Origin of the sequence: Klebsiella sp. JB_Kp042 (assembly GCF_040065275.1) — a bacterium.
Taxonomy (GTDB): Bacteria; Pseudomonadota; Gammaproteobacteria; order Enterobacterales; family Enterobacteriaceae; genus Klebsiella; species Klebsiella quasipneumoniae.
The window spans coordinates 1-56393 of the sequence record NZ_JBEAJL010000009.1; the positions used below are offsets into that span (position 1 = coordinate 1).

Consider the following 56393-nt stretch of genomic DNA (forward strand, 5'->3'; position numbering starts at 1 on the left):
CCGGAGCCCGGGGGTACAGGGGGCGGCGGCGACTGGCCGCCCCCTGTGCGCTCCCGGCGCCATGAGAGACATAACGCAGAAGACATATCGGGAGCGCCATCTGCCTGGATATAACCCAGAACAGCCGTTTTTCCGGGGCGAAACCGTTGCAAACCGATAACTGTATCGACTTATCCGGCCCCCACCGCTCCCTGCGCCAACGCCGCGCTAATGTGGCTTAAACCGGTGTTACCCTGGCCTCCTTCGCCTCACGCGTCCCGCGATGAAGCAGCGCGTGCAGCAGGATCGCCCCGAAGGTGGCGGTACCAATCCCACCCAGCGTAAAGCCGCCCAGCGACAGCGCGAAATCGCCGGCGCCCAGCACCAGGGTTACAGACACCATGATCAGATTGCTGTTCTGGCTGAGGTCGACCCGGTTTTGCACCCAGATCCGCGCCCCGGCGACGGCGATCAGGCCAAAGACCACGATCGAGGCGCCGCCGATCACCGGCCCGGGAATGGTGTGGATTAATGCGCCGAATTTCGGCGAGAAGCCCAGCAGCATGGCAATCAGCGCCGCGGCGACAAACACCAGCGTCGAGTAGACCTTGGTCACCGCCATGACGCCGATGTTCTCCGCATAGGTCGTGACCCCGCTGCCGCCGACCGAGCCGGAGAGCATGGTCGCCAGACCATCGCCGACGAAGGCGCGCCCCATGTACGGATCCATATTGCGCCCGGTCATCCCGGCGACGGCCTTCAGGTGCCCGAGGTTCTCGGCCACCAGGATCACCGCGACCGGGGCAATCAACATCATCGCCTGGCCGTTAAAGGATGGGGTGGTAAAGTGCGGCAGCCCGAACCACGCCGCCTGGGCGAGGGGGGAGAAGTCCAGCGGTTTGCCGAGGCCAAAGCCGTTAGCCAGCAGGGCGTACAGCGCGCAGGCGACGATCAGGCCGACCAGGATCAGCAGACGCTGCAGCATCCCGCGGGTAAATACCGCGACTATGCCGATACAGAGCACGGTTAACACCGCCATCCAGCTGTCGAAGGCGCTGGCGGAGACGCTGCGCACGGCAATCGGCGCCAGGTTCAGGCCGATAGCCATCACCACCGCCCCGGTCACCACCGGCGGCATCAGGCGCTCGATCCAGCGGGTGCCGATCTTCATCACCACCAGACCGATCAGGGTATAGACCAGCCCGCAGGCGATGATCCCGCCAAGGGCGACGCTGAGGTGAGGGTTGAGTCCCTGGCCGTTAAAGCCGGTAATGGCGATCACCACCCCGACAAAGGCGGCGCTGGAGCCGAGATAGCTCGGTACCCGTCCGCCGGTGACGACAAAGAACAGCAGGGTGCCGACCCCCGACATCAGTATGGACAGGTTTGGGTCGAGCCCCATCAACAACGGCATCAGCACCGTCGCGCCGAACATTGCAACGGCGTGCTGCACGCCCATCACCAGCGTTTGCCCGGCCGATAAGCGTTCATCGGGCGCGACAACGCCGGATTCGGCGGCGGGGGAGGTCAGCTTCCAGCGAGGAAAATCGAAGAGTGCCATGATGATATCCCGGGTTAAAGGTTAACAAGCGGGTCGCATAAGCGTGTGATAGCCGCGGTCAAACCACATCAGACCCCGGGGTTCCGGGTGACGGGTAATGGCCACGACGTGACAAAACAGAATGTCGTGCGTGCCGACGCTGACGCGCTGGTCGATGCGGCAGTCAAAGCTGACCAGCGCCGCCTCCAGCCGCGGGCAGCCGGTGGCGCCGGTCTGCCAGTCGGCGGCGGCAAAGCGCTCGTCCATCGCCGTTTTACCGCCAAACAGCGTTGACAGCGCCTCCTGTCCCGCCGCCAGGGTATTGACGCACAGCGTGTGGTGTTCGCTGAACACCGGCCACACGGAGGCTGAGCGGTTCAGACAGACCAACAGGGTCGGCGGCGTGTCGGTCACGCTGCAGACCGCGCTGGCGGTAAAGCCCGCCCGGCCCGCCGGGCCATCGGTGGTAATAATGTTAACCGCGGCGCCGACGCGGGCCATGGCGTCACGAAAACTCTCTTTGTCCGCTAACTTCATCGCCAACTCCTTATGCCAGCAGGCAGGCTTCATCAAAGGACAGACGCGGCAGGCGGCCATACAGTTTGCCGGGGTCGCCATAGCCGATGTTCACCAGCAGGTTGCTTTTCCAGCCGTTGTCGGCGAAAAACGCTGCATCGACTTTTTCCCGATCGAAACCGGACATCGGCCCGGTGTCGAGTCCCAGCGCCCGGCAGGCGAAAATCAGATACGCCGCCTGCAGGGAGCTATTGCGAAACGCGGTCTCTTCCGCCAGCTGCGGGCTGGAGGTGAACCAACTGCGGGCATCGCCGTGGGGAAACAGGGTCGGTAGCCGGTCGTAAAAGGCGCTGTCCCACGCCACGATGGCGGTCACCGGCGCCTGCATGGTTTTCTGCAGATTGCCGCTGGAGAGCGTCGGGCGGAGCTTCTCTTTGCCGTCCGCGCTGCGCACGAACACGATGCGCGCCGGCGAACAGTTGGCGGAAGTCGGCCCCATTTTCATCAGGTCCCAGACTGCCTGCAGCTGCGCATCGCTCACTGGCTTATCCAGCCAGCCGTTGTGGGTCCGGGCCTGGGTAAACAGCGTCTCGCAGGCCGTCTGGTTTATCGCGTCGTTCATCGGGTCTCCCTGGCGACCGGCAGCATAGCGGCCAGCCCGTCGCGTAAAATGGTATTAAAGGTATCGGCGTCGGTGACGTTGCAGGCATGCCCGCCCCACGGCATTTCCACGCGCTGGCTGCCGGGGATCGCCGTCTGCAGCACGCGGGAGCAGGAGGCCGGGACCAGCAGGTCGTCAGCGGCGCTAACCATCAGCGTCGGACAGGCGATGGCCGCCGCGCGACGGGAAAAATCAGCCTGCTTCAGGGCCTGCAGCCGCTTCAGCAGGTTCTCCTTGCCCTGAAAATGGCTGATGGCAAGCGCATCTTCGGCTTCGAGGCGCGGCAGGCGCGCGGCCATCCATTCCGCCGGGTAGAGAAACAGCGGCTGCGCTTCGACCCACGCCTGCGCGCCGCCGGCATGCAGCAGACGCTCGCGCACCAGGAAGCAGCGGCGGGTGTGCGGCGACAGCGACAGCCAGCCGTTGACCAGCACCAGGGCGCTCACCGCCTCGGGGCGATCGAGCGCCAGCTGCAGGCCAATCAGCGCCCCCAGCGCGTGGCCCACCAGCGCGAAGCGGGCGATCCCCGCCGCCTGCAGAGCGCTGAACAGCTCCCCGGCCATCGTCGCCATGCTGTAGTCGGCGGGCAGCGGACCGGCGTTCTCCCCGGTCCCGTTATGGTCATAACTTACCAGCTGATACTGTTCCTCCAGCGCCGCGCGCTGCGCCAGCCAGTAGCCGCCGCCGCCGCCCAGACCTGCGCTGAGGACCACAACCGGCGCGCCGGGCCATGGGGCCGGAGCAATATTGAGCCTCATCATGTCGGGGTGCCGATATGGGCGACGCTGGCGATTTCCACCAGCGCATCGGGCTTCACCAGCCCGCACTGAATGCAGAAGCGCGCGGGTTTATCGCCGGGGAAGAACTCGGCGTAAACCTCGTTAATCGCGGCGTAATTTGTCCAGTCGGTGATAAAGATGCTGTTGAAAGTCACATCCGCCATACTCCCGCCCGCCGTTTCGATAACGCTCTTGATGGTCTCCAGCACGTGGCGGGTTTGCGCCTTTGGGTCGCCGATGTGCACCACATTGTTTTGCTTATCAAACGGCAGAGTGCCGGAGACGTAGATCACGCCATCGGCGAGCGTCCCCGGAACAAAGGGGGCAATCGGCGTGGTGGTGCCTGGCGGAATAATCACCTGTTTAGGCATAACGTTTCTCCTGGGCTAAAGACAGCGGGGTGGCAGGGGACAGCGCGCGGCAGAAGCTCTCGACGTCGCTGACCCAGCCGAAAAAGGTTTCTATATTGAACAGCGCCGCCTGCTGGGCGAAGGCCGGTCCGGCCTGATGGGTAGCATCCTCCAGCACCACGCCGAAGTATTCGAGGAAGAAACCATCGCGCAGCGTCGATTCGACGCAGACGTTGGTGGCGATCCCGGTGAACACCAGATGACGGATGCCGCGGCTGCGCAAAATGCTGTCGAGCGGAGTGTTAAAGAAGCCGCTGTAGCGCGGTTTCGGCAACACGATGTCGCCTTCCTGCGGCGTCAGCTCGTCCACCAGCTGATAATCCCAGCCGCCTTTCGCCAGCAGCTTGCCCTGCAGTTCCGGGCGCTGACGCATCGTTTTCAGCGCGTTGGACTTATGGTAGTTCGGCGAGCCCGGGCCGCCGGCTTCAACATACTGGTCATCCCAGCCGTTCTGGAACCAGATAATCAGCATGCCCGCGGCGCGAGCGGCGGCGACGGCGGTATTAATATTGTCGATAACCGGCCGGGTGGCGGAGACGTCAAATCCGGCGAGATCCAGATAACCGCCGAGGCTGGCGTAGGCGTTCTGCATATCGACAACAATCAGCGCGCCCTGCTGCGGCGCGAAGGTCAGGGATTCCGGGCGAGCGGGAAGGGTAATCATCAGGCCACCTCACGGGTAAAAGGAGCAATATGGTCCCGGCAGCGCATCAGCGGCTGAATGCGTTCGCCAAAGGCGTCGATGCCGGCAAGAAAATCATCAAAGGTCAGCAGCACGCCGTCGGTGCCGGGCACGCTCGCGACTTCATCAAGCATACGGGCGACGCTGGCATACGATCCGACAAGGGTACCCATGTTGATATTGACCGCCGAGGTGGGGTCGGCCATCTGGCGCACGTTAGTATCGCTGCCGGAGCGGGTGTCTTTCTGACTCTGCTCGGTGAGCCACGCCAGCGCTTCTTCATCGGCGCCCGCTTTGTAGTGCTCCCATTTGGCGCGCGCCGCTTCGTCGGTTTCGTCAGCGATCACCATGAACAGCACATAGGAGCCAACGTCACGGCCGGTTTTTTCCGCCGCCTGCATCATACGCGCCGCGGTCGGCGCGAAGGCCGTTGGCGTGTTGACCCCTTTGCCAAAGCAGAAGTTATAGTCGGCGTGCTGGGCGGAGAAGGCCATGCCGGCGTCGCTCTGCCCGGCGCAGATCACCTTCATCGGCTGCGAAGGGCGCGGGCTGACCCGGCAGTCGTTCATGGTGAAGTAGTCGCCTTTGAAATCGCTGCGCCCGGTGCCCCACAGGTCGCGGAGCACCTGAACGTATTCGGTGAGATAGTCATAGCGGCTGGCGAAATAGTCATCCCCTGGCCACATGCCCATCTGGTCATATTCCGGTTTTTGCCAGCCGGTCACCAGATTGACGCCAAACCGGCCGCCGGAGATGGAGTCGATGGTGGAGGCCATCCGGGCGACGATCGCCGGCGGCAGCGTGAGGGTGGCGGCGGTGGCGTAGATCTGGATCTTCGAGGTCACCGCGGCCAGGCCGGCCATCAGAGTGAAGGACTCCAGGTTGTGATCCCAGAATTCGGTTTTCCCGCCGAAGCCGCGCAGCTTGATCATGGAGAGCGCGAAGTCGAAATGGTAGTGCTCGGCTTTCTGCACGATAGCCTTATTCAGTTCGAAGGTCGGCATATACTGCGGGGCATGGGTGGAGATCAGCCAGCCGTTGTTGCCAATGGGAACGAAAACACCAATTTTCATACCTACCTCTCTACAGTCATGGAAGATGGGTTGCGGTGGCGCGGCATCCTGCCTCTCCCTGGACCACCTCGCAGAAGAGGTAAAGCAAACACGATGCCAGTTTTATAAATGCTAATGTTATTAATGTGTTACTATTGGGTTGCTAAAAAGGACGATAAAAAAGTGGACTGGATGGTCAAAATCAGTGCACGAAAAAACGGCAGTCATGCGCAATCAGGGTGCATGGGGTCGTGTCGGCGAAGGGCTTTTGCTATGCTGGTGGCGTCAACTGAAGGAGAGGATGTATGGCACAGGGCGCGGTGAAGAAAAACGGCAAACGTTCACAAGCGGTCAGCGCCAAAAAGGAGGCCATTCTGGCCGCCGCGCTGGAGGCATTTTCGCAATTTGGTATTCACGGTACGCGGCTGGAGCAGGTGGCTGAGCGCGCCGGGGTGTCGAAAACCAATCTGCTCTATTACTACCCTTCGAAAGAGGCGCTGTACGTGGCCGTTCTGCAGCAGATCCTCGCCATCTGGCTGGCGCCGCTGAAGGCCTTTCGCGAGGATATTAGCCCGCTGGTGGCGATCCGCGAGTATATTCGCCTGAAGCTGGAGGTGTCCCGCGATCACCCCCAGGCCTCGAAGCTCTTCTGCCTTGAGATGTTGCAGGGCGCGCCGCTGCTGATGGGCGAACTGACCGGGGATCTGAAAGCGCTGGTCGATGAGAAATCGGCGATTGTTTCCGGCTGGATCGACCGCGGCAAGCTGGCGCCGGTCGATCCGCAGCATTTAATCTTTATGATCTGGGCCACTACCCAGCATTACGCCGACTTCGCCACCCAGGTGGAGGCGGTCACCGGCGCCACGCTGCAGGACGCGGCCTTTTTTGAGCAAACGGTCGATAATGTCCAGCGGATGATTATCGAAGGCATTCGCGTCCGTTAATTGGCCGGCGGCAGCGGGCAGCTTTGATCGCCGTCCTCGCACTGCAGCAGCGAGGCGAGGAAAGATTCCCGCTCCACGCTCTTATCGGTCATGCACTGGCTCACCAGCATCGGCTGCATGCTGCCGCCTTCGGCTCCGGACGCGAGGAAAGCGCAGTCGGCGTCGCGCAGGGCGATCCATGCCTGCTGGGCCTGCTTCAGTAATGTCTGCTGTTTACCCACCGCACGCTGCAGAGCCTGCTGCCAGGTGTCGTTCAGCTTTTTGTCGGCTGCCTGATACTGCGCGGCCGCGCACTGATTCATTTCGGTTTGGGTGTTGGCGTTGCTGCACTCGTCCGCCAGCGCCGCGCCGCTGGCCAGCAAGACCGCCGCGGCAAATAACATGCGTTTCATTGTTCTGCTCCCATAAAAAAGGCTCCCGTCCGGGAGCCTTAATTAAGCACAGCTGACGTCGGCTGTCATTAGCTGATCGCATCGCCGATTTCCCGGATGGCGGCGCACAGCGCCACCGGGTAGCCCGTCTTAGCCGATGGTCATCAGGCTGGCGTTACCGCCTGCCGCCGCGGTGTTGACGCTCAGCGAACGCTCGATGTACAACCGCTCCAGCAGCAGATTGGTTTCGCCGCGGGCGAAGCCCTGCACGGAGACAATCGCCCCGTCGCGCGCCGCCACCTGCTCGCACAGCTCGCGCAGCTGGTCGGAGTCGCCGTGATAGATAACCGCGTCGAAGGCCTGGCCAGGCAACTGATCCGCTTTGGCGAAACGGATCCGCTCGCTGACGTCCCACGGGAGTTTCTTCGCCAGATCGCGCTGCAGGGCGCTGTCCGGCCACAGCGCTTCACAACCTACCGCCAGCACGGCCGCCAGCTGGATCAGCGCATCCTGCTCATTATCCGCCACGCACAGCACGCGCTCGCGAGGCATCAGCGTCAGGGTGTTGCGCTCGCCGGTGGGCCCCGGAAGCAGGCGTTGGGTGCCGCTTTGCGCCTGCTCGCTGTACTGCTGGCACAGCGCCTGCAGCTCAGGACGGCCCGCCGCCCACTGCTGCAGCGCCTGCAGCGGTTTTTCCAGCAGCGTTTTCAGCTGGGCGTCCAGCGGACGCTCTGCATCCTGGCGGGCGAAGGTCACGCCAACCGCGCCCTGCGGACGGCTGGAGAGCAGGCGGTAAAGGTACAGCGGACCGCCGGCTTTTGGACCGGTACCGGACAACCCTTCGCCGCCGAACGGCTGCACGCCGACCACCGCGCCAACCATATTGCGGTTGACGTACAGGTTGCCCACCTTCGCGCTGCCGGTGACCTGGGCGATGGTCTCGTCGATACGGGTATGTACGCCGAGGGTCAGGCCGTAGCCGGAAGCGTTAATCTGCTCCACCAGTTTGTCCAGCTCGTTACGGTTATAGCGCACCACGTGCAGCACCGGGCCGAAGACCTCTTTTTTCAGCTCGTCGAAGCTGTCGAGTTCGATAAGCGTCGGCGGCACAAAGGTCCCGTGGTTCCATTCGCGGGCGTCTTCGCTATTCTCGCGCACCGCCTGATAGACGGTGCGGCCTTTGGCGCGCATCGTCTGAATATGGCGTTCGATATTCTCTTTCGCTTCCGCATCGATAACCGGGCCGATATCGGTGGTCAGGCGGCCGGGATTGCCCATCCGGCACTCGCTCATCGCGCCGCGCAGCATGGTTAAGGTGTGGTCGGCTACCTCTTCCTGCAGGCAGAGGACGCGCAGGGCGGAGCAGCGCTGACCGGCGCTGTCGAACGCGGAAGCCAGGACGTCGATCACCACCTGCTCGGTAAGCGCCGACGAGTCGACGATCATCGCGTTCATCCCGCCGGTTTCGGCGATCAGCGGCGTTGGGCGTCCCTGAGCGTCGAGGCGGCTGGCGATATTGCGTTGCAGCAGGGTGGCCACTTCGGTGGAGCCGGTGAACATCACGCCGCGCACGCGCTCATCGGATGTCAGCGCGGCGCCGACGGTTTCCCCGCGGCCCGGCAGCAGCTGGATCACCCCTGGCGGCACGCCGGCTTCCAGCAGGATCGCCACGCCCTGGGCGGCGATAAGCGGCGTCTGCTCGGCCGGTTTCGCCAGCACGCTGTTGCCGGCCGCCAGCGCGGCGGCAATCTGCCCGGTGAAGATCGCCAGCGGGAAGTTCCATGGGCTGATGCAGACCACCGGACCCAGCGGACGGTGGGTTTCATTATCGAAATCGTCGCGCACCTGACCGGCGTAGTAGTGGAGGAAGTCGACGGCTTCGCGCACTTCGGCGATGGCGTTGCTGAAGGTTTTACCCGCTTCGCGCACCAGGATCCCCATCAGGGTCGGCATCTGGCTTTCCATCAGCACCGCGGCGCGCTCAAGAATGGCGGCGCGCTCCTGCGGCGGGGTGGCGAACCAGATGGGCGCGTTATTGATAGCGCTGGTGAGCGCCTGCTGCACTTCGTCATCGCTGGCTTCGCGGACGTAACCGACGATATCCTTCGGCTCCGCCGGGTTGACCACCGGCTGCATCTCGCCTTCGGCCACCGGCTGCTCCAGGATCGGCAATGCCTGCCATTTATGCAGGGCGCTGTTGAGCAGGGAAGAGGAGAGGGAGGCCAGACGATGCTCGTTAGCCAGATCCAGACCGGCGGAGTTGCTCCGGCCGCTGCCGTAGAGATCGCGCGGCAGCGGAATTTTCGGGTGCGGCAGACCGGCCTGGCCTTCCTGCTGCGCCAGTTTTTCCACCGCGCTGACCGGGTCGGCCACCAGCTCGTCCAGCGGCAGGGTATTGTCCGCGATACGGTTGACGAAGGAGGTATTGGCGCCATTCTCCAGCAGACGACGCACCAGATACGCCAGCAGCGTCTCGTGGGTGCCCACCGGAGCGTAGATCCGGCACGGCCGGTTCAGTTTGCCGTCGGCGACTTTGCCCACCACCTGCTCGTACAGCGGTTCGCCCATGCCGTGCAGGCACTGGAACTCATACTGGCCAGGGTAGTAGTTCTGGCCCGCCAGCTGGTAGATAGCCGCCAGAGTATGGGCGTTGTGAGTGGCGAACTGCGGATAAATCAGGTTCGGCACCGCCAGTAGCTTTTTCGCGCAGGCGAGATAGGAGACGTCGGTGTAAACCTTGCGGGTGTAGACCGGATAGCCTTCGAGACCTTCCATTTGCGCGCGTTTGATTTCGCTGTCCCAGTAGGCGCCTTTCACCAGACGGATCATCAGGCGACGACGGCTGCGGGTGGCGAGATCGATCAGCGCGTCGATGACGAACGGGCAGCGCTTCTGGTAGGCCTGAATAACAAAACCGATGCCGTTCCAGCCCGCCAGCTCCGGCTCGAAGCACAGTTTTTCCAGCAGGTCGAGGGAGATCTCGAGACGGTCGGCCTCTTCAGCATCGATGTTAATGCCGATGTCATACTGGCGCGCCAGCAGGGTCAGCGATTTCAGACGCGGATAGAGCTCTTCCATCACCCGGTCATACTGGGCGCGGCTGTAGCGCGGGTGCAGAGCCGAGAGCTTAATGGAGATGCCCGGGCCTTCATAAATGCCGCGGCCGTTGGAAGCTTTGCCGATGGCATGGATCGCCTGCTGATAAGAGACCATATAGGCCTGGGCGTCGGCGGCGGTCAGGGCCGCTTCGCCGAGCATATCGTAGGAGTAGCGGAAACCTTTATCTTCCAGCTTGCGGGCGTTAGCCAGCGCTTCGGCGATGGTTTCCCCGGTGACGAACTGCTCGCCCATCAGGCGCATCGCCATATCCACGCCCTTACGGATCAGCGGTTCGCCGCTCTTGCCGATGATGCGGTTCAGCGAGCGTGAGAGGCTGGTTTCGTTGTGGGTGGAGACCAGTTTGCCGGTGAACAGCAGCCCCCAGGTGGCGGCATTGACGAACAGCGACGGGCTGCGGCCGATGTGCGACTGCCAGTTGCCGTTGCTGATTTTGTCGCGGATCAGCGCATCGCGGGTGGCTTTATCCGGAATACGCAGCAGGGCTTCCGCCAGGCACATCAGCGCCACCCCTTCCTGTGAGGAGAGGGAGAACTCCTGCAGCAGACTCTGCACCATGCCGGCGCGGCCGCTGGCGGTCTTCTGGTTGCGCAGTTTTTCCGCCAGCTGATACGCCAGTTTATGCGCCTGCTCGCCCAGCGGCTGCGGCAGTCGGGCCTGCTCCAGCAGCATCGGCACCGCGTCAGTTTCCGGGCGACGCCAGGCGGCGGTGATCGCCGCGCGGCTTACCGACTGCGGCAGGATCTGCTCGGCGAATTCGAGGAACGGCTGATACGGCTCTTCCGCCGGGGAACCCGCTTCATCGCTTTCATTGGCGGCCCCGGAGAGCAGCGCCGGCAGTTCGGGCAGCGTTTCGTCGTTCTCCAGCTTTTCCAGATAGTTGAAGATGGCCTGCTTAATCAGCCAGTGCGGCGTGCGGTCAATGCGGCTCGCGGCGGATTTAATGCGCTCGCGGGTTGCGTCGTCAAGCTTAACACCCATGGTGGTGGTGCCCATGCTCAAAACTCCTGTCATTTATCGTTAGGCTTATGCGGTTGCCTGGAAATATCCACTATGTTGCAACTTTGTGCAACCTTGTTAATTGAGGCGTGTGACGAAAGCCGTGAAATGGCGGATTTGTTAAAAATAGTGCCTAAAATAGCAGAATTTTAACCCCGGGCTCATAGGGTATTTGTATGCGTGAGTTAACACTTTTGTTTGGTGCAACCTTTAAAAACGTGAGAGAGTGCAACCTCTCGCAAATTGACGTTTTGCGCCGTCGGTTTTTCGTGTAAATGCTGTGTTAAATCGTTTGTGAAAAACCGAAGCTTCCGTCAGGATACGGTCGCCCAATTAAACAATGCGCCATTACCCCGTTCCGGTAGTGGAAAAAAACGACGAAGTTGGACGCTGTCGATAAAAATTCTGGAGACTTTGCATGGCTATTAGCACACCGATGCTGGTGACATTTATTATTTATATTCTTGGTATGGTATTGATAGGGTTTATTGCCTGGCGTTCGACCAAAAACTTTGATGATTATATTCTCGGGGGACGCAGTCTGGGGCCATTTGTGACCGCGCTTTCCGCCGGCGCCTCGGACATGAGCGGCTGGCTGCTGATGGGCCTGCCGGGCGCCATTTTCCTCTCCGGGATCTCCGAAAGCTGGATCGCCATCGGCTTAACGCTGGGGGCGTGGGTTAACTGGAAGCTGGTAGCCGGGCGCCTGCGCGTGCATACCGAGGTGAATAATAACGCCCTGACGCTGCCCGATTATTTTACCGGCCGTTTTGAAGATAAAAGCCGGGTGCTGAGAATTACTTCAGCGCTGGTTATTCTGCTGTTCTTTACCATCTATTGCGCCTCGGGAATTGTGGCGGGGGCGCGTCTGTTTGAAAGCACCTTCGGCATGAGTTATGAAACCGCGCTGTGGGCCGGCGCGGCGGCGACGATTATCTATACCTTTGTCGGCGGCTTCCTCGCCGTCAGCTGGACGGATACCGTGCAGGCCAGCCTGATGATTTTCGCGCTGATCCTCACCCCGGTGATCGTGATTATTTCCGTCGGCGGCTTTGGCGATTCGCTGGAAGTCATTAAGCAAAAGAGCATCGAAAATATCGACATGCTGAAAGGGCTGAATTTCGTGGCGATTATTTCGCTGATGGGCTGGGGGCTGGGCTATTTCGGTCAGCCGCATATTCTGGCGCGCTTTATGGCGGCGGATTCGCACCACAGCATCGTCCACGCGCGTCGCATTAGTATGACCTGGATGATCCTCTGCCTCGCCGGGGCGGTGGCCGTCGGCTTCTTTGGTATCGCCTACTTCAATAGCAACCCGAGCCTGGCGGGCGCGGTTAACCAGAACGCCGAGCGCGTGTTTATCGAACTGGCGCAAATCCTGTTTAACCCATGGATTGCCGGGATCCTGCTGTCGGCGATTCTGGCGGCGGTGATGTCCACTCTGAGCTGTCAGCTGCTGGTCTGCTCCAGCGCGATTACCGAAGACCTGTATAAAGCCTTCCTGCGTAAAAACGCCGGTCAGAGAGAGCTGGTGTGGGTGGGCCGGATGATGGTGCTGGTGGTTGCCCTGGTGGCGATTGCCCTGGCGGCCAATCCGGAAAACCGCGTGCTGGGTCTGGTGAGCTATGCCTGGGCCGGCTTCGGCGCCGCCTTTGGTCCGGTGGTGCTGTTCTCGGTGATGTGGTCGCGCATGACCCGTAACGGCGCGCTGGCCGGGATGGTGATTGGCGCCCTGACCGTGATCGTCTGGAAGCAGTTTGGCTGGCTGGGCCTGTATGAAATTATTCCGGGCTTTGTCTTCGGCAGCATCGGGATCGTGGTCTTTAGCCTGCTGGATAAAGCGCCGTCGGCCAGCATGCAGCAGCGCTTCGCCGAAGCGGATGCCCACTACCATACGCCGCCGCCGGTACGCGCCACGGCTGAGTAAGATCAACTGATGTTCACGAGCCCGCCGCTGGCGGGCTTTTTTTTGCGTGTTGCCGGACCGGAATATTATAACCCTTGCTAATTATTTGAAAATCCGCTGATATTTCCTGACTAATAACAATGAGGATAGCAAAGATGACGTTCAGACAGGGTGCAATGGCGCTGGTGCTGGCAGGGTTACTCAGCGGCTGCGCGGCGGGTGGAAGTTCGTCGACTAGCGCGCCGAAGCCCGGCGCCTGCCCGGCGGATCAGTCCATGATGCAAACCACGCTTTACTTCGGCCTGAGCCGCCCGGCGGGGAAAGACATCACCCCTGACGAGTGGCAACAGTTTGTCGACCGCGACGTCACGCCGCGTTTTCGCGACGGGCTGACGGTGTTTGACGCTCGCGGCCAGTGGCTGGGCCAGAATGGACAGGTGGTGCGGGAGCAGAGTAAGGCGCTGATGGTGATCCATGGCAACGACGCGCAGAGCGAGGCCGGTATTGAGGCGCTGCGCCAGGGCTATAAATCACGGTTCGCGCAGGAGTCGGTGATGCGTGTCGACCAGCCGGTCTGCGTACAGTTTTGAGTTAACGGCGGGGACAGCCCCGCCGTTTGTCTTACAGCACCAGCCCGGCGAAGCTGGCCGAAAGCAGGCTCACCAGCGTGGCGCTATACACCAGCCGCAGGCCGAAGCGGGAGACAATATTGCCCTGCGGTTCATTCAGGCCTTTGATCGCCCCGGCGATAATGCCGATCGAGGCAAAGTTGGCAAACGATACCAGAAAGACCGAGAGAATGCCGAGCCCGCGCGGCGTCATGCTGGCGGCAATCTTTTGCAGCTCAATCATCGCCACAAATTCGTTAGCGACCAGCTTGGTGGCCATGATGCTGCCGGCGTTCAGCGCATCGCTCAGCGGAATGCCGACAAGCCAGGCCAGCGGATAGAAGACGTAGCCGAGGATCTGCTGGAAGCTGAGGCCAAACAGGGTAGCGAACAGCGCGTTAATGGCGCTGATCAGCGCGATAAAGCCGATCAGCATCGCCAGAATAATCATCGCCACCTTAAAGCCGGCCAGAATATATTCCCCGAGCATTTCAAAGAAACTCTGCGATTCATGCAGCTTCTCCAGCTTTATTTCCTGCTCGCTGCCCGGCCGCGTCGGGTTAATCACCGATAGTACGATAAAGGTGCTGAACATATTCAGGATCAGCGCCGCGACGACGTATTTGGCGTCCAGCATGGTCATATAGGCGCCGACGATCGACAGCGATACGGTCGACATGGCCGTCGCCGCCATGGTGAACAGACGCCGCGAGGAGAGGTCGCCCAGCACGCCTTTGTAGGCGATGAAGTTTTCTGACTGGCCGAGGATCAGTGAGCTGACGGCGTTAAAAGATTCCAGCTTACCCATGCCGTTGACCTTCGACAGCAGGGTGCCAATGACGCGAATAAAAATCGGCAGGATCCGCCAGTGCTGGAGAATACCAATCAGCGCGGAAATAAACACAATCGGACACAGGACGCCAAGGAAAATAAAGGCTAAGCCTTTTTCGCTCATGCCGGCAAAGACGAAATTGGTCCCTTCGGCGGCAAAGCCTAATAGCGAAGCAAAAAAGCCGGAGATATTTTTCACCAGCCACAGGCCGCTTTCGGCGTGCAGGAAAAAGAAAGCGAGCGCTATTTCGATAATAATCAACTGGAGAATATAACGAATACGAATTTTTTGTCTGTCATAGCTGACAAGCCAGGCCAGAGCGAGGATCACCGCCAGCGCCAGCAGGAAATGAAAAAATACAGTCATGTTGTTCTTTTCGCAGGTCAATAAGGCCGCCATTTAGCCATAGCCGCTGCGACGGGTAAATATCTGACGTAAAAAATCCTTTGCTTATTCTTTTCCCTCATAACAGGCGAATATTTTCATAAGTCATTATTTGCCAGCGATTTATTTACAACTGATCATCATTCTCTGCACATTTTGCTTGTGTTTCTGAGTATTGTAATGATAATCACTATCATAAATATTACCTGTTTTTGCATTCGTTGACGGTGCTTTACATTTAAGGGTATTGGCATGTTTGTCCCATTTCTCATTATGTTACGCGAAGGCCTGGAGGCGGCGCTGATTGTCAGCCTGATCGCCAGCTATCTGAAACGCACCCAGCGCGGCAACTGGATTGGCGTGATGTGGATTGGCGTGATCCTTGCGGCGGCGCTGTGTCTTGGCTTAGGCATTTTTATCAACGAAACCACCGGTGAATTTCCTCAGCGTGAACAGGAGCTGTTCGAAGGGATCGTCGCGGTCATCGCAGTGGTGATCCTGACGTGGATGGTCTTCTGGATGCGCAATGTCTCACGCAACGTCAAGCAGCAGCTGGAGCAGGCCGTGGACAAGGCGCTACAGCGCGGCAATCACCATGGCTGGGCGCTGGTGATGATGGTCTTTTTCGCGGTCGCCCGTGAGGGGCTGGAGTCGGTCTTCTTTCTGCTGGCGGCATTCCAGCAGGATGTCGGCATCTGGCCGCCGCTGGGGGCGCTGCTGGGGCTGGCCACGGCTATCGTGCTGGGCTTCCTGCTCTACTGGGGCGGTATCCGTCTCAACCTCGGCGTGTTCTTCAAATGGACCAGCCTGTTTATCCTGCTGGTGGCCGCTGGCCTGGCCGCGGGGGCGATCCGCGCCTTCCACGAGGCGGGCCTGTGGAACCTGTTCCAGGAGACCGCCTTCGATCTGAGCACTGTGCTGTCGACGCATACGCTGTTCGGCACGCTGCTGGAAGGGATCTTCGGCTACCAGGAGACGCCAAGCGTCAGCGAAGTGGCTGTTTATCTGCTTTATCTGATCCCGGCGCTGGTGCTGTTTGCGCTGCCGCCGCGAAATAATACGACTGCCTCGCGGGCTGCCTGACCGGGCGCTGCGAGCTTATAAGCGACACTCTACTTACCGAAAGGGATGATCATGATGATTCATTTTCGCCGTAATGCGCTGCGGGTGACCGTGGCCGCGCTGCTCTGCTCTGCATTCGGTGCTCAGGCTGCGGATATCCCGCAGGTCAAAGTCACCGTCAACGATAAACAGTGCGAGCCGATGCAGGTGACCGTTAACGCGGGTAAAACCCAGTTTATTATTCAGAACCACAGCCAGAAAGCGCTGGAGTGGGAGATTCTGAAAGGGGTCATGGTGGTGGAAGAGCGTGAGAACATCGCGCCGGGCTTTACCCAGAAGCTCACCGCGAACCTGCAGCCGGGCGAATATGACATGACCTGCGGCCTGCTCACCAACCCGAAAGGCAAACTGATCGTCACCGGCGCCGCCACCAAAGACGCGGCGAAAGCCGATGCGGTGTTGAGCCTCGGCGAAGCGATCACCGCTTACAAAGCCTATGTGACGGCGGAAACCGCGCAGCTGGTCAGCGGCACCAAAGCCTTTACCGACGCGGTGAAAGCGGGCGATATCGAGAAAGCGAAAGCGCTGTACGCCCCGACGCGCCAGCATTACGAGCGCATCGAGCCGATCGCCGAGCTGTTCTCTGACCTTGACGGCAGCATCGACGCCCGCGAAGACGACTTCGAGAAAAAAGCGGAAGATCCGAAATTCACCGGTTTCCACCGTCTGGAAAAGGCGCTGTTTGGCGATAACAGCGTCAAGGGCATGGAAAAATATGCCGATCAGCTGAACAGCGATGTGCTGGAGCTGCAAAAACGCATCAGCGAGCTGGCGTTCCCGCCGTCAAAAGTCGTGGGCGGTGCGGCAGGATTAATTGAAGAAGTCGCGGCCAGCAAGATCAGCGGTGAAGAAGATCGCTACAGCCATACCGACCTGTGGGACTTCCAGGCCAATATTGACGGCGCGCAGAAAATTGTCGAACTGCTGCGCCCGCAGCTGCAAAAAGAGAACAGCGCGCTGCTGGCGAAAGTGGACGCCAACTTTAAGAAAGTGGGCAGTATCCTCAGCAAATACCGCACCAAAGACGGTTTCGAAACTTACGATAAGCTGACCACCGCTGACCGTAATGCGCTGAAAGGGCCGATCACCACCCTGGCGGAAGATCTGGCTCAGCTGCGCGGGATCCTGGGTCTGGACTAAGTCGATGGCACAACAGAAACCACACGACGTGAACGAGCCGTCACGTCGTCGCTTACTGAAAGGGATCGGCGCGCTTGGCGGCGCGCTGGCCATCACCGGCGGCTGCCCGGTGGCGCATGCGGCAAAAGCGGAAAGTTCCCCCGGGACGCTCGCACCCGACGCGCGTCAGGAAAAACAGCCATTCTACGGCCGGCATCAGGCGGGCATTCTGACGCCGCAGCAGGCCTCGATGATGCTGGTGGCGTTCGACGTGCTGGCGTCAGATAAAGCCGACCTCGAGCGTCTGTTCCGGCTGCTGACCCAGCGTATCGCCTTTTTAACCCACGGCGGCCCGGCGCCGGATACGCCTAATCCCCGGCTGCCGCCGATGGATTCCGGCATCTTAGGGCCGTGGATTGCCCCGGATAACCTGACCATCACCGTCTCGGTCGGCCATTCGCTGTTTGATGAGCGCTTTGGTCTCGCGGATAAAGTGCCGAGAAAACTGCAGCCGATGACTCGCTTCCCCAATGATTCGCTGGATGCCGCCCTGTGCCATGGCGACCTGCTGCTGCAGATCTGCGCCAATACTCAGGATACGGTGATCCACGCCCTGCGCGATGTCATCAAACATACGCCGGATTTGCTCAGCGTGCGCTGGAAGCGGGAAGGGTTTATCTCCGATAGCGCGGCGCGCAGCAAAGGCAAAGAGACCCCCATCAACCTGCTGGGTTTCAAAGACGGCACCGCTAATCCGGCGAGCCATGACAGCGCGCTGATGGATCAGGTCGTGTGGGTAACGGCGGATCAGGACGAGCCGGCCTGGGCCGTGGGCGGCAGCTATCAGGCGGCGCGCATCATCCAGTTTCACGTCGAGTTCTGGGACCGGACGCCGCTGAAAGAGCAGCAGACGATCTTTGGCCGCGACAAACACACCGGAGCGCCGCTGGGGATGAAAAACGAGCACGATACCCCGGATTACAGCAACGATCCTGGCGGCGAGACGATCGCGCTGGATAGCCATATTCGTCTGGCCAATCCTCGCACGCCGGAAACCCAGTCCAGCCTGATGATGCGCCGCGGCTACAGCTATTCGCTGGGCGTCACTAACGCCGGGCAACTGGATATGGGGCTGTTGTTCGTTTGCTATCAGCACGATCTGGAAAAGGGCTTTCTGACGGTGCAGAAACGGCTTAACGGCGAGGCGCTGGAGGAGTACGTCAAACCCATTGGCGGGGGCTACTTCTTTGTTTTACCCGGCGTAGTGGATGACAAGCACTACCTGGGACAGACGCTGCTGCAGGCCTGATACCGACCCTGTCCGCAAGGGCAGGGCGTTTTCTGCTGTTTTTCTCATTTTTCTTATATTTCCTGCCATGTGTTATATTTCTGTAATACAAATGACCGATAGTCTCCTACACTTGCTTAAGAACTATTTGTTGCGTCATTGTGAAAAATAAGTTGCATTAAGAATCTTTTTTGATGTACTTATTACATACGCGGTAGTTCCCGGCAGTGTGACGTTTCACTATGGAGATCGCGAATGGTAAGGTCCCGTACCGGACAACGTAAAACCACAGACCGTACTCTTCAGCACGGAAGCCCCGCTTCCGGCAGCGATTTTCTCACTCTTTCTCCCTCCGCTTCGAATTATTATCACCTTGGCAGGGTACGCGGTGCGCGTAGCCGCGACTCGTTGTCAGTTCTACCGGCAAGCAATGGCTTACAAGGAAGCCAAACCTCAATCGTTCGTGCGCATAGTCGCGTCGATGTTGACGCGTGTGATGTAAACCTACAACGCAAGGTGCTATCCATGGGAAGACAAAAAGCAGTGATCAAAGCTCGTCGTGAAGCAAAACGTGTGCTGAGACGGGATTCACGCAGTCATAAGCAGCGTGAAGAAGAATCGGTCACATCGCTTGTGCAAATGAGTGGCGTAGAAGCAATTGGCATGGCGCGGGACAGCCGTGATACTTCCCCAATTGAGGCGCGCAATGAGGCTCAGGCGCATTATCTGAATGCCATCGACAATAAACAGCTGATTTTCGCCACCGGCGAAGCCGGATGCGGCAAGACCTGGATTAGTGCGGCGAAGGCAGCGGAAGCGCTGATCCATAAGGATGTGGACAGAATTATTGTTACCCGTCCCGTTCTGCAGGCCGACGAAGATCTCGGCTTCTTACCGGGAGATATCGCCGAGAAGTTCGCGCCCTATTTCCGACCGGTTTACGACGTGCTGGTGAAAAGGTTGGGGGCTTCCTTTATGCAGTACTGCCTGCGTCCGGAAATCGGCAAGGTGGAAATCGCGCCGTTCGCCTATATGCGCGGACGTACCTTTGAAAATGCGGTGGTGATTCTGGACGAGGCCCAGAACGTGACCGCAGCGCAAATGAAGATGTTTTTAACCCGCCTCGGGGAGAACGTGACGGTCATCGTCAATGGCGATATCACCCAGTGCGACTTGCCCTCTGGTGTGAGATCTGGCCTAAGTGATGCGCTGGCGCGTTTTGAGGAAGACGAGATGATCGGCATCGTGCGTTTCACCACCGATGACTGCGTGCGCTCGGCCCTCTGCCAGCGGACGCTGAAAGCCTATTATTGAGCGTCATACTGTGAGCAAGGCCCGGGCTAGCCCGGGCTTTGTTGTTTTGATCTTTGCGACAGTCTGAAGTGCGGATAAAATTTCTGTTTTGAGGGATCCATCGCTGTAGGTGATAGAATTTCTTCTCTGTAATACAAGAATATCTGCTTTGCTATACATAAGCGCCTTTCTAATAATTTCTTTCGTCTTACGCCGTTTTACTCATTTAATTGTATGGATACTTGTAAGGGAAGCACTATGGTCGTACATGGGAAAGTTATCAAGTTATTAATTACTATTTTGATGGTGGGGTTGTCATCTGCTGCTTATAGTAAAGATTATCAGGCAGGGAAAAACTTCACTGTCATTAATTCTACTGTTAAGCAACCGCCGCAGCTGGTTGAGTTTTTTTCCTTCTACTGCGGACCTTGTTATGCGTTTGCAGAGCGCATCAATGTTGATACAGCTATCAGAAAGCGCCTGCCCGCCGATATGAAACTGGAAAAATACCACGTCAGCCAGATGGGACCTTTAGGACCAGCATTAACAGAAGCATGGGCCGTAGCACAATATGCTGGGGTAGATGGCAAGGTGGAAAAGTTATTGTTTGAAGGCTTACAGGTTAAGCGTGATATTAAAACGACAGCTGATATTGTTAAGGTATTTAATCAACTTGGCATACGTCCGAGAAATATGCCGAAATGCAAAGTAATTTTATGGTAAAAGCTTTAATTGCCAGACAGGACAATCTGGTCGAAAAAATGAAAGTAAGTGGTACGCCTTCTTTTTATGTTTCAGGGAAATATCATATTAACAATGCATCACTCGCGCAAGATGACTATGATACCTATGCAGAGGATATGGCGAATCTGGTTTTATTTTTGCTTAACAAATCCCAGTGACGTGAAGTGAGAAAGTTTCATTCGGATTGTCTTTTTCGTTCTGTCCAGGTGGTTGCGCCAGTTGTCGAACCCCGGTCGGGGGTTCTCATCCCCCCCGGCGGAGAATATAAAAGAAAAGAGCCCGTACTTGCGTACAGGCTCTCATCTCGAATATGGCGGTGAGGGGGGATTGACTCGCTTCGCTCGCCCCTGCGGGGCAGCCCACTCGCAGGCTCGCGGTCTGTCCAACTGGCGTTGCCAGTTGTCGAACCCCGGTCGGGGGTTCTCATCCCCCCCGGCGGGAGCCACATGCGAAAAAAAGCCCGTACTTGCGTACGAGCTCTTCTTAAAATATGGCGGTGAGGGGGGGATTCGAACCCCCGATACGTTGCCGTATACACACTTTCCAGGCGTGCTCCTTCAGCCACTCGGACACCTCACCATATTGTCTTGCTGCTCACCTTGGGTGGGCAACGGGGCGCTACTATAGGGAGTTGCGTTTAAACGGTCAAGCATAATTTCTTCTTTCTTTACCGACCGCTCACGCAATGAACAACGCCCCGCTGCGACGTAGCGGGGCAGGCGTTTTAGCGCTGGGAATCAAGCTGTTCGTTATTCTTCACGACGTCCTGCGCTTTGCTGTAGCTTTCGATCAGCAGCTGGTAGGCCGGGAAGACTTTGGTGTACACCTCCGCCCATTCTGCGGCGTCCGGGCGATTCCAGGTACGCTGCAGCTCAGAGGCGACGGCGGCGGTATCCATCGGCACTACGCCGGCCTGTACCATGCGAGCCAGGGTGATCTCCTGCGCCATTTTGCTGTAGGTGCCGGAAGCGTCAATCACGGCAAACACTTTATAACCGTCGGCGACGGCGGCAATCGCCGGGAAGGCCATGCAGACGCTGGTGATGGTCCCGGCGATAATCAGCGTTTTGCGACCGGTCGCTTTCACCGCGGCGACGAATTCCGGGTTATCCCAGGCGTTGATCTCGCCTTTACGGGCGATGTATTTCGCATGCGGCGCGTTCTCATGAATCTCCGGGATCAGCGGACCGTTCGGCCCCTGCGGCACGGAAGCGGTGGTGATCACCGGGATCCCGGCAAGCGAGGCCATCTTCGCCAGCGCGGCGGCGCGAGCGCGCAGCTCTGGCATCGGCATATCGCCGACGGTCTGGAACAGGCCGCTCTGGTGGTCAATCAACAGCATGGCGGTATCGTTGACATCAATCACCGGACGAGCACCGTTAAAGTTAGCGGGAGTAGACATAGTATTCACCTCAATGAGTTAGATTTGGCCAAAGCGGCCGCTGTTAAAATCGCGAACGGCTTCTGCGATCTGTGTTTTGTTATTCATGACAAAGGGGCCATAGCCCACAATCGGCTCCTGCAGCGGTTCGCCGGCCATCAGCAGAACTTTTGCCTGGGTTGTCGCCTCCAGGTGCAGTGCGTCTCCTGCCTGGCTCAGGACGGCGAGCTGGCCTTCGCGGGCGGGTTCGGAACCGTTGATGATCACTTCCCCTTCCAGTACCACCAGCGCAGTACTCCAGCCTTCCGGCTGGCGCAGCGTGAGGTCGTGCCCCTGATTCAGCTGCAGATCCCACACGTTAAGCGGTGAGAAGGTATGGGCCGGGCCGCTGACGTCGTCATACTGGCCGGCAATAACCCGAACCTGTCCGGCGCCATTCGCCAGCGCGGCGGTGGGGATTGTCCCGGCGGTAATGCTCTGGTAGCCGGGGGCCGTCATTTTGTCTTTGGCGGGCAGGTTGACCCACAGCTGGATCATCTTCAGCTCGCCGCCGCTGCGGGTGAAGGCCTCCGAGTGGAACTCTTCGTGCAGGATCCCGGCGCCGGCCGTCATCCATTGCACGTCGCCTGGGCCGATCACCCCGCCGCGTCCGGTGGAGTCACGATGCTCTACTTCACCGGCGTAGACGATAGTGACGGTTTCGAATCCGCGATGCGGATGCTCACCGACGCCGCGTTTATCGCTGCCTGCCGGGAAGGTGTACGGCCCGGCATAGTCGAGCAGTAAGAAGGGGCTCAACTGCTGGCCGTGCGTCTGATAGGAAAACATCGAACGAACCGGGAAGCCGTCGCCTACCCAATGCTGCGCAGGCGCGGTGTAGACTCCTGTAATCTGTTTCATGGCTTTCTCCTGTGTATCGGTATCTGATGTGAATAAGCTTATATCCGGGACGACGTGTGCGGTAGTAAGCAAAAATGACCTATACTGTTCCAAAAATGGAACAATGGAGGAAGGATGCAGGATCTCAATGACTTCGCCTGGTTTGTCCAGGTCGTGGACCATGGCGGTTTCGCCGCGGCGGGGCGAGCGCTTGACCAGCCGAAATCCAAGCTCAGCCGCCGTATTGCGCAACTCGAGGAGCGGTTGGGCGTGCGTTTGATTCAGCGAACCACTCGCCAGTTCGCGGTCACCGAGGTCGGGCAGACCTTTTACCAGCATTGCAAAGCGATGCTGATTGAGGCCGAGGCGGCGCAGCAGGCGGTCGACACGCTGCGCGCCGAGCCGCGCGGCAGCGTCAGGATCACCTGTCCGGTCACCTTGCTGCATGTCCATATCGGACCGATGCTGGCGCGATTTATGGCGCGCTATCCCGGGGTAACATTGCATCTTGAGGCGACCAACCGCCGGGTGGATGTGGTCGGTGAGGGCATTGATGTGGCGATCCGCGTCCGTCCCCGGCCAATCGAGGACAGCGACCTGGTGATGCGCGTGCTGGCGGACCGCGGGCACCGGCTGGTGGCCAGTTCGCAGCTGATTTCCCGGCTCGGACGCCCGCAGGCGCCGTCTGAGCTGAGCGACTGGCCGGGGCTCAGCCTGGGGGCGAACAAGCATCAGCATAAATGGCAGCTTACCGGGCCTGAAGGGGCAAGGGCGGAGGTGTATTTCACGCCGCGAATGGTGACCACCGATATGCTGGCGCTGCGCGAGGCGGCGATAGCCGGCGTGGGGGTGGTGCAGCTTCCTTTATTGATGGTGCGCGATCAGCTGGCGTCAGGGGAGTTAGAGGTGGTACTGGATGAGTGGCAGCCGCGGCGGGAAGTGATCCATGCGGTATTTGCCTCCCGGCGCGGGCTGCTGCCCTCCGTTAGAGCGCTGGTGGATTACCTCAGCGAAGAGTATCAACGAATGGAGGAGGATTAGCTTCGGGATTCGCTTTTCCCGGGGGGCGTCCCCCCAGCGGAGAATATAAAAGAAAAGAGCCCGTACTTGCGTACAGGCTCTCATCTCGAATATGGCGGTGAGGGGGGGATTGACTCGCTTCGCTCGCCCCTGCGGGGCAGCCCGCTCGCGGGCTCACGGTCTGTCCAGGTGGCTGCGCCAGTTGTCGAACCCCGGTCGGGGGTTCTCACCCCCCCGGCGGGTGCCACATGCGAAAAAAAAGCCCGTACTTGCATACTAGCTCTTCTTAAAATATGGCGGTGAGGGGGGGATTGACTCGCTTCGCTCGCCCCTGCGGGGCAGCCCGCTCGCGGGCTCACGGTCTGTCCAGGTGGCTGCGCCAGTTGTCGAACCCCGGTCGGGGGTTCTCACCCCCCCGGCGGGTGCCACATGCGAAAAAAAAGCCCGTACTTGCATACTAGCTCTTCTTAAAATATGGCGGTGAGGGGGGGATTGACTCGCTTCGCTCGCCCCTGCGGGGCAGCCCGCTCGCAGGCTCGCGGTCTGTCCAACTGGCGTTGCCAGTTGTCGAACCCCGGTCGGGGGTTCTCATCCCCCCCGGCGGGAGCCACATGCGAAAAAAAGCCCGTACTTGCGTACGAGCTCTTCTTAAAATATGGCGGTGAGGGGGGGATTCGAACCCCCGATACGTTGCCGTATACACACTTTCCAGGCGTGCTCCTTCAGCCACTCGGACACCTCACCATATTGTCTTTCCCGTTGTTGTCGGGAACGGGCGCTAATGTAGGGAAATACGTATCGCCCGTCAATCAACTTTTTGCAAAATCAGCGCGTTTAGACAAACTTCGAACAACTTGCTCCTTAAACGTGCGAAATCCGTTTTTTTTGTCGCCACTCCCTTTTCACTTTGCGACAAGGGGAAATTTGCTATGCTGGCAAACCAATAGAAAACAATGAGTAAAATAAGACGCCAGCATTAACCTGCCCCAGGCGTTTGCTATCAGGAGCCCCTATGGAGATTATTTTTTACTATCCGACCTTTGATACCCAATACTGGATCCGAGAGCTGGAAAAGCAGTTACCCGGCGCGCGAGTGCGCGAATGGAAAGCGGGCGATAACCAGCCGGCGGACTATGCCCTGGTCTGGCATCCACCGGTAGAGATGCTGCAGGGCAGGGCGCTGAAGGCCGTGTTCGCCCTTGGGGCGGGGGTGGATTCGATCCTCAGTAAGCTGCGCGATCATCCGGATATGCTGCCCCTGTCGATCCCGCTGTTTCGTCTTGAAGATACCGGCATGGGACGGCAGATGCAGGAGTATGCGGTGAGCCAGGTTCTGCACTGGTTCCGCCGGTTCGATGACTATCAGGCGCAGAAGCTGGCGTCCTGCTGGCAGCCGTTGCCTGAGTATCTTGCCGACGATTTCACCGTCGGGATTATGGGCGCCGGCGTGCTGGGGGCGAAGGTGGCGGAAAGCCTGCAACCCTGGGGATTCCCGCTTCGCGTCTGGAGCCGTAGCCGCAAAGCCTGGCCGCAGGTGCAGAGCTTTGCCGGCCAGGCCGAGCTGGGCACATTCCTGCAGGGGACCCGCGTGCTGATCAACCTGCTGCCGAACACCGCTGAAACCGTCGGCATTATTAACCAGACGCTGCTGGCGCAGCTGCCGGATGAGAGCTATGTCCTAAACCTTGCCCGCGGCGTGCATGTCGTTGAAGAAGATCTGCTGGCGGCGCTGAACAGCGGTAAGCTCAAAGGGGCAATGCTCGATGTCTTCAGTCGCGAACCGTTGCCCCAGGAGAGCCCGCTTTGGGCGCACCCGCGGGTGGCCATGACTCCCCACGTGGCGGCAGTCACCCGCCCGATGGAGGCCATTGCCTACATCGCCGGGACCATTAGCCGCCTGGAGCGAGGGGAACCGGTTAGCGGTCAGGTCGATCGTCAGCGCGGTTATTAAGGTAAGCAAACCCCGCCACGGCGGGGTTTTTGCTAATCAAGCGCCCGGATTCCTGCTATTCTTGCGGCAAACAGAAGAGGAGAATGTGATGTATCCCGTTGACCTGCACATGCATACCGTCGCCAGCACCCACGCCTACAGCACCCTGCACGATTATATTGCGGAAGCAAAGCGTAAAGGGATCAAACTCTTCGCCATTACCGATCACGGCCCGGACATGGCGGATGCTCCGCACTACTGGCATTTCGTTAATATGCGCATCTGGCCCCGTCTGGTGGACGGTGTGGGGATCCTGCGCGGAATTGAGTCGAATATTAAAAATATCGAAGGCGAGATCGACTGTTCCGGGCCGATGTTGACGTCGCTCGATCTGATCATCGCCGGATTCCACGAGCCGGTGTTTCCGCCGCAGGATAGCGCCACCCATACGCAGGCGATGATTGCCGCGATGGCCAGCGGTAAAGTGCATATGATTAGCCATCCGGGTAATCCGAAATTCCCGGTGGATATCCCGGCCATTGCCGAAGCGGCGGCCCGTTACCAGGTGGCGCTGGAGATCAATAACTCCTCTTTCGTTTCATCGCGCGTGGGCAGTGAAGATAACTGCCGGGCCATCGCCGCCGCGGTGCGCGACGCCGGAGGGTGGGTGGCGCTGGGCTCGGACTCTCACACTGCGTTTACCCTCGGAGAGTTTACCGAATGCCGCAAGATCCTCGATGCTGTCGATTTCCCGGAGGAGAGGATCCTCAACGTTTCTCCGCGTCGCCTGCTCGACTTCCTCGAGTCGCGTGGTATGCCGGCGATCCCGGAATTTGCTGACCTTTAATTTGTATAACTGGAATAACTGAATGAACGAGTTTTCAATCCTCTGCCGCGTGCTGGGTTCGCTGTATTACCGTCAACCGCAGGACCCGCTGCTGGTGCCGCTGTTTACCCTGATCCGCGAGGGCAAACTGGCCGCCAGCTGGCCGCTGGAACAGGACGAGCTGCTGGCGCGTCTGCAGAAAAGCTGTGAAATGCAGTCCCTGGCGACGGACTATAATGCGCTGTTCGTCGGTGAAGCCTGCAGCGTCCCGCCGTACCGCAGCGCGTGGGTGGAGGGTTCCTCGGAAGCGGAGGTCCGGGCTTTTCTGAGCGAGCATGGCATCCCGACGGGAGAAGGTCCGGCGGATCATCTCGGATCGCTGCTGCTGGCCGCCTCCTGGCTGGAGGATCATGCCACAGAAGAGCAGAGCGAGACGCTGGAGCGCCTGTTTGCCGACTATATCCTGCCGTGGTGCGGGACAATGCTGGGGAAAGTCGAAGCGCATGCGCACACAGCGTTCTGGCGCACGATGGCGCCGTTGACCCGCGACGCCATCGCCGCGATGTGGGACGAGCTTCAGGAAGAAGATGAGCAATAAAATGTGATTTAAGTCACTATTTTAATGTAACTGAAATTAGGTTCATTCATATAGTGTGTTTTAGATCGCATTCTTCCGGCGCGTATCTGCTAGGATACGCGCCATGAACATACTCTTCGCAATCGCATTAACGACGGGCATTCTCTCCGGGATTTGGGGATGGGTGGCGGTCGCCCTCGGCCTGCTGAGCTGGGCCGGTTTCCTCGGCTGTACCGCCTATTTCGCCTGCCCGCAGGGCGGTCTGAAAGGTCTGGCCATCTCCTCCTGTACGGTAATGAGCGGCGTGGTCTGGGCGTTGGTGATTATCCACGGTAGCGCGCTGGCCCCGCAGCTGCAGATCCTCAGCTATATGATGACCGGCGTCGTGGCCTTTCTGATGTGCATCCAGGCGCGACAGACGTTGCTGTCGTTTGTCCCCGGCACCTTTATCGGCGCCTGCGCGACCTTCGCGGCAGACGGCGACTGGCGTCTGGTTATCCCTTCTCTGGCGCTGGGCCTGGTCTTTGGCTATGCCATGAAAAATAGTGGCCTGTGGCTGGCGGCCCGTGCGGATAAGCATAAATCGTTCGCCAATTACAACGCCTGAGCGGCGGGACGATAATAGCAACAGGACCCTCAGGGTCCTGTTTTTTTTACCTTCTTGTCGCCGGCGCGGCGGGATAATCTTGCTCCCGGGGGCGGGTATGCCCTAGTATCGGCAGAAAGCCGTATCTACGCGCTATGCCGACAGGAGGAGAAATGGCTGTTCAACCTGAAGTAATTCTCGGCGATATTACGACGCTTGATGTCGATGTGATTGTGAATGCGGCAAACCCCTCGCTGCTGGGCGGCGGCGGGGTGGATGGCGCGATCCACCGGGCGGCCGGTCCCGCGCTGCTGGCGGCCTGCAAGCAAGTGTTGCAGCAGCAGGGCGAATGTCCCCCTGGTCATGCGGTGATCACGATGGCGGGCGATCTTCCCGCCAGCGCGGTGATCCACACCGTGGGCCCGGTCTGGCACGGCGGCGACCGCATGGAGGCGCAAACCCTGGCCGATGCCTACAAAAACAGCCTGCAGCTGGCGGCGGCAAACAATTATCGCTCCATTGCGTTTCCGGCGATCAGCACCGGCGTGTATGGCTATCCGAAAGAGGAAGCGGCGGCGATCGCCGTGCGCACTGTGACCGCGTTTCTCACCCGCTATAACCCGCTTGAACGGGTCCTGTTCGTCTGTTTCGACGAGGAAACGGCGGCTATCTATCGTCGCCTGCTGGCGGCATACCCCTGATTCCGCAGAATAGGCTATGATAACCGCCGGTATTGACAGGAATGATGGATTGCAGGAGGGAGCAGGTGTCGGAAGGAAAAGTACAGCAGAAGCAGCAGGCGCGCCGCGCGGAGATCGTTGCCGCTGCGCAAAGATGTTTTGCGACAAAGGGATTGCATGGCGCCTCTGTCGCTGATATCGCCCGCGAGGCGGGCCTGAGCGTCGGTCAGCTGTATCGCATTTTTGCCAGCAAGGAAGCGATCATCGAAGCGATTGTCAGCGAAATCGTCAACGCCAGGGTCGGGGAGATGATCGATGAGAACCACAATCTGGCGCGCAAAGCGGCGGTGCTGGCCGGCAGGATCCCGACTTCGGCAGCCACCAAAAGCGACAATTATCTGTTGATGGAAATCAATGCCGAAGCCTCGCGTAACCCACGCTTGCGCGAAATCCTGGTGCAGGCCGATCGGAGGTTGAAAGAGGAGGGCGGCCGTTTGTCGCAGCGCTATCATCCCGGTCTCAGCGATGCGCGACGCAATGCTGCTTCAGAGCTCATCGCCGTTCTGACGGAGGGGGCAGCCTACCGCTGTGAGCTGAGCGCCTCCACTCCGGTCGATAAAGCGGATTTAGAAGCCCTGTATAATATGATCTTCGATCGGCTGTTTGATGAGCAAGCGTAGCGCGGCACGCCTGGCGTGCCGCAAAGGCTAAAGGTTAGCTGGCCGAGGCCGGGGTTTTTGCCGGTTTGCTCATGGGTTTACCGGAGAACAGGAAACGCAGCAGCGGAATACGCAGATGAATTTCATACAGGATCAGGGCAATCCCCACCACAAAAACCAACCCGCCAATAAAGCCTAAGGTATTCGACTTAATGGCCGGGGTGATCCACGCCCCGTACAGCAGCGTCAGCGGATGGTGCACCAGGTAAATAAACAGCGAAGCATTGACGAAGTAGGTCACCCGCGCCGACTGGAAATTCAGCAGGCGATGGCCGAGCGAGAAGATCACATTCACCATCCACAGCCCCAGCACCATGGTGATCACCGATTCCGTTTCATACATCCAACCGTCGCCAGATCCATACTGCTGGTTCAGGCGGTAAGCGATGAATCCCAGCAGTGACGCCACGCAACACCATGGCGACGGGGTGGTGAACATCGCCTTTAAGCGCGGGTTAATAAAGGTCTGCGCCCCCAGCACAAAGAAGGGCAGATAGAACAGCGTCTGCATGACCACAAAGTTAAACAGACCATTGCTCAGCAGGGGCGGGTAGATCACGAATAATGACCGACGGATCAGCGCGTAAAGCACCCCCAGCGCGAGGAAAATCATCGTCAGCTGGCCCATGGTGACAGTGTCACCGAATGCGTGAGCGCCCGGAGCCGGGCGGCGCGTCAGCCATTTAAACAGCACCACCCCCAGCGAGGTCAGCACCACCAGGACCAGCAAAAACCAGAGGTGGGAAATGAGCTCCCACGCCAGGGTGTTGAATTTGTCGTACCCCGAAAGGGTGTGCCAGTTTTCCGCCTTGCCGTTGACGTACTGCAGCATAATAAACTGCGGCAGCGTCAGCAGCGGGATGGCGGTGAGCATCGGAATACCGACCCGTTCGACGCGCACTTTCCACCACTTTTTCAGCGGGTAGCGCAGGAACAGCATGTAGGAGAAATAGCCGGAGATCACGAAGAAGACCTGCATGCGGAAGGCATGAATGAAATCATTAAACAGCGTCAGCCACCACGAGGGCTCTGCGCTGTTGACATGCCAGCTATGGCTGGAATAAATCAGCGAAATGTGAAAAGGGATCCCCAGCAGCATCAGCCAGGCGCGGATGCTGTCGAAAAAATATTCACGCTGTACCGGAGTATTATTCATACGATTCACGACAATCTCAGATAATTCGTCTTATCACTCAAGATGATAACGCTTACATTATCAGCAACCCTACATGAACTCGGGGTACCTGTCTCCAGGATAAGCACGCAAAGTGCAAACGGGACTGCGAACTGTTTATTCCCTGCGCCGCTACGCTGAACAAAGCAGGGATTATGTTGTCGGATTGCCTGAGTTTCCATTAAAATAGATCGGATCGATTTAAGCACACAAAGGGGGAAGTGCTTACTTATATGAAACATAAACCACAGATGATGAAAATGCGTTGGTTAAGCGCAGCCGTAATGTTGTCCCTGTGTACTTCATCTGCATGGGCATTTAGCATTGATGACGTTGCAAAAGAGGCCAAAACGTTAGCCGGGAAAGGCTATGAAGCGCCAAAGAGTAACCTGCCCTCCGCTTTCCGCGACATGAAATACGCGGACTACCAGCAAATTCAGTTTAATCACGATAAAGCTTACTGGAATAACCAGAAAACCCCATTCAAGCTTGAATTTTACCATCAGGGTATGTACTTCGACACGCCGGTCACCATCAATGAAGTGACGGCCACCAGCGTGCGCAAAATTAAATATAGCCCGGACTATTTTAACTTTGGTAACGTTCAGCACGATAAAGACACGGTGAAAGACCTTGGTTTCGCCGGCTTCAAAGTACTGTATCCGATCAACAGCAAAGATAAGAACGATGAAATCGTCAGCATGCTCGGTGCCAGCTACTTCCGCGTGCTGGGTCAGGGTCAGGTATACGGTCTGTCCGCGCGCGGTCTGGCTATCGATACCGCGCTGCCTTCCGGCGAAGAGTTCCCGCGTTTTCGTGAGTTCTGGATTGAGCGTCCAAAAGCTACCGACAAGCGTCTGACTATCTATGCGCTGCTGGATTCGCCGCGGGCAACCGGCGCTTATCGCTTTGTAATCATGCCGGGACGCGATACCGTGGTGGATGTCCAGTCCAAAGTTTACCTGCGTGACAAAGTGGGCAAACTGGGCGTGGCGCCGCTCACCAGTATGTTCCTGTTTGGTTCCAACCAGCCTTCTCCGGCGCTGAACTATCGTCCGGCGCTGCACGACTCCAATGGTCTGTCGATCCTGGCGGGCAACGGCGAGTGGATCTGGCGTCCGCTGAACAACCCGAAACACCTGGCCGTTAGCAGCTATGCGATGGAAAACCCGCAAGGGTTCGGCCTGCTGCAGCGCGGCCGTCAGTTCTCGCGCTTCGAGGACCTTGACGATCGTTATGACCTGCGCCCGAGCGCCTGGATCACCCCGAAAGGGGAGTGGGGCAAAGGGAAAATCGAACTGGTCGAAATCCCGACCAACGATGAAACCAACGATAACATCGTGACTTACTGGACGCCGGATCAGCTGCCGGAGCCGGGCAAGGAGATGAACTTCAAGTACACCATCACCTTCAGCCGCGATGAAGACAAGCTGCATGCGCCGGATAACGCGTACGTTATGCAGACCCGCCGCTCTACCGGCGATGTGAAGCAGTCGAACCTGATCCGCCAGCCGGACGGCACCATTGCTTTCATTGTCGACTTCACCGGCGCCGATATGAAAAAACTGCCGGCGGATACCCCGGTCGCCGCCCAGGCGAGCACCGGCGATAACGCTGAAATCGTTGAAAATACCGTGCGTTACAATCCGGTGACCAAAGGCTGGCGAATGATCCTGCGTTTGAAGGTGAAAGATCCGAAGAAAACGACGGAAATGCGCGCCGCACTGGTTAACGGCGATGACACGTTGAGCGAAACCTGGAGCTATCAGCTGCCTGCCAATGAATAAGATAACGAAGTACATTGACGCATTGCCGCTGTCGGACGCCGAGAAATCGGCGCTGCCGGACACCAGCCTGCAGGCCGTTCATCAGGCCCTGGATGACGAACATCAGACCTTCGCCCGCGAAGACGACTCCCCGCTGGGGTCGGTCAAGGCGCGGCTGGCGCACAGCTGGCCGGATTCGCTGTCTGGCGATCAGCTGGTGAAGGATGATGAAGGCCGCACCCAGCTGCATGCGATGCCGAAAGCCAAGCGCTCCTCGATGATCCCGGACCCGTGGCGTACCAACCCGGTTGGCCGCTTCTGGGACCGTCTGCGCGGACGCGATGTCACGCCGCGCTATCTCTCCCGCCTGACGCAAGAAGAGCGCGAGAGCGAGCAAAAATGGCGTACCGTCGGCACCATTCGTCGCTACATCCTGTTGCTGCTGACGCTATCGCAGACCGTGGTGGCGACCTGGTACATGAAAACCATTCTGCCTTATCAGGGCTGGGCGCTGATCAACCCGGCCGACATGGTGGGGCAGAACCTGTGGGTCTCGTTCATGCAGCTGCTGCCGTACGTGTTGCAGAGCGGCATTCTGATCCTCTTCGCGGTGCTGTTCTGCTGGGTTTCCGCCGGCTTCTGGACCGCGTTAATGGGCTTCCTTCAGCTATTGATCGGTCGCGATAAGTACAGTATTTCCGCCTCGACGGTCGGTGACGAACCGTTGAACCCGGCGCACCGTACGGCGCTTATTATGCCGATCTGTAACGAAGACGTTGACCGCGTGTTCGCCGGGCTGCGGGCGACCTGGGAGTCGGTGAAAGCCACCGGCAACGCCGCCCATTTCGACGTCTATATCCTCAGCGACAGCTATAACCCCGATATCTGTGTCGCTGAGCAAAAGGCGTGGATGGAGCTGATTGCCGAAGTACAGGGCGAAGGGCAGATTTTCTACCGTCGTCGTCGTCGTCGCGTGAAGCGTAAGAGCGGCAACATCGATGATTTCTGCCGCCGCTGGGGCAGCCAGTATAGCTACATGGTGGTGCTGGATGCTGACTCGGTGATGACCGGAGAGTGTCTGAGCAGCCTGGTGCGCCTGATGGAAGCGAACCCGAACGCCGGGATCATCCAGTCATCCCCGCGCGCCTCGGGCATGGACACGCTGTATGCGCGTTGCCAGCAGTTTGCCACCCGGGTGTATGGTCCGTTGTTTACGGCGGGTCTGCACTTCTGGCAGCTGGGGGAGTCCCACTACTGGGGACACAACGCCATCATCCGCGTGAAACCGTTCATTGAGCACTGCGCGCTGGCGCCGCTGCCGGGCGAGGGCAACTTTGCCGGGTCGATTCTGTCGCACGACTTCGTTGAAGCCGCGCTGATGCGCCGCGCCGGCTGGGGCGTGTGGATTGCCTACGATCTGCCGGGCTCCTATGAAGAGCTGCCGCCGAACCTGCTGGACGAGCTGAAACGCGACCGCCGCTGGTGCCAGGGCAACCTGATGAACTTCCGCCTGTTCCTCGTGAGAGGGATGCACCCGGTTCACCGGGCGGTGTTCCTTACCGGCGTGATGTCCTACCTGTCGGCGCCGCTGTGGTTTATGTTCCTTGCCCTGTCGACAGCGTTGCAGGTGGTGCATGCCCTGACCGAGCCGCAGTACTTCCTGCAGCCGCGTCAGCTGTTCCCGGTGTGGCCGCAGTGGCGTCCGGAGCTGGCTATTGCGCTGTTCGCCTCGACCATGGTGCTGCTGTTCCTGCCGAAGCTGCTGAGTATCATCCTGGTGTGGTGTAAGGGGCCGAAGGAGTACGGTGGATTTATCCGCGTGACGCTTTCCCTGCTGCTGGAGGTCCTGTTCTCGGTCCTGCTGGCGCCGGTGCGCATGCTGTTCCACACCGTCTTCGTGGTCAGCGCCTTCCTCGGCTGGGAAGTGGTGTGGAATTCGCCGCAGCGTGATGATGACTCCACGCCGTGGGGAGAAGCCTTTATGCGTCACGGCTCGCAGCTGCTGCTGGGGCTGGTATGGGCGGTCGGAATGGCATGGCTGGATCTGCGCTTCCTGTTCTGGCTGGCGCCGATTGTCGTATCGCTGATCCTGTCGCCGTTCGTGTCGGCGATCTCCAGCCGGGCGACCGTGGGCCTGCGCACCAAGCGCTGGAAGCTGTTCCTGATCCCGGAAGAGTATTCGCCGCCGCAGGTGCTCAAGGATACCGATGCGTACCTGACGCTGAACCGTCAGCGTTCGCTGGACGATGGCTTTATGCACGCGGTGTTTAACCCGTCGTTTAACGCCCTCGCGACCGCGATGGCCACCGCGCGCCACCGTCAGGGTCATATCCTGGAGATCGCCCGCGAGCGCCATGTCGAGCAGGCGCTGAATGAAACGCCGGATAAGCTGAACCGCGATCGTCGACTGGTGCTGTTGAGCGACCCGGTAACCATGTCGCGTCTGCACTATCGCGTATGGGCCGCGCCGGAGAAATACTCTTCGTGGGTGAACGCCTATCAGCAGCTGGCGCTTAACCCGCTGGCGCTGAAAACGAAATAAGCCGTACGTTAAGGAAAATACCGGCAGCGATGCCGGTATTTTTTTATCTGAAACACGAGGTTGTGGATGCGAATACTACCTATCATTGCCATGGCGCTGCTGCTTAGCGGCTGCGGCAGCATTATTAGCCGGACGGTGCCCGGGCAGGGGCATGGCAATCAATATTACCCGGGCGTGCAGTGGGACGTTCGCGATTCAGGATGGCGCTATCTCACCATTCTGGACCTGCCGTTCTCGCTGGTTTTCGATACGCTGCTGCTGCCGCTGGACGCCAGCCACGGGCCCTATAACTGATTAACGCTCGTCCCACTCGTCGGCCGCCGTCTGTCCCTCTTCGGTGTCCAGCGAGGGCTCGAGCTGGAATTCACCTTCATCCCACTCATGGAGCGTATTTTCCTCCAGCCACTCCTGACGCAGCTCTATCTCATCATAATCCCCATCGAAGACGCTCTGCGCGGCTTCGCCGCTGAGCATCGGTAAGCATTCGCCTTGTTCCTCTTCGTCAGCAAAAAATTCGGCCTGCCAGGCGATATCGCCATCCTGCAGCACATACTTTTGAATATTGAGCTGCTCAACGTTAGCGCTCTCTTCATCGCTGTCAGGGTTGTTGGCGAGAAATTCTTCACGTGCTGCATCAATAGCTTCTTCGAGCGTAGCATAGAACATCGAATCCTTTGGCATAGCGAATCTCCTGAGAAGAATATGAATTGAACACGATTCAATCTATAGAAGGCGCCAGGCAAAGCGTCAAGGGGCTGAGCCCCTCTGGACGTTAATTTACTGAATGGCGGTCGGGCTGCGAGGCGTCCGCGGCTGGCCGGCGCAGGCTGAGGGTCGAATAGATCGCGTTAAACAACACCACTCCTGCGGTGACAAGGAAGACGGCGCGAAAGCCGTAGTTGGCGGAAACCGAGGCGCCGATCAGGGGGCCGGTGACGTTGCCAATATCACGAAATGACTGGTTATAGCTGAAGATCCGCCCGGAGATCTGGCTGGTGGAGTTATACACCAGCAGGGTTTGCACCGCCGGCAGCAGCGCGCCGTCCGCGGCGCCGAGCAGGAATCGCAGGATACCTAACTGCAGCGGGGTCTGGACGAACGACATCGGGATCAGCAACAGCACCGAGATAATCAGCGCCACGATGAGGATTTTTTCCGGTCCGATACGATCCCCCAGTTTGCCCAGACGAGGGGCGCTCATCAGGGCGGCAATGCCCGGCACCGAGGCGATCATCCCGCTGATAAAGGCGATATTGCTGACGTTACCCGCCAGATCGCGCACGTAAAGCGTCAGGATCGGCGCAATGGATCCGGTGGCGACCTGGATGATCAGCGAGGTGACAAACAGGCTGAGCACCAGTTTCGGATTCTGCAGCGAGGAGAACACCGCCTTCGCGCTGAGCATCTCTTTTTTGGCGATCGGGACAAAATTTTCACGGATTAAAAACAGGGTAAACAGGAAGCAGATAAACAGCACCGCCGCGGTCATAAAGAAGACAGTACGCAGGCCCCAGTGGTCGGCCAGGAAGCCACCCGCCAGCGGGCCGAGCAGGGCGCCGCTTACCGCGCCAGTTGACAGCGTGCCCAGCGCCCAGCCGCTTTTATGGCGCGGGATCTGGGTGGCAATCAGGGCGTTGGCATTGGGAATAAAGCCCCCCAGCAGGCCGAGCAGCGCGCGCAGTAGCAGAAACTGCCAGATATTCTGCGCCATCCCCATCAGCATCATGACGATGGCCATCCCGAGGGCTGAACGCAGCAGCATGATTTTACGTCCCTTGCGGTCAGCAAGTCCGCCCCAGAACGGCGAGGCGATGGCGGAGAAGAGAAAAGTGATGCTAAAGACCAGCCCGGACCACATGTTGAGGGCGCTATGCCCGGTGACGCCGAGTTGTTCGACGTAGAGCGGCAGAAAGGGCATGACCAGGCTGAAGGCGGCGCCGGTTAAAAAGCAGCCAAGCCAGGTGACGGTCAGGTTTCGTTTCCAGTTAATGGGGGTATCAGCAGACGACATAGGGTTCCACTGGCCTGCGCGGCAGGTCAAATTAAGAGAAAATATGAGCCTGCTAATTATGCGCCTGGGAAATAAATGCCGCAATGGAGAAGAGCTTTTAAAGCTAAAGCAGAGCGTAAAGCCTGAGCGCTGGGGATTCCCGGCCGGGAGGCGCGCGGCCGGGAAAGAGGTTCAGTAGCGGGAGGGCATCCCCTCGGGGCGGGTTTTAAAGCGGCGATGGAGCCACATATATTGTTCCGGGGCCATCATAATGCACTGCTCTACGATCTTATTCATCCACGCAGCGGTGGTTTCCGCGTCGTCCAGCGGCGGGGAGCACTCTGGCGGCAGGATAATCAGTTCATAACCTTTACCGTCCGGTTTACGGCGTGGAACAAAGGGCACGATGCAGGCTTTGGACATTTTCGCCAGCATCCAGGTGCCGGAGGTGGTCGCCGCCTGGTCTACGGCAAACAGTGGGGCGAAGACGCTGGCGGTCGGGCCGTAATCATGATCTGGCGCGTACCACACCACGTCGCCTTTTTTCAGCGCGCGGATCATGCCTTTCAGATCCTTGCGGTCGATCATGTCCTTGTTGGAGCGCAGTCGGCCCCAGGTCTGCAGCCAGTCGATGACCGGGTTATCGTTGGGACGATAGACGCCAATCCCCGGCTCGTTCATACCGAACATCCGCGCGCCCATTTCCAGTGTCAGGAAATGAATGCCGATCAGCAGAATGCCGCGCTGCTGCGCCTGCACATCGCGAATATGCTCAAAGCCGATGGTGTCGGTCCAGCGGGCGATACGGCGAACCGGCCAGAACCAGGCCATACCGGTCTCCATCAGCCCCATACCCACCGATTCAAAGTTCATCACCACCATCCGGTGACGTTCCTGCTCGCTTTTCTCGGGGAAGCAGAGCTCAAGGTTGCGATAGGCGATCTTCGCCCGGCGCTTCATAAATCGCATGGCCAGCCGGCCGATGGCGTTCCCGAGGCGGTAGATCAGCGGGTAGGGCAGTTGGACAACCAGCCACAGCAGGCCGATACCCAGCCACAGCAGCCAATAGCGCGGATGCAGCAGCGCCGGAGAAAATTTAGGCAAATGAGTCATTTCATACCCGTATCAGTGAGCAACATCTTATATTATCGCATTTTTTTACCGGCCAGCCAAAGGCGGCGACAGCCACATCGTTTTGTTCAGTGGGGGGCGACCGGTGAGAAAAATGTAGCGTAAAATGTAGGGATGTAAATTAATAAGCTTTGCTATATCATGCCCGCCGTTTATTTCCTCATTTCTATGTCGAGCAGGTACACCATGCCAGTGTTACACAACCGCATTTCAAATGAGACGTTAAAGGCGCAAATGCTGGCTGAAACCGAGCCGCGCACGACGATCTCGTTCTATAAATATTTCACCATTGTCGATCCGCAAGCGACCCGCGATGCGCTGTGGGTTGCCTTAACCCAGTTGAAAGTCTTTGGCCGCATCTATCTGGCCCGGGAAGGGATCAACGCGCAAATCAGCGTGCCGGAAAGCAACGTTGAAGCCCTGCGTGAGTTTCTCAATGGTTTCGATCCGGCGCTGGCGGGGCTGCGTTTCAATATCGCTCTCGAGGACGACGGTAAATCGTTCTGGGTGCTACGTCTGAAAGTGCGCGACCGCATCGTTGCCGACGGCATCGACGATCCCTCTTTCGACGCCTCCAACGTCGGAGATTATCTCAAGGCGGCGGAGGTCAACGCGATGCTTGACGATCCGGATGCCGTGTTTATCGATATGCGCAACCACTATGAATATGAGGTGGGCCATTTCGAAAACGCGATGGAGATCCCAGCGGATACCTTCCGCGACCAGTTGCCGAAAGCCGTTGAAATGATGCAGGACCATAAAGACAAGAAAATTGTCATGTATTGCACCGGTGGTATTCGCTGTGAAAAAGCCAGCGCCTGGATGAAGCATAACGGCTTCAATAAGGTCTGGCACATCGAGGGTGGCATCATTGAGTACGCCCGCCGCGCCCGTGAGCAGGGGCTGCCGGTGCGTTTCATTGGCAAAAACTTTGTCTTTGATGAACGGATGGGCGAGCGGATCTCCAATGACGTTATCGCGCACTGCCATCAGTGCGGCGCGCCGTGCGACACCCATACCAACTGCCTGAATGATGGCTGCCATCTGTTGTTTATCCAGTGCCCGAGCTGTGCCGAGAAGTTTGCCGGCTGCTGTAGCGAAGCCTGCATGGAAGAGCATAAGCTGCCGGAAGAGGAGCAGCGTCAGCTGCGCGCCGGGCGTGAAAACGGCAATAAAATCTTTAATAAATCCCGTGGCCGGCTGAACACCAAACTCGGGATCCTCGATCCTGAGCCGTCAGAAAAACCATAACCAGACAAGATCGATGATCGCCAGCAGCAGCCAGAGCGCCAGGTAGATCATAAAGTGCTCGCGGACGTTATTGACCAGCAAATTAAACAGGCGACGCATAACCGCTCTCAATGACTAACGGCCTCGACAGAGGCCGTTTTTTTGCCCGACGGCAAAAGTGCCGCATTCCATTACGCGTTAAAGCGCGCCAGCGAGAAGGGCGCCAGGTTGAAGCTCGAAGTTTCGCCCTGAGCAAACTGACTGGCAATTTCCCCCAGCACCGGGGCAAACTTAAAGCCGTGCCCGCTCAGACCGGTGATGAGCAGCGTGTCTGGTCTGCCGGGTAACGTATCGATAATAAAGTCTTCATCGACGGTATTATCGTAGGTACAGGAGGCGCCGTGCAGGCAGCCGCCGATCCCGGGCAGGACGTTACGCAAAAACGGAAACGATTCGGAGCCATCGCTGGCGACAGCGCCAAACGCCACTCGCTCCTGCGGCATGGAGATCGGCTGACCGCCGTTATGCTTGCCAATCTTCAGCTCGTTATCTTCCGCCGGGAAACCGTAGTATTGATCGCCGTTGGGCAACTCGCCGGTGAAGGCCGGGAAGTGATTCTTGCTGCTGTAACGGCCATCGGCCTGGTACCAGGCGAACACCTTGCGTACCGGCTGGATGGGGAGGTCCGGAAGCAGGCGGGTGACCCAGGTCCCGGCGCTGACCAGCAGCTTTTTACCATGATATTCACCGTCGATGGTATCGATGGTGACCCCATCTGCATGGTGATGAATAGCCGAGACCGGGCAGTTGAATAGCTGCGCGCAGCCCGCTTCCCGCGCCAGACGGATCCAGGTTTCCACGGCCAGTTCGCTGCGCAGTACGCCGGAAGCGGGTTCAAAAATCGCCCGATAGTCATCGGGGAGGCGTATCTCCGGCCAGCGCTGCATCACGGCCTGGGCATCCAGCTCTTCCACCTCAAGCTGGAACGCACGGGCGCTGGCGGCAACGTTGGCGAGGAAAGGGGAGCTGGCGGGGCCGAGGTTTATGACGCCGGTGCGTTCAAACACGGCTTCGCCACTGATCTCGGCCAGTTCATCCCACAGCTGCTGGGCGCGCAGCACCAGCGGAACATATTTTTCACCTTCGCCATAGGCGTGACGGATAAGACGGCTGCTGCCGTGATGGCTGCCTTCCTGGTGAGGAGGCTGATGGGCATCGGTCATCAGAACATTGAGTCCGGCACGACGCGCATAATAGCCAGCGGCGGCGCCGACGGAGCCGCTGCCGATAATGATAAGATCGTATTGCATGGTGAGTTCCGGGTAATTGCCTTGTTAGCAGGGTAATTAACTCCCTGTGCTTATACAAGCCCGAAAATAATTCAGGCACCCGCAGGTGCCTGTTAAGCTTATTGTTAAGTCATTCCGCGTGCCGCGTTAATGTCTGCGGTACTCGTTTTCCTGGTATTCGCCAGATTCAATTTTCGCAATGCCTGCTTCCAGGATTGAAATAAACTGACGTGCGACGTCCGTCGTTAGCCATAGCGTCTGGCCTATCTCAGCATCATGACTGTTTTCTTGAGCGGGGTTCTGGTAGTGCAGGCGCAACATCAGCGCATCGTAGCTATCAACGGTGCTGATGTCCCATCCGACGAGGGGATGGGTCTGAATGACTTCATTATTTTTTTCCATCATAACCCCTTATTCATATGTTAAAAGACAACAATTCTCGAGGTTTAATGCATGTTTTTTGAAGCAAGTTAATTATATCAGGGATCAAGAATAAACTCGAGAAATTAAATGAAAGGCAGCATGATTTTCTTGTTTTGCCGCTTTTTTGCTCAAGATAAGCGTGCAAAACGGCCATTTTAGTCGATATTAAGCAGAATAATCAGGAATATTCTGAACATGAGAAGAGGATAAAAAAGCCGGGGCGACCCGGCAAAGAAAAGCACAATGAGGGAGCAAACCAGAGTAACTGGATCCCGCCATGCTTCAGGAGAGATCGTGGACAAACCAGTCGTCCGCGCTTTCCCAGGTTTCTTGCAGGATTTCGCTTATCCGGTCTTTGTCTTCTTTCAGGCCGCCGAACACCGAGAGCTGATTGCCCGTGGCGTAGCGGACGCTCACCTGGCTGTCGATGGCCGGGAACTGTTCGGCGATACGGCGAGAGAGTTCGTTATTCAGCGCTTCCAGCGCGCCGTTGGGTAAGGCGGTCGTTTTGGCGATAGAGACTTCAATGCGCATAATTGCCCCCTGTATTTGATACTGGTTATTTATACAGTATCTGGTGAGCATTGGCAACAGGGGGCCGCGTTTTTTATCGCTTCATGGTCCAGCGGACGGTTTCACCTGCCAGGAACGGCACCAGGGTGTCATTGGGCAACGCAATACTGTCGACGACGGTCGTCTCTTCACGCACCAGTTCAACATAGCTTTCATTGACCGGCAGACCGTAAAAGCGCGGGCCGTTCAGCGAGCAGAAGGCCTCAAAGTGCTGCAGAGCGTTCATTTCTTCAAATACGGTGGCGTAGCTGCCGAGGGCGGTCGGGGCGTTGAAGCAGCCGGCGCAGCCGCAACTGGCTTCTTTACGATGGCGGGCATGCGGCGCGGAGTCGGTGCCAAGGAAGACGCGGCTAAAGCCGCTGGCGACCAGTTCGCGCAGTGCCTGCTGATGAATATTGCGTTTGAGTACCGGCAGGCAGTACAAGTGAGGACGAATACCGCCGACCAGCATATGGTTACGGTTGAACATCAGATGCTGCGGGGTGATCGTGGCCGCCAGCAGTTCATTGCCGTCACGCACATACTCGGCGGCATCTTTGGTGGTGATATGCTCAAAGACCACCTTCAGGCCGGGCAGGCGCTGGCGCAGCGGCTCCATCACGGTTTCAATAAAGCGCGCTTCGCGGTCGAAAATATCAATCTCGGCGTGGGTGACTTCGCCATGTACCAGCAGCGGCATCCCCAGTTTTTCCATCCGCTCCAGCACCGGCATAATGGCGTCGATGCTGGTGACGCCGTGGCTGGAGTTGGTGGTGGCATTGGCCGGGTAAAGCTTGGCGGCGGTGAACACGCCTTCGTTAAAGCCGCGCTCCAGCTCCGCCGGGTCGAGGGAGTCTGTCAGATAGCAGGTCATCAGCGGGGTAAAATCGTGCCCGGCCGGGACGGCGTCCATAATGCGCTGGCGATAGGCGATAGCCGCCGCGACGGTGGTGACAGGCGGCACCAGATTTGGCATCACGATCGCCCGGCCATAAAACTCACTGGTATAAGGCACGACGGTTTTCAGCATATCGTCATCACGCAGATGGATATGCCAGTCGTCTGGGCGGCGGATTTTCAATACCTGGGATTGTGCTGTCATGGAAGGCTCCGGCTAATAGGTTCAGTCATCAGGGCTGTTTTTTGCCGGGCACTAAGGATAAGCGTAAACGTTTTCCTTTGCACTCATTTCCGTAAAAAAATGAGGGCGCCGCGGCGCCCTGGAGATTAATTGGTAAAGGGGATGACAATCTCGCCCGGCTTCACCTCTATGCCTTTGGCGTATTTCTTCGCCAGCGCTTCACCGGTGCTGGCGTCCTCACGCAGGACATAGGCAGGCTGCTGGCTGAAGTAACTGCGCAGCGACTGATTCAGATAGGGGAGCAGGGCCTGAATGACCGACTGCAGTTTCTCGGGCGCCACTTTGGCATCCACCACCTCCATTTCCTGCAGGAAGATGGCGCCTTTCTCTCTGTCAAAGGTTGGCAGCGCTTTGAGCTTCAGATCGATCGTCGCTTTCTGCGTGCCGAACAGGGAGTTCAGGTCGACGTTAGCGATCCCGGTCAGCGTGACTTTGCCCGGCTCCTCGCGCCCGATGGCGCTGGTGAGGTTCTGCAGTTCGATATGGGCGTCGGCAACGCCTTTCAGACCAATATCTTTGGCAAAATGGTTTCGCTTCTGCAGGGCCTGGTTAATCTCCTGCTCGCTTACTGTGTATTGGGTCAGCTGATTACAGCCGCTCAGCAGGCCGCTGACAATCAGCGCGGCGGCGATCAAAATCTTTTTCATGGGGGTCCTCTGGCTCATATCTTCATTCATCCTGACACAAAGCATCATGACCTGTCAGCACCCTCGATACCAGCAGAATAGGCTGAAAGCAGGAGAAACCGCCGCCGCGCGCATCAGGTCCGCGGCTCCAGCATGCCGGAGGCAGAGCGTTTCGGACTAAACTGCCACCACAGCGCCAGGAAGGTGATAACCCCGATGGCCCCGAGCATCAGCCACGGCAGCTCGGGCTGACCCGCGTCCTTACCTGCATCGAACAGCCAGCCGCCGCCCGCATATCCCAGCGCGCCGCCAAAGGCGAGCCCCAGGCGGCTGAAGCCCATATAGCTGCCGCGCGCCCGGGCGTCCGCCAGCGAGGCGCCCAGCGTCTCCCGGGCGGGTTCGGCAATAATGGATCCGATGTAAAACAGGCAGATCAGGGTAAACAGCTGTTGCAAACTGCTGGTCATGCCGATGGGGAGCATGGCCAGAGTCATCACCAGCAGACCGGCCATCAGCCGGTGCTCAAGGCGAAAACGTTTTTCGCTCCAGCGGGCAATGGGATAGAGCAGGGTCAGCGAAATGGTGGCTTCGATGGCGTACATCCACTTCACGGCGGCCGGCGAGCCGGCGATGTCATTCACCATGATCGGCAGCATCAGCATCACCTGCACCGCCAGCATGTAATAGCCCGTCAGCGTCAGGACATAGGTGACGAAGCGCTTGTCCCGCAGCACCCGGCCCAGCCCCTCGCGGATCGGCGTTTTCACCGTCGAGAGCTTCCATGCCGGCAGATACCAGGCGTTAAATGCCGCGCAGGCGATAAACAGCGCGGCGCCGGCGCTGCACACCAGGCGGAAATCATACTGCAGCAGCCAGCTGCCCAGCAGCGCGCCCATCACCGCGCCGGCGCTATCCTGCATCATCAGGATGGAGAAAAAGCGGCCGCGCTGATGCGGGCGCACCAGCTTAACCACCAGCGCCGCCCGCGGCGGATCGAACAGCGTGCCGCCGAGCCCGGAAAGTATGCACGAGAACCACAGCACCCACGGCTCATGGGCGACGGCCATCGCCGCGAAGCCGCCGGCGCGCATCAGCATACCGGTGACGATCATCGGTTTGGCGCCGAAGCGGTCGGCGATAGCGCCGCCAAAGATACCTAATCCCTGCTGCACCAACTGGCGCAGGCCGAGCGCGATGCCGACCATCAGCGCCGCCCAGCCCATCTGATCGACAAAGCGGATGGAAATCAGCGGGAAAACGACAAAAAAGCCCAACACGACCAGCATGTTATCGACTAACAGGAAATATTTACCCAGGCTCCTTGCCTGCGAGACGCGGGACATTTCCCCTCCAGGGAAAAATAGAGATAAGCGTGGATATTCTGCGGGCAATCTGCTGCTTTTCCCAGCGCCCTTGCGACAATATTTTTTTATCAAAATGCAAGTTCGATTGAGGCTATTCATCGAAAAGAGGAGATGGCGCAGAAAATGGTATGTTGCTGTTTTCACACCGTCGCGCAGGACAGGTATAGTGAAGGCAGCAAGAATGAAGTCAGGGGGACTGAAAAGGAAATGTTTGGCTATCGCAGTAACGTGCCGAAGGTGCGTTTGACGACGGACCGGCTGGTGGTGCGCCTGGTTCACGATCGTGACGCCTGGCGTCTGGCCGATTATTACGCCGAGAATAAGGCGTTCTTAAAACCCTGGGAGCCGGTTCGTGACGACAGCCACTGCTATCCTTCCGGATGGCAGGCGCGTCTGTCGATGATCGCCGAGTTTCATAAACAGGGGTCTGCTTTTTATTTCGCGCTGCTCGATCCGGAGGAAAAGGAGATCGTCGGCGTGGCGAACTTTTCCAACGTGGTGCGTGGATCATTCCATGCCTGCTATCTCGGCTACTCTATTGGCGAGAAGTGGCAGGGGCAGGGGCTGATGTTTGAAGCGCTGACGTCGGCGATTCGCTATATGCAGCGTACGCAGCATATTCATCGCATTATGGCCAACTATATGCCGCATAATCAGCGCAGCGGCGCGCTGCTGGCGCGGTTGGGGTTTGAAAAAGAGGGTTACGCCAAAGATTACCTGCTGATCGACGGGCAGTGGCGTGACCATGTATTGACGGCGCTAACGACGCCGGACTGGTCAGCGGGACGTTAAGGAGAGAGGATGAAATATCAGTTAACCGCGCATGAAGCGCGCGTCATTGGCTGTCTGCTGGAAAAGCAGGTCACCACGCCCGAGCAGTATCCGCTGTCGGTGAACGCCGTCGTGACCGCCTGCAATCAGAAAACCAACCGCGAGCCGGTGATGTCGCTGAGCGAAGGCGAGGTCCAGACGCTGCTGGATACCCTGGTGAAACGCCACTACCTGCGCACGGTCAGCGGATTCGGCAATCGGGTAACCAAGTATGAGCAGCGCTTTTGCAACTCCGAATTTGGCGATCTGAAGCTCAGCGCCGGCGAGGTGGCGGTGGTGACGACGCTGCTGCTGCGCGGCGCCCAGACGCCGGGTGAATTACGCAGTCGGGCGCAGCGGATGCATGAGTTCAGCGATATGGCGGAAGTGGAAAGCGTGCTGGAAGGGCTGGCGACCCGCGAAGATGGTCCCTTCGTCGCCCGTCTGCCCCGGGAGCCGGGAAAACGGGAAAGCCGCTATATGCATCTGTTTTGCGACGAGATGGATACGCTGATCACGACGGTGGAAGCACTCGCGCCGCTGGAAGAGGATGACGATCTGCGAGCCAGGGTTGAAGCGCTGGAAGGCGAGGTGGCGGAGCTGAAAGCGCGCCTCGATTCGCTGTTACACCATCTGGGGGACTAAAACGTGGGGACAAGATTGCGCATCGGAGTGGTTGGCTTAGGCGGCATTGCGCAGAAAGCGTGGCTGCCGGTGCTGGGGGCGGCGGAAAGCTGGACGCTGCAGGCGGCCTGGTCGCCGGGAAAAGAGAAGGCGCTGCGGGTCTGCGAAACCTGGCGGATCCCCTACGCTGAATCACTGGATGCTCTGGCGGCGCAGTGCGATGCGGTTTTTGTCCATACGTCGACGGCTTCACATTATGAAGTGGTGAATCATTTGCTGAATGCCGGGGTTCATGTTTGCGTGGACAAACCGCTGGCGGACAAGCTGAGTGAGGCGGAGATGCTGGTCGAGCTGGCGGCGCGGCGGCGTCTGACGCTGATGGTCGGTTTCAATCGCCGCTTCGCGCCGCTCTATCGGGAGCTGAAGGGACGGCTGGGCGAGGCGGCCTCGCTGCGGATGGATAAGCACCGCAGCGATAGCGTGGGCAACGATCTGCGCTTTACCCTGCTTGATGACTATCTGCACGTGGTGGATACCGCGCTATGGCTGGCCGACGGTCAGGCGCGTCTGCGCGGTGGCGCGCTACAGATCACTCCGCAGGGCGAGATGCTCTATGCCGAACACCAGTTCAGTTCGCCCCGGCTGCAGGTCACCACCAGCATGCACCGCCGCGCAGGCAGCCAGCGCGAGTGGGTGCAGGCGGTGACGGATGGCGGGCTATATGCCGTCAGCGAGATGCGCGAATGGCAGGAGGAGTGCGGTCACGGCGTGGTCCAGCGCCCGGTCGCCGGCTGGCAAACCACCCTGGAGCAGCGCGGCTTTGTCGGCTGCGCGCGCCATTTTATCGAATGCGTGCAAAATCAGACCGTTCCTGAAACCGCAGGCGAACAGGCGCTGCTGGCTCAGCGGGTGGTCGACAAACTCTGGCGCGACGCCATCAGCGAATAATCCGTTGTAACAACTGACAGTAGTAATTCATGTTGAACCCGGTAGACTATCGCCACTTTCCAGCGCCCTCATTTGCGGGCGTTTTACTCCAGGGTTTGGAATAACAGCGTAATGAACCTTTTAAAATCACTGGCGGCCGTCAGTTCGATGACCATGTTTTCGCGCGTGCTGGGCTTTGCCCGCGATGCGATTGTGGCGCGCATTTTTGGCGCCGGGATGGCGACCGACGCCTTTTTCGTCGCCTTCAAACTGCCTAATCTGCTGCGGCGTATTTTTGCCGAAGGCGCCTTCTCGCAGGCGTTTGTGCCGATCCTTGCCGAATATAAAAGCAAGCAGGGCGAAGATGCCACCCGGGTGTTTGTCTCGTATGTCTCCGGATTGCTGACCCTGGCCCTGGCGATCGTCACCGTTATCGGGATGCTGGCTGCGCCGTGGGTGATCACCATCACCGCCCCCGGGTTTGCTGATACCGCCGATAAATTTGCGCTGACCACCCAATTGCTGCGCATTACCTTCCCCTATATTTTGCTGATCTCCCTGGCCTCGCTGGTGGGGGCGATCCTCAATACCTGGAACCGCTTCTCGGTGCCGGCCTTTGCGCCGACGTTCCTTAACGTCAGCATGATTGGCTTTGCGCTGTTTGCCGCGCCGTACTTCCATCCGCCGGTGCTGGCGCTGGCCTGGGCTGTCACGGTCGGCGGCGTGCTGCAGCTGGCCTACCAGCTGCCGCACCTGAAGAAGATTGGCATGCTGGTCCTGCCGCGCATCAATCTGAAAGATGCCGGCGCGATGCGGGTGGTGAAGCAGATGGGCCCGGCGATCCTCGGCGTGTCGGTAAGCCAGATCTCCCTTATCATCAATACCATCTTCGCTTCGTTTCTCGTGTCGGGATCGGTGTCGTGGATGTACTATGCTGACCGCCTGATGGAGTTTCCGTCCGGTGTTCTGGGGGTAGCGCTCGGCACTATCCTGCTGCCCTCGCTGTCAAAAAGCTTCGCCAGCGGTAATCATGACGAGTATTGCCGGCTGATGGACTGGGGGCTGCGTCTCTGCTTCCTGCTGGCGCTGCCGAGCGCGGTGGCGCTGGGGATCCTCGCTAAACCGCTGACCGTGGCCCTGTTCCAGTACGGCAAATTTAGCGCCTTTGATGCGGCGATGACCCAGCGCGCGCTGGTGGCTTATTCCGTGGGGCTCATGGGGCTTATCGTGGTGAAGGTGCTGGCGCCGGGTTTCTATTCCCGTCAGGACATCAAGACCCCGGTCAAGATTGCCATTGTCACCCTGATTATGACCCAGGTGATGAACCTGGCGTTTATCGGCCCGCTGAAGCATGCGGGTCTGTCGCTGTCCATCGGTCTGGCGGCCTGCCTGAACGCTGCGCTGCTTTACTGGCAGTTGCGTAAACAGAAAATTTTCACCCCCCAACCGGGCTGGCTGGCGTTCCTGCTGCGTCTGATTGCTGCGGTGCTGGTCATGGCCGCGGCGCTGCTGGGCGTCATGCATCTCATGCCGGAGTGGTCGCTGGGGACGATGCCGTTCCGTCTGATGCGTCTGCTGGTGGTGGTGATCGCCGGAGTGGTGGCTTATTTCGCCACGCTGCTGCTGCTGGGCTTCCGCGTGAAAGAGTTTGCCCGTCGTACAGCGTAAGCGCTTGAATGGGAATTGATGAACCCGCTTCGCCTCAGGCAAAGCGGGTTTTTTTATGATGCGCGGCGTTCGGCTGCAACCATACGGGCATTCTCCAGCAAGCGGATCGCCAGGGCGATCGCCCCGCTGACCACCGCCAGGGTAACCACCCCGTTCCAGCCGGCCAGTACGTAAAGCTTGCTGCCCAGCACCGACCCCAGCGACATCCCAATGAAGACCACGGTAAACAGCAGAGCGTTCAGGCGGCCGCGGGCCTGTGGCTCAAGGCCATACACCAGGTTCTGATGCGCCACCAGGCTTGACTGCAGGCCAAGGTCGAAGCCAATCGCCGACAGGGCAATCAGCGCCAGCTGGCCGTGCAGTGGCAGCAGCGGCAGTATAAACATCAGGGCGAAGGAGACGGTGACCAGCGCCGCCCCCATTTGCGTCACTTTACCGGCGCCAAATTTATCGGCCAGTCCGCCGGCCAGCGGCGCGGCCAGCGCCCCGGCTGCCCCGGCGATACCAAAGCCGCCCGCTACCGCGCTGCCCATGTGATAGTGTTCGGAGAGCATCACCGCCAGCGTCGACCAGAAGGCGCTGAAGGCGACAGAGAGCGCCCCCTGAGCCAGCGCAGCGCGGCGTAGCGCCGGGTAACGCTGCCAGAGATGCGCCATCGAGGCCATCAACTGCGGATAGCTCAGCGTCGAGTGAATGGCGAAGCGCGGCAGCACCCGCCACATCACCAGGCCAATCAGCGCCACGCTGACCGCCGCCGCCTGATACATCACCCGCCAGCCGAACACTGCGCCCACCACGCCGCTGACCGTCCGGGAAAGCAGGATCCCCAGTAGCAGCCCGGTCATCACCGTGCCCACCATTTTTCCCTGCTTGCCCGCCGGGGCGAGGATCGCCGCCGCCGGGACGATATCCTGCGCCATGGTCGCCGCCATACCGATCAGCAGACTAACCACCAGCAGTGAGCTGAGCTGGCCGGTGAGGCTGCACAGCAGCAGCAGGAGCGCCAGCAGCGCGCTTTTCACCAGGATCAGCCGGCGGCGATCGTGGCGGTCGCCGAGCGGAAGCAGGAACAGAATGCCGAGCGCATAACCCGCCTGCGTCAGGGTAGGGACCAGACCCATACCTTCTACCGTCAGGTGGAGATTGCCGCCCATCAACGGCAGCAGCGGCTGCGCGTAGTAGATAGAGGCGACGCTAAAGCCAGCGCCGAGCGCGAGAATGAAGATAATCCAGCCTGCGTCGCGGGCGGAAAGAGAAGTCGGTGTCATGATCAGTGCCTCGTGTATGCGATGGGGCTATTTTTCCCTGAACGCGGCTGGCGCGGTAGCCGGGCTGGTGGTAAAACGGTTATACGTAGCACGTATAGGCAAAAGAAGAATGAAAAGACAGGAGCGTATAGACCGCATTGAGCTGATGCGCACTTATATCCGCATTGTGGAGACCGGGTCGCTCTCCGCCGCAGCGGGACAGATGGATACCACTCAGGCGACCGTCAGCCGCCGCCTGCAGTCCCTTGAAGGGCTGCTGGGGGTCAAGCTGATCCTGCGTACCACCCATGCGATGAAGCTCACTGACGATGGCGAACGCTGCTACCGTCACGCTCGCCAGCTGGTGGATGCCTGGCTGGCGCTGGAAGATGACCTGCGTATTGCCGACGATCGGCCGGTAGGGGTACTGCGGGTGAGGGCACCGCACGCTTTTGGCCAGCAGCAGCTGCTGGGGCCGCTGGTCGCCTTTCTCCAGCGTCATCCGCAGCTGTCGGTGGAGTGGATGCTGAATGATAATACTGTCGACTTTCTCAGCGATAATATCGACTGCGCCATCCGCGTGGGAGCGGAGGTGGATCCGGCCACGGTCTCCGTGCTGCTGGCGGAAGTGCCGCGCTGCGTGGTGGCCTCTCCTGAACTGCTGGCGAAGTACCCGCCGTTAACCTCGCTGGAGGCATTATCCGGCCTGCCGTGGATCGCCATTAACACCTTTTATCAGCATGAGGTACGGCTCCGACATCAGGTAAGCGGGCAGATCGTCTCCACGGCGATTACCCCCTGTCTGAGCACCGACAGCCTGTACGTCGCGCGCAATACCGCGCTGGCGGGTCTGGGGGTGGCGATGGTGTCCAGCTGGACGGTGGCGGAGGATCTTGCCGCCGGAAGGTTGACAGAGCTGTTCCCGCAGTGGCGTCCCGCCTCGCTGCCGGTCCACCTGGTCTATCCCTGGGCGCGCTATTATCCGACGCGGCTGCGTAAGTTCCTCGACCTGATGCGGGAGATCATGCCGGACCTCGCCGGCATGCAGCCTCCGCAAAGCGCATAAAAAAAACCGGCCAGGAGGCCGGTTTTTTTATTTAGCACGCTTACTCGACGGGCTGTGGGCGGGTCGGTTCAGCGGTGGCTTTATGGGTCGCGCTATGACCGCCGGCGGCGCCTTTACCTTCAAAGGCGAATGGCGGCCGCACCCAGGTGCTGTGGCGCGGTGCTTCCGGGACATAGTCCGGCGCTGGCGCACGGGTCATTGGCGCGGTGGCATGGCGATGACTCGCCACCACTACCGGCTTGCTCACCGGTGGCTCGGCTTTGACCGGCTCGACAGGCGCTGCTTCGACAACCGGTGCTTCAACCACAGTTTCCGCCGCCGGGGCGATGGTTTCCACTGGCGCTTCAACGACAGGCGCCGTTTCCACCACTTCAGGTTCTACCACCACCGGCTCGGCGTCGATCGTCACTGGCGCGATAGCCTGAGGCGCTTCGACAGCCGGCGCTTCGGTGACCAGCTCCTGCGGCGCAGGCTCGACGGCTGCTGGCGCGACAACTTCCGCAGCATCAACGACCACCGGCTCGGCGGCCGCGACCGGCTCGACGACCACAGGCTCAGCGGTAACCGGCTCCATGGTTGCCGGCTCGACTGTGACCGGCGCTGCGGTAATGGTTTCAACGACGGCAACCGGGGCCGCGACGGCCGCGACGGTTTCCACGACGTTGTCGTCCTGAACCTGAACCTCTTCCGGCTGCTGGTCCTGCGGACGAACCACCGGGTAGCGGATCCAGACTTTACCGGAAGCCATCTCCGGCGATGCGCAGGCCACGGTCAGCGGCATTGGCGACTGGGTCGGATAGCGTTCGTCACGATAGCGACGACGACGCTGACCGCTGACGCGCAGGTGACGCGGGGAACGACGTGAACGACGCGGCATACCGTTCGCTTCACGGGATTCGCCATTTTCGTCCTGGTCCGCCACGCTCTCCACGACTGCTGGCAGCTCGGCTTTCACCGGCTCGCTGCGCGGAGCGATAACTTCCGCCACTACGGCTTCTGGCTCGATCTCGGCAACCTGCTCAACGACAGCGGACTCGACGCGTACTTTCTGTGCCAGCTGGCGCGGTTTACGACGCGGCAGGGTCTGCACACGCTCTTCCTGCTCCGTCTCCTGCACTACCGGCTCTTCGCGTGTCTGCGCTTTGGCTTCCTGCTGCGCCTGACGTTTGTCGTCATTGCGGCGGCGGGTGCGTTCGCGGCGCGGCTGCTGCTCGTCACGAGATTTCGCTTTTTCCGCGTCGTCACCTGAGGTTTGGCGAACATCACGGGCTTCCACGTTCTGCGACGGCTTCTCGCGACGGTTGCGACGGTTCTCTTCACGCGATTCGCGCGGTTCACGGCCTTCGTTATTCTCGGCACGCGCGTCGCGGTTATCACGGTTGTCGCGATTATCACGATTGTCGCGATTGTCACGACGGTCGTTGCGATCGCGGCGGTTGTTGGCGCGCGGTTTACGGCGCTCCTGCTGACGCTCCGGTTTTTCTTCCGCTTTCTTCTCGACCTGAACTTCAGCCGGTTTGGCCTCTTCGGCGCCAGAGAAGATATTCTTCAGCGCGCTGAAGAAGCGCGAGAGCAGGCCAGGCTGCGCCGGTACGGCGGCCGCGACCGGGGTCGCTGCGGCGACAGGCGCGGCGGCTGGCTCTTCGAGCATCGGGGCCGGCGGCGCGTCAGGCATGACAAAAGCGGCGAGGGCCGGTTGTTCCGGACGTTTCCGTTCTGCCGGCTCATCGTCGCCCGGCAGCGCCATCTCTTCTTCATGCAGCTTCGGCAGCAGGTAGCTCAGCGTTGAGGTCTCTTCACCTTTGCGCACGCGCAGGACGGAGTAGTGCGGCGTCTGCATTTCGTCGTTTGGCACGATGATCACGCGCACATCGCCCTGACGGGATTCGATAGCGCTCACCGCGGCACGTTTTTCGTTCAGCAGATAGGAGGCGATCGGTACCGGAACGATGGCATGAACTTCTTTGGTGTTCTCTTTCAGCGCTTCTTCTTCAATCAGACGCAGAATAGAGAGCGACAGCGATTCGTTATCACGCACGGTGCCGGTGCCGGAGCAGCGCGGGCAGACGTGGTGGCTGGATTCGCCCAGCGACGGACTCAGGCGCTGGCGGGACATCTCCAGCAGGCCGAAGCGCGAGATATGGCTGATCTGAATGCGCGCCCGGTCCTGACGGACGGCTTCGCGCAGACGGTTCTCCACGGCGCGCTGGTGGCGAACCGGAGTCATATCGATAAAGTCGATAACGATCAGGCCGCCGAGGTCGCGCAGACGCAGCTGGCGGGCAATCTCGTCAGCCGCTTCGAGGTTGGTGTTGAACGCCGTCTCTTCGATATCGCCGCCGCGGGTAGCGCGGGCGGAGTTGATATCGATAGCGGTCAGCGCTTCAGTGCTGTCGATGACGATAGAACCACCGGACGGCAGACGGACTTCACGCTGGAAGGCGGATTCAATCTGGGATTCGATCTGGTAGTGGCTGAACAGCGGGATTTCACCGGTGTACAGTTTGATTTTGCTGCTGAAATCCGGACGACCCAGCGCGGCGATATGCTGGCGCGCCAGCTCAAGCACTTTCGGGTTATCGATCAGGATTTCGCCGATATCCTGGCGCAGGTAGTCACGGAAGGCGCGGACAATGACGTTGCTTTCCTGGTGGATCAGGAACGGCGCCGGACGGCTTTCCGCGGCTTTCTGAATCGCTTCCCAGTGTTTCAGACGGAAGCTCAGGTCCCACTGCAGGGCTTCGGCGGATTTGCCGACGCCAGCGGTGCGAACGATAAGGCCCATGCCGTCCGGAAGCTCCAGGCTCGCCAGCGCTTCTTTCAGTTCGGTACGGTCGTCGCCCTCGATACGGCGGGAAATTCCCCCCGCGCGCGGGTTGTTCGGCATCAGTACCAGATAGCTGCCCGCCAGGCTGATAAAGGTGGTGAGCGCAGCGCCTTTGTTGCCGCGTTCTTCTTTATCAATTTGCACGATAACTTCCTGACCTTCACGCAGTACGTCTTTGATATTAGGACGACCATGCGCATTGTAGTTGGCGGGGAAGTATTCGCGGGCGATTTCTTTGAGGGGGAGGAAACCATGACGCTCGGCGCCGTAATCAACAAACGCGGCTTCAAGGCTGGGTTCAATGCGGGTGATTTTGCCTTTGTAGATGTTCGCTTTTTTCTGTTCGTGCCCGGGGCTTTCGATATCCAGGTCGTACAGGCGCTGCCCATCAACAAGGGCGACGCGCAACTCTTCCTGCTGAGTTGCGTTGATTAACATTCTTTTCATCGTAACTTACTCATTATTCTTACATTGACGACTAAGCTGCGGGCAGAGTAATGCCTTTCCGGGGGAAAACCGATGGCCTCGTGTCTGGTTCACGTCGCCAACCTCACGGTTGTCGCGCGCTTAAGAGGCGCAGAGTGTCGGTCGCCTGTGTTTCAAACGGAAACACAGCGCAATTATTCAGGGGAACAGCCTGGGATGTATCACCAGAGAATATTCCATTTATACTCGTCGTCTTTCGCGTTGCAGGCATGATGGCTTAACCTGCTCACCTCGATCGGCTGATCCAGATGAGCTCCCGGGAGTCCCGGAGTTGACGCCTTCCTGCGACTTGAAATCCATAGAGCCTGTACCGGTAAGGACTGCAACCCGCAGCCCGCTAACTGTCTGAAAGATCACAACGTCTTACGCCATTGCTGCGTGGGCGATCGGTCAGACAAAATTGGTCATTCCGCTAATGTCTTGTTCTAACAAGATGCAATACGGAAAACGGTCTCATTATTCCATTGCTAACCTTGTTATAGCAAGTTGACTTTCACCTTTTATCACCCGGTTACTCACAGTTTTATCACCTGCCCATACAGATTGTTCTAATAACAAACAATATGGCGGTCAGGCAAACCGTGAAAACAGGATAATGATAAATATAAGCATATAAAAATGAGTGGCGCTAATGCGTCCGGCTATTTAGAATCGCGCACCATGAAAACTGAGACCCCAACCGTAAAAATGGTTGCCATTGCTGCTGATGAAGCGGGGCAACGTATCGACAACTTTTTGCGTACGCAATTGAAAGGCGTACCGAAGAGCATGATTTATCGCATCCTGCGTAAAGGCGAGGTGCGGGTGAATAAAAAACGCGTGAAGCCGGAGTATAAGCTGGAAGCGGGCGATGAAGTCCGTATCCCGCCGGTGCGCGTGGCGGAGCGTGAAGAAGAGGCGGTATCGCCGCATCTACAGAAAGTCGCGGCGCTCTCTGAGGTGATCCTCTATGAAGACGATCATATTCTGGTCCTCAATAAGCCTTCCGGCACTGCGGTACATGGCGGCAGCGGCCTGAGCTTCGGGGTGATTGAAGGGTTGCGCGCCCTGCGCCCGGAGGCGCGCTTCCTTGAGCTGGTGCATCGACTCGACCGCGATACTTCAGGCGTGCTGCTGGTGGCGAAAAAGCGCTCGGCGCTGCGTTCGCTGCACGAGCAGCTGCGCGATAAAGGCATGCAGAAAGACTATCTGGCGCTGGTGCGCGGCCAGTGGCAGTCGCATACCAAAGTAGTGCAGGCCCCGCTATTGAAGAACATTCTGCAGAGCGGGGAGCGAATTGTCCGCGTGAGTCAGGAAGGCAAGCCGTCAGAGACGCGCTTTAAAGTGGAAGAGCGTTATGAATTCGCCACGCTGGTGCGCTGCAGTCCGGTCACCGGGCGCACCCATCAGATTCGCGTTCATACCCAGTATGCCGGCCATCCTATCGCCTTTGACGACCGCTATGGCGACCGCGAATTTGATAAGCAACTCTCAGGTACCGGCTTAAACCGCCTGTTCCTCCACGCTGCTGCGCTGAAGTTTACCCACCCGGGGAGCGGGGAGGTGATGCGCGTTGAGGCGCCGCTGGATAACCAGCTGAAGCACTGTTTACAGGTGCTACGGAAGAGCAAATAAGCGCAACGGCGGAATCAGTTCCGCCGTTTTTTTTGCCTTAGCCTAACAGCGGGTTGTCGTTTTCGCGGCGCAGCATCTGACACAGCGCGATTAAGGGTAACCCGACCAGCGTATTCGGGTCGCGGCCTTCCAGCCGTTCGAACAGCGTAATGCCTAACCCCTCGCTCTTGAAACTCCCGGCGCACTGCAGCGGGTTCTCTTTGCGCACATAGCCTTCGATCTCTTTATCGCTGAGATGGCGGAAGTGGACGTCAAAGGGCTCGCATTCGGTTTGCAGATGACCGCTGGCGGAGTTATACAGCGCCAGGCCGGTATAAAAGGTGACGATTGACCCGCTGGCCTTTCTCAACTGCCTGCGGGCATTTTCCTCGGTGTGCGGTTTACCGGTGATCTCACCGTCCAGTACGCAAACCTGATCGGAGCCTATAATAAGGTGATTGGGGTAGCGCGAGGCCAGGCTCTGCGCTTTGGCCTGCGCCAGCCGGGTGACAAGCTGACGCGCGGATTCTTCAGGACGGGGCGTTTCGTCGACGTCAGGCGCCGCGCATTCAAACGGTAATCCCAGTTTTTCCAGCAGCATGCGCCGCCAGGGAGAGGTTGACGCCAGGATAAGTTCAGACATATTTTTTCATCCACATATAGCGCTTCGCAGAGCATCATCTTAAACTATGCGCCGCAATGTGTGCGAATAAATGGCAAAAGGCAACCTGAGGCTGCCTTTTTCTTTGACTCTATGACATTACAAAGTTAATATGCGCGCCCTATGCAAAAGGTAAAATTACCCCTGACTCTTGATCCGGTACGCACGGCTCAAAAACGCCTTGATTACGAAGGCATCTATGCCCGCGATCAGGTTGAACGTGTAGCCGATTCTGTAGTCAGCGTGGACAGCGATGTGGAATGCAGTATGTCGTTCGCTATCGATAACCAGCGTCTCGCCGTCATTACAGGC

At 58.9% G+C, this 56393-nt stretch carries 53 protein-coding genes and 2 tRNA genes (1 of these 55 running past the window's edge); 27 read left to right on the forward strand and 28 right to left on the reverse strand.

The window, feature by feature from the left end:
* Nucleotides 1–217 precede the first annotated feature (217 nt).
* From rutG to rutA, 7 genes are read right to left on the reverse strand one after another with little or no spacing between them, the layout of a single operon-like run.
* Nucleotides 218–1540 carry a pyrimidine utilization transport protein G gene (gene rutG / locus ABLV54_RS01515; protein ID WP_008805937.1) on the reverse strand — a complete coding sequence of 441 codons (1323 nt, stop codon included), beginning with the start codon at nucleotides 1538–1540 and terminating at the stop codon, nucleotides 218–220.
* A gap of 21 nt (nucleotides 1541–1561) precedes the next feature.
* Entirely contained in the window at nucleotides 1562–2056 is a 495-nt protein-coding gene (gene rutF, locus ABLV54_RS01520) for an NADH-dependent FMN reductase RutF (protein ID WP_023289097.1), read from the reverse strand.
* 10 nt (nucleotides 2057–2066) lie between these two features.
* Nucleotides 2067–2657, reverse strand: coding sequence for a malonic semialdehyde reductase (locus tag ABLV54_RS01525; protein ID WP_032455317.1), 591 nt, complete (start codon nucleotides 2655–2657; stop codon nucleotides 2067–2069).
* Entirely contained in the window at nucleotides 2654–3457 is an 804-nt protein-coding gene (rutD, locus tag ABLV54_RS01530) for a pyrimidine utilization protein D (protein WP_044522016.1), read from the reverse strand. Before rutD ends, ABLV54_RS01525 begins: the two co-directional genes overlap by 4 nt.
* Complete coding sequence (rutC, locus tag ABLV54_RS01535; RefSeq protein WP_023289099.1) at nucleotides 3454–3846, reverse strand: pyrimidine utilization protein C; 393 nt, start codon at nucleotides 3844–3846, stop codon at nucleotides 3454–3456. The genes rutD and rutC overlap by 4 nt, the downstream gene beginning before the upstream one ends.
* The gene (gene rutB / locus ABLV54_RS01540) at nucleotides 3839–4549 is read right to left on the reverse strand and encodes a pyrimidine utilization protein B (RefSeq protein WP_050532880.1); all 711 of its coding nucleotides are present in this window, start codon (nucleotides 4547–4549) and stop codon (nucleotides 3839–3841) included. The genes rutC and rutB overlap by 8 nt, the downstream gene beginning before the upstream one ends.
* Nucleotides 4549–5640, reverse strand: a complete 1092-nt coding sequence (gene rutA / locus ABLV54_RS01545) for a pyrimidine utilization protein A (protein WP_050532879.1) — start codon at nucleotides 5638–5640, stop codon at nucleotides 4549–4551. Before rutA ends, rutB begins: the two co-directional genes overlap by 1 nt.
* Nucleotides 5641–5924: 284 nt before the next feature.
* Here rutA and rutR point away from each other — a divergent pair, with 284 nt between their 5' ends.
* Nucleotides 5925–6563, forward strand: a complete 639-nt coding sequence (gene rutR, locus ABLV54_RS01550; protein WP_004204508.1) for an HTH-type transcriptional regulator RutR — start codon at nucleotides 5925–5927, stop codon at nucleotides 6561–6563.
* Here the strand turns inward: rutR and ABLV54_RS01555 are convergent.
* Both ABLV54_RS01555 and putA read right to left on the reverse strand, forming a co-directional pair.
* On the reverse strand, nucleotides 6560–6955 hold the full coding sequence (locus ABLV54_RS01555) for a lysozyme inhibitor LprI family protein (protein ID WP_023289101.1): 396 nt from the start codon (nucleotides 6953–6955) through the stop codon (nucleotides 6560–6562). The two genes, rutR and ABLV54_RS01555, sit on opposite strands and share 4 nt — an antisense overlap.
* Before the next feature lie 129 nt (nucleotides 6956–7084).
* Nucleotides 7085–11047, reverse strand: coding sequence for a trifunctional transcriptional regulator/proline dehydrogenase/L-glutamate gamma-semialdehyde dehydrogenase (gene putA / locus ABLV54_RS01560; protein WP_248860979.1), 3963 nt, complete (start codon nucleotides 11045–11047; stop codon nucleotides 7085–7087).
* Between the two features lie 421 nt (nucleotides 11048–11468).
* Between putA and putP the strand changes: the two genes are divergently transcribed.
* Entirely contained in the window at nucleotides 11469–12977 is a 1509-nt protein-coding gene (gene putP / locus ABLV54_RS01565; RefSeq protein WP_050532877.1) for a sodium/proline symporter PutP, read from the forward strand.
* A 134-nt stretch (nucleotides 12978–13111) separates the two neighbouring features.
* On the forward strand, nucleotides 13112–13546 hold the full coding sequence (locus ABLV54_RS01570; protein ID WP_050532876.1) for a DUF3574 domain-containing protein: 435 nt from the start codon (nucleotides 13112–13114) through the stop codon (nucleotides 13544–13546).
* Nucleotides 13547–13577: 31 nt separating this feature from the next.
* Here the strand turns inward: ABLV54_RS01570 and ABLV54_RS01575 are convergent, their stop codons facing one another.
* Nucleotides 13578–14762 (reverse strand): nucleoside transporter C-terminal domain-containing protein, encoded by a 1185-nt coding sequence (locus ABLV54_RS01575; RefSeq protein ID WP_050533135.1) that lies wholly within the window; start codon nucleotides 14760–14762, stop codon nucleotides 13578–13580.
* Between the two features lie 270 nt (nucleotides 14763–15032).
* On the opposite strand from ABLV54_RS01575, the gene efeU reads away from it, so the two are divergent.
* The 6 genes from efeU to ABLV54_RS01605 all read left to right on the forward strand — a co-directional run bounded on the left by efeU (nucleotide 15033) and on the right by ABLV54_RS01605 (nucleotide 20504).
* On the forward strand, nucleotides 15033–15863 hold the full coding sequence (gene efeU / locus ABLV54_RS01580; protein WP_023289106.1) for an iron uptake transporter permease EfeU: 831 nt from the start codon (nucleotides 15033–15035) through the stop codon (nucleotides 15861–15863).
* Between the two features lie 51 nt (nucleotides 15864–15914).
* Nucleotides 15915–17042: an iron uptake system protein EfeO gene (gene efeO / locus ABLV54_RS01585; RefSeq protein ID WP_050532875.1), complete on the forward strand. Its 1128-nt coding sequence runs from the start codon at nucleotides 15915–15917 to the stop codon at nucleotides 17040–17042.
* Between the two features lie 4 nt (nucleotides 17043–17046).
* Entirely contained in the window at nucleotides 17047–18330 is a 1284-nt protein-coding gene (gene efeB, locus ABLV54_RS01590) for an iron uptake transporter deferrochelatase/peroxidase subunit (RefSeq protein ID WP_023289108.1), read from the forward strand.
* Between the two features lie 504 nt (nucleotides 18331–18834).
* Complete coding sequence (gene phoH, locus ABLV54_RS01595) at nucleotides 18835–19623, forward strand: phosphate starvation-inducible protein PhoH (protein ID WP_002898923.1); 789 nt, start codon at nucleotides 18835–18837, stop codon at nucleotides 19621–19623.
* A gap of 237 nt (nucleotides 19624–19860) precedes the next feature.
* Nucleotides 19861–20325 carry a DsbA family protein gene (locus ABLV54_RS01600; protein WP_248860977.1) on the forward strand — a complete coding sequence of 155 codons (465 nt, stop codon included), beginning with the start codon at nucleotides 19861–19863 and terminating at the stop codon, nucleotides 20323–20325.
* Nucleotides 20319–20504: a hypothetical protein gene (locus ABLV54_RS01605; RefSeq protein WP_309319697.1), complete on the forward strand. Its 186-nt coding sequence runs from the start codon at nucleotides 20319–20321 to the stop codon at nucleotides 20502–20504. Before ABLV54_RS01600 ends, ABLV54_RS01605 begins: the two co-directional genes overlap by 7 nt.
* Nucleotides 20505–20837: 333 nt before the next feature.
* On the opposite strand, the gene ABLV54_RS01610 is transcribed toward ABLV54_RS01605, so the two are convergent.
* From ABLV54_RS01610 to ABLV54_RS01620, 3 genes are all read right to left on the reverse strand, one after another.
* Nucleotides 20838–20925 (reverse strand) — tRNA-Ser (locus ABLV54_RS01610).
* Between the two features lie 145 nt (nucleotides 20926–21070).
* Nucleotides 21071–21748, reverse strand: a complete 678-nt coding sequence (locus tag ABLV54_RS01615) for a hydrolase (protein ID WP_050532874.1) — start codon at nucleotides 21746–21748, stop codon at nucleotides 21071–21073.
* Between the two features lie 18 nt (nucleotides 21749–21766).
* Complete coding sequence (locus tag ABLV54_RS01620) at nucleotides 21767–22627, reverse strand: pirin family protein (RefSeq protein ID WP_048297224.1); 861 nt, start codon at nucleotides 22625–22627, stop codon at nucleotides 21767–21769.
* Nucleotides 22628–22741: 114 nt separating this feature from the next.
* On the opposite strand from ABLV54_RS01620, the gene ABLV54_RS01625 reads away from it, so the two are divergent.
* The gene (locus ABLV54_RS01625) at nucleotides 22742–23647 is read left to right on the forward strand and encodes a LysR family transcriptional regulator (RefSeq protein WP_023289111.1); all 906 of its coding nucleotides are present in this window, start codon (nucleotides 22742–22744) and stop codon (nucleotides 23645–23647) included.
* A gap of 635 nt (nucleotides 23648–24282) precedes the next feature.
* Here the strand turns inward: ABLV54_RS01625 and ABLV54_RS01630 are convergent.
* Nucleotides 24283–24370, reverse strand: a tRNA-Ser gene (locus ABLV54_RS01630).
* Nucleotides 24371–24638: 268 nt separating this feature from the next.
* On the opposite strand from ABLV54_RS01630, the gene ghrA reads away from it, so the two are divergent.
* From ghrA to ABLV54_RS01660, 6 genes are all read left to right on the forward strand, one after another.
* The gene (gene ghrA / locus ABLV54_RS01635; RefSeq protein WP_050534246.1) at nucleotides 24639–25577 is read left to right on the forward strand and encodes a glyoxylate/hydroxypyruvate reductase GhrA; all 939 of its coding nucleotides are present in this window, start codon (nucleotides 24639–24641) and stop codon (nucleotides 25575–25577) included.
* An 88-nt stretch (nucleotides 25578–25665) separates the two neighbouring features.
* Complete coding sequence (locus ABLV54_RS01640) at nucleotides 25666–26403, forward strand: phosphatase (protein WP_004204525.1); 738 nt, start codon at nucleotides 25666–25668, stop codon at nucleotides 26401–26403.
* Nucleotides 26404–26425: 22 nt separating this feature from the next.
* The gene (locus ABLV54_RS01645) at nucleotides 26426–26980 is read left to right on the forward strand and encodes a molecular chaperone (protein WP_023289113.1); all 555 of its coding nucleotides are present in this window, start codon (nucleotides 26426–26428) and stop codon (nucleotides 26978–26980) included.
* A 103-nt stretch (nucleotides 26981–27083) separates the two neighbouring features.
* Nucleotides 27084–27566 carry a DUF1097 domain-containing protein gene (locus tag ABLV54_RS01650; protein WP_050534247.1) on the forward strand — a complete coding sequence of 161 codons (483 nt, stop codon included), beginning with the start codon at nucleotides 27084–27086 and terminating at the stop codon, nucleotides 27564–27566.
* 152 nt (nucleotides 27567–27718) lie between these two features.
* On the forward strand, nucleotides 27719–28246 hold the full coding sequence (gene ymdB, locus ABLV54_RS01655; RefSeq protein ID WP_023289115.1) for an O-acetyl-ADP-ribose deacetylase: 528 nt from the start codon (nucleotides 27719–27721) through the stop codon (nucleotides 28244–28246).
* A gap of 65 nt (nucleotides 28247–28311) precedes the next feature.
* Entirely contained in the window at nucleotides 28312–28905 is a 594-nt protein-coding gene (locus tag ABLV54_RS01660) for a TetR/AcrR family transcriptional regulator (protein WP_044522059.1), read from the forward strand.
* A 34-nt stretch (nucleotides 28906–28939) separates the two neighbouring features.
* Here ABLV54_RS01660 and mdoC read toward each other — a convergent pair whose 3' ends face one another.
* Nucleotides 28940–30100, reverse strand: a complete 1161-nt coding sequence (gene mdoC / locus ABLV54_RS01665; RefSeq protein ID WP_023289117.1) for a glucans biosynthesis protein MdoC — start codon at nucleotides 30098–30100, stop codon at nucleotides 28940–28942.
* A gap of 251 nt (nucleotides 30101–30351) precedes the next feature.
* Here mdoC and mdoG point away from each other — a divergent pair, with 251 nt between their 5' ends.
* The 3 genes from mdoG to ABLV54_RS01680 all read left to right on the forward strand — a co-directional run bounded on the left by mdoG (nucleotide 30352) and on the right by ABLV54_RS01680 (nucleotide 34720).
* The gene (gene mdoG, locus ABLV54_RS01670; RefSeq protein WP_004140751.1) at nucleotides 30352–31905 is read left to right on the forward strand and encodes a glucans biosynthesis protein MdoG; all 1554 of its coding nucleotides are present in this window, start codon (nucleotides 30352–30354) and stop codon (nucleotides 31903–31905) included.
* A complete protein-coding gene (mdoH, locus tag ABLV54_RS01675; protein WP_032452426.1) occupies nucleotides 31898–34426 on the forward strand; it encodes a glucans biosynthesis glucosyltransferase MdoH in 2529 nt (842 codons plus the stop codon). The genes mdoG and mdoH overlap by 8 nt, the downstream gene beginning before the upstream one ends.
* Nucleotides 34427–34492: 66 nt before the next feature.
* Nucleotides 34493–34720, forward strand: coding sequence for a YceK/YidQ family lipoprotein (locus tag ABLV54_RS01680; protein ID WP_004204534.1), 228 nt, complete (start codon nucleotides 34493–34495; stop codon nucleotides 34718–34720).
* Here the strand turns inward: ABLV54_RS01680 and ABLV54_RS01685 are convergent, their stop codons facing one another.
* From ABLV54_RS01685 to ABLV54_RS01695, 3 genes are all read right to left on the reverse strand, one after another.
* Nucleotides 34721–35107: a MysB family protein gene (locus tag ABLV54_RS01685; protein WP_002898981.1), complete on the reverse strand. Its 387-nt coding sequence runs from the start codon at nucleotides 35105–35107 to the stop codon at nucleotides 34721–34723.
* Nucleotides 35108–35198: 91 nt separating this feature from the next.
* Nucleotides 35199–36437: a multidrug efflux MFS transporter MdtG gene (mdtG, locus tag ABLV54_RS01690; RefSeq protein WP_044522063.1), complete on the reverse strand. Its 1239-nt coding sequence runs from the start codon at nucleotides 36435–36437 to the stop codon at nucleotides 35199–35201.
* A 171-nt stretch (nucleotides 36438–36608) separates the two neighbouring features.
* Nucleotides 36609–37529 carry a Kdo(2)-lipid IV(A) acyltransferase gene (locus ABLV54_RS01695; protein WP_044522065.1) on the reverse strand — a complete coding sequence of 307 codons (921 nt, stop codon included), beginning with the start codon at nucleotides 37527–37529 and terminating at the stop codon, nucleotides 36609–36611.
* A gap of 204 nt (nucleotides 37530–37733) precedes the next feature.
* Between ABLV54_RS01695 and ABLV54_RS01700 the strand changes: the two genes are divergently transcribed.
* A complete protein-coding gene (locus ABLV54_RS01700; RefSeq protein ID WP_048297228.1) occupies nucleotides 37734–38798 on the forward strand; it encodes a rhodanese-related sulfurtransferase in 1065 nt (354 codons plus the stop codon).
* Here ABLV54_RS01700 and ABLV54_RS01705 read toward each other — a convergent pair.
* The 7 genes from ABLV54_RS01705 to mdtH form a co-directional block, all read right to left on the reverse strand.
* A complete protein-coding gene (locus ABLV54_RS01705; RefSeq protein ID WP_004204539.1) occupies nucleotides 38784–38897 on the reverse strand; it encodes a DUF2770 family protein in 114 nt (37 codons plus the stop codon). The two genes, ABLV54_RS01700 and ABLV54_RS01705, sit on opposite strands and share 15 nt — an antisense overlap.
* A gap of 71 nt (nucleotides 38898–38968) precedes the next feature.
* Nucleotides 38969–40087 (reverse strand): N-methyl-L-tryptophan oxidase, encoded by a 1119-nt coding sequence (solA, locus tag ABLV54_RS01710; RefSeq protein WP_050534248.1) that lies wholly within the window; start codon nucleotides 40085–40087, stop codon nucleotides 38969–38971.
* A gap of 126 nt (nucleotides 40088–40213) precedes the next feature.
* Nucleotides 40214–40468 (reverse strand): biofilm formation regulator BssS, encoded by a 255-nt coding sequence (gene bssS, locus ABLV54_RS01715; protein ID WP_023289124.1) that lies wholly within the window; start codon nucleotides 40466–40468, stop codon nucleotides 40214–40216.
* Nucleotides 40469–40771: 303 nt separating this feature from the next.
* Nucleotides 40772–41023 carry a DNA damage-inducible protein I gene (gene dinI, locus ABLV54_RS01720; RefSeq protein ID WP_023289125.1) on the reverse strand — a complete coding sequence of 84 codons (252 nt, stop codon included), beginning with the start codon at nucleotides 41021–41023 and terminating at the stop codon, nucleotides 40772–40774.
* A gap of 73 nt (nucleotides 41024–41096) precedes the next feature.
* Complete coding sequence (gene pyrC / locus ABLV54_RS01725) at nucleotides 41097–42143, reverse strand: dihydroorotase (protein ID WP_050534249.1); 1047 nt, start codon at nucleotides 42141–42143, stop codon at nucleotides 41097–41099.
* Between the two features lie 125 nt (nucleotides 42144–42268).
* Complete coding sequence (locus tag ABLV54_RS01730) at nucleotides 42269–42829, reverse strand: lipoprotein (RefSeq protein WP_004204546.1); 561 nt, start codon at nucleotides 42827–42829, stop codon at nucleotides 42269–42271.
* Between the two features lie 113 nt (nucleotides 42830–42942).
* On the reverse strand, nucleotides 42943–44151 hold the full coding sequence (gene mdtH, locus ABLV54_RS01735) for a multidrug efflux MFS transporter MdtH (RefSeq protein WP_348813545.1): 1209 nt from the start codon (nucleotides 44149–44151) through the stop codon (nucleotides 42943–42945).
* A gap of 228 nt (nucleotides 44152–44379) precedes the next feature.
* Between mdtH and rimJ the strand changes: the two genes are divergently transcribed.
* The 4 genes from rimJ to murJ all read left to right on the forward strand — a co-directional run bounded on the left by rimJ (nucleotide 44380) and on the right by murJ (nucleotide 48201).
* On the forward strand, nucleotides 44380–44964 hold the full coding sequence (rimJ, locus tag ABLV54_RS01740) for a ribosomal protein S5-alanine N-acetyltransferase (protein ID WP_017900738.1): 585 nt from the start codon (nucleotides 44380–44382) through the stop codon (nucleotides 44962–44964).
* Nucleotides 44965–44973: 9 nt separating this feature from the next.
* Nucleotides 44974–45627 carry a YceH family protein gene (locus ABLV54_RS01745; protein ID WP_023289129.1) on the forward strand — a complete coding sequence of 218 codons (654 nt, stop codon included), beginning with the start codon at nucleotides 44974–44976 and terminating at the stop codon, nucleotides 45625–45627.
* A 15-nt stretch (nucleotides 45628–45642) separates the two neighbouring features.
* Nucleotides 45643–46554 (forward strand): Gfo/Idh/MocA family oxidoreductase, encoded by a 912-nt coding sequence (locus ABLV54_RS01750; protein ID WP_072096704.1) that lies wholly within the window; start codon nucleotides 45643–45645, stop codon nucleotides 46552–46554.
* 111 nt (nucleotides 46555–46665) lie between these two features.
* A complete protein-coding gene (gene murJ / locus ABLV54_RS01755; RefSeq protein WP_023289131.1) occupies nucleotides 46666–48201 on the forward strand; it encodes a murein biosynthesis integral membrane protein MurJ in 1536 nt (511 codons plus the stop codon).
* Nucleotides 48202–48254: 53 nt separating this feature from the next.
* Here the strand turns inward: murJ and ABLV54_RS01760 are convergent, their stop codons facing one another.
* Nucleotides 48255–49469 carry an MFS transporter gene (locus ABLV54_RS01760; RefSeq protein ID WP_050534251.1) on the reverse strand — a complete coding sequence of 405 codons (1215 nt, stop codon included), beginning with the start codon at nucleotides 49467–49469 and terminating at the stop codon, nucleotides 48255–48257.
* Between the two features lie 16 nt (nucleotides 49470–49485).
* Here ABLV54_RS01760 and ABLV54_RS01765 point away from each other — a divergent pair, with 16 nt between their 5' ends.
* Nucleotides 49486–50514 carry a LysR family transcriptional regulator gene (locus ABLV54_RS01765; RefSeq protein WP_072096710.1) on the forward strand — a complete coding sequence of 343 codons (1029 nt, stop codon included), beginning with the start codon at nucleotides 49486–49488 and terminating at the stop codon, nucleotides 50512–50514.
* Between the two features lie 40 nt (nucleotides 50515–50554).
* Here ABLV54_RS01765 and rne read toward each other — a convergent pair whose 3' ends face one another.
* Nucleotides 50555–53788 (reverse strand): ribonuclease E, encoded by a 3234-nt coding sequence (gene rne, locus ABLV54_RS01770; RefSeq protein WP_050534252.1) that lies wholly within the window; start codon nucleotides 53786–53788, stop codon nucleotides 50555–50557.
* A 699-nt stretch (nucleotides 53789–54487) separates the two neighbouring features.
* Here rne and rluC point away from each other — a divergent pair.
* Complete coding sequence (rluC, locus tag ABLV54_RS01775; protein ID WP_012542245.1) at nucleotides 54488–55441, forward strand: 23S rRNA pseudouridine(955/2504/2580) synthase RluC; 954 nt, start codon at nucleotides 54488–54490, stop codon at nucleotides 55439–55441.
* A 37-nt stretch (nucleotides 55442–55478) separates the two neighbouring features.
* On the opposite strand, the gene ABLV54_RS01780 is transcribed toward rluC, so the two are convergent.
* Nucleotides 55479–56063, reverse strand: coding sequence for a nucleoside triphosphate pyrophosphatase (locus tag ABLV54_RS01780; protein ID WP_023289135.1), 585 nt, complete (start codon nucleotides 56061–56063; stop codon nucleotides 55479–55481).
* A gap of 141 nt (nucleotides 56064–56204) precedes the next feature.
* Here ABLV54_RS01780 and yceD point away from each other — a divergent pair, with 141 nt between their 5' ends.
* On the forward strand, nucleotides 56205–56393 hold the start of the coding sequence (yceD, locus tag ABLV54_RS01785) for a 23S rRNA accumulation protein YceD (protein ID WP_017900733.1). Its footprint extends 333 nt past the window's final position; the window shows 189 of its 522 coding nt (coding positions 1–189); the start codon lies at nucleotides 56205–56207; the stop codon falls past the right edge of the window.

Coding starts and splice junctions, on each gene's coding strand:
- mdtG (WP_044522063.1), bottom strand. CDS start 36,437: ATGTCGTCTGCTGATACCCCCATTAACTGGAAACGAAACCTGACCGTC.
- mdoG (WP_004140751.1), top strand. CDS start 30,352: ATGAAACATAAACCACAGATGATGAAAATGCGTTGGTTAAGCGCAGCC.
- ABLV54_RS01570 (WP_050532876.1), top strand. CDS start 13,112: ATGACGTTCAGACAGGGTGCAATGGCGCTGGTGCTGGCAGGGTTACTC.
- dinI (WP_023289125.1), bottom strand. CDS start 41,023: ATGCGCATTGAAGTCTCTATCGCCAAAACGACCGCCTTACCCAACGGC.
- ABLV54_RS01745 (WP_023289129.1), top strand. CDS start 44,974: ATGAAATATCAGTTAACCGCGCATGAAGCGCGCGTCATTGGCTGTCTG.
- ABLV54_RS01760 (WP_050534251.1), bottom strand. CDS start 49,469: ATGACACCGACTTCTCTTTCCGCCCGCGACGCAGGCTGGATTATCTTC.
- pyrC (WP_050534249.1), bottom strand. CDS start 42,143: ATGACAGCACAATCCCAGGTATTGAAAATCCGCCGCCCAGACGACTGG.
- ABLV54_RS01555 (WP_023289101.1), bottom strand. CDS start 6,955: ATGAAACGCATGTTATTTGCCGCGGCGGTCTTGCTGGCCAGCGGCGCG.
- putP (WP_050532877.1), top strand. CDS start 11,469: ATGGCTATTAGCACACCGATGCTGGTGACATTTATTATTTATATTCTT.
- ABLV54_RS01620 (WP_048297224.1), bottom strand. CDS start 22,627: ATGAAACAGATTACAGGAGTCTACACCGCGCCTGCGCAGCATTGGGTA.
- rutA (WP_050532879.1), bottom strand. CDS start 5,640: ATGAAAATTGGTGTTTTCGTTCCCATTGGCAACAACGGCTGGCTGATC.
- ABLV54_RS01765 (WP_072096710.1), top strand. CDS start 49,486: ATGCGATGGGGCTATTTTTCCCTGAACGCGGCTGGCGCGGTAGCCGGG.
- mdtH (WP_348813545.1), bottom strand. CDS start 44,151: ATGTCCCGCGTCTCGCAGGCAAGGAGCCTGGGTAAATATTTCCTGTTA.
- ABLV54_RS01525 (WP_032455317.1), bottom strand. CDS start 2,657: ATGAACGACGCGATAAACCAGACGGCCTGCGAGACGCTGTTTACCCAG.
- efeB (WP_023289108.1), top strand. CDS start 17,047: ATGGCACAACAGAAACCACACGACGTGAACGAGCCGTCACGTCGTCGC.
- mdoH (WP_032452426.1), top strand. CDS start 31,898: ATGAATAAGATAACGAAGTACATTGACGCATTGCCGCTGTCGGACGCC.
- efeO (WP_050532875.1), top strand. CDS start 15,915: ATGATGATTCATTTTCGCCGTAATGCGCTGCGGGTGACCGTGGCCGCG.
- ABLV54_RS01730 (WP_004204546.1), bottom strand. CDS start 42,829: ATGAAAAAGATTTTGATCGCCGCCGCGCTGATTGTCAGCGGCCTGCTG.
- rutB (WP_050532880.1), bottom strand. CDS start 4,549: ATGATTACCCTTCCCGCTCGCCCGGAATCCCTGACCTTCGCGCCGCAG.
- solA (WP_050534248.1), bottom strand. CDS start 40,087: ATGCAATACGATCTTATCATTATCGGCAGCGGCTCCGTCGGCGCCGCC.
- murJ (WP_023289131.1), top strand. CDS start 46,666: ATGAACCTTTTAAAATCACTGGCGGCCGTCAGTTCGATGACCATGTTT.
- ABLV54_RS01605 (WP_309319697.1), top strand. CDS start 20,319: ATGGTAAAAGCTTTAATTGCCAGACAGGACAATCTGGTCGAAAAAATG.
- mdoC (WP_023289117.1), bottom strand. CDS start 30,100: ATGAATAATACTCCGGTACAGCGTGAATATTTTTTCGACAGCATCCGC.
- ABLV54_RS01615 (WP_050532874.1), bottom strand. CDS start 21,748: ATGTCTACTCCCGCTAACTTTAACGGTGCTCGTCCGGTGATTGATGTC.
- ABLV54_RS01680 (WP_004204534.1), top strand. CDS start 34,493: ATGCGAATACTACCTATCATTGCCATGGCGCTGCTGCTTAGCGGCTGC.
- ymdB (WP_023289115.1), top strand. CDS start 27,719: ATGGCTGTTCAACCTGAAGTAATTCTCGGCGATATTACGACGCTTGAT.
- efeU (WP_023289106.1), top strand. CDS start 15,033: ATGTTTGTCCCATTTCTCATTATGTTACGCGAAGGCCTGGAGGCGGCG.
- rutR (WP_004204508.1), top strand. CDS start 5,925: ATGGCACAGGGCGCGGTGAAGAAAAACGGCAAACGTTCACAAGCGGTC.
- rimJ (WP_017900738.1), top strand. CDS start 44,380: ATGTTTGGCTATCGCAGTAACGTGCCGAAGGTGCGTTTGACGACGGAC.
- rutC (WP_023289099.1), bottom strand. CDS start 3,846: ATGCCTAAACAGGTGATTATTCCGCCAGGCACCACCACGCCGATTGCC.
- ghrA (WP_050534246.1), top strand. CDS start 24,639: ATGGAGATTATTTTTTACTATCCGACCTTTGATACCCAATACTGGATC.
- ABLV54_RS01700 (WP_048297228.1), top strand. CDS start 37,734: ATGCCAGTGTTACACAACCGCATTTCAAATGAGACGTTAAAGGCGCAA.
- ABLV54_RS01640 (WP_004204525.1), top strand. CDS start 25,666: ATGTATCCCGTTGACCTGCACATGCATACCGTCGCCAGCACCCACGCC.
- ABLV54_RS01650 (WP_050534247.1), top strand. CDS start 27,084: ATGAACATACTCTTCGCAATCGCATTAACGACGGGCATTCTCTCCGGG.
- ABLV54_RS01625 (WP_023289111.1), top strand. CDS start 22,742: ATGCAGGATCTCAATGACTTCGCCTGGTTTGTCCAGGTCGTGGACCAT.
- ABLV54_RS01645 (WP_023289113.1), top strand. CDS start 26,426: ATGAACGAGTTTTCAATCCTCTGCCGCGTGCTGGGTTCGCTGTATTAC.
- putA (WP_248860979.1), bottom strand. CDS start 11,047: ATGGGCACCACCACCATGGGTGTTAAGCTTGACGACGCAACCCGCGAG.
- rne (WP_050534252.1), bottom strand. CDS start 53,788: ATGAAAAGAATGTTAATCAACGCAACTCAGCAGGAAGAGTTGCGCGTC.
- bssS (WP_023289124.1), bottom strand. CDS start 40,468: ATGGAAAAAAATAATGAAGTCATTCAGACCCATCCCCTCGTCGGATGG.
- ABLV54_RS01575 (WP_050533135.1), bottom strand. CDS start 14,762: ATGACTGTATTTTTTCATTTCCTGCTGGCGCTGGCGGTGATCCTCGCT.
- ABLV54_RS01600 (WP_248860977.1), top strand. CDS start 19,861: ATGGTCGTACATGGGAAAGTTATCAAGTTATTAATTACTATTTTGATG.
- rutD (WP_044522016.1), bottom strand. CDS start 3,457: ATGATGAGGCTCAATATTGCTCCGGCCCCATGGCCCGGCGCGCCGGTT.
- ABLV54_RS01705 (WP_004204539.1), bottom strand. CDS start 38,897: ATGCGTCGCCTGTTTAATTTGCTGGTCAATAACGTCCGCGAGCACTTT.
- rutG (WP_008805937.1), bottom strand. CDS start 1,540: ATGGCACTCTTCGATTTTCCTCGCTGGAAGCTGACCTCCCCCGCCGCC.
- rutF (WP_023289097.1), bottom strand. CDS start 2,056: ATGAAGTTAGCGGACAAAGAGAGTTTTCGTGACGCCATGGCCCGCGTC.
- ABLV54_RS01780 (WP_023289135.1), bottom strand. CDS start 56,063: ATGTCTGAACTTATCCTGGCGTCAACCTCTCCCTGGCGGCGCATGCTG.
- rluC (WP_012542245.1), top strand. CDS start 54,488: ATGAAAACTGAGACCCCAACCGTAAAAATGGTTGCCATTGCTGCTGAT.
- ABLV54_RS01695 (WP_044522065.1), bottom strand. CDS start 37,529: ATGACTCATTTGCCTAAATTTTCTCCGGCGCTGCTGCATCCGCGCTAT.
- phoH (WP_002898923.1), top strand. CDS start 18,835: ATGGGAAGACAAAAAGCAGTGATCAAAGCTCGTCGTGAAGCAAAACGT.
- ABLV54_RS01685 (WP_002898981.1), bottom strand. CDS start 35,107: ATGCCAAAGGATTCGATGTTCTATGCTACGCTCGAAGAAGCTATTGAT.